The organism is Stutzerimonas sp. R40042 (assembly GCF_026642215.1).
Classification (GTDB): domain Bacteria; phylum Pseudomonadota; class Gammaproteobacteria; order Pseudomonadales; family Pseudomonadaceae; genus Stutzerimonas; species Stutzerimonas frequens.
Genome location: NZ_CP113258.1, coordinates 3,825,816 through 3,881,559, shown reverse-complemented (window position 1 = coordinate 3,881,559; position 55,744 = coordinate 3,825,816). Strand labels below are relative to the sequence as shown.

At 64.8% G+C, this 55,744-nt stretch carries 55 protein-coding genes and 1 pseudogene (2 of these 56 only partly in view); 23 read left to right on the top strand and 33 right to left on the bottom strand.

Annotated features, from left to right (window positions below):
• The 3 genes from OUY36_RS18350 to OUY36_RS18340 form a co-directional block, all read right to left on the bottom strand.
• Window positions 1-532: the 5' end (the start) of an MFS transporter gene (locus OUY36_RS18350; RefSeq protein WP_267935483.1), read on the bottom strand. It extends 650 nt beyond the left edge of the window; only the first 532 of its 1,182 coding nucleotides appear in the window; it begins with the start codon at window positions 530-532; its stop codon lies off the left edge, out of view.
• A 90-nt stretch (window positions 533-622) separates the two neighbouring features.
• Window positions 623-1,612, bottom strand: coding sequence for a GlxA family transcriptional regulator (locus OUY36_RS18345; RefSeq protein WP_267935481.1), 990 nt, complete (start codon window positions 1,610-1,612; stop codon window positions 623-625).
• Window positions 1,613-1,766: 154 nt separating this feature from the next.
• The gene (locus OUY36_RS18340) at window positions 1,767-2,573 is read right to left on the bottom strand and encodes a helix-turn-helix transcriptional regulator (RefSeq protein ID WP_267935479.1); all 807 of its coding nucleotides are present in this window, start codon (window positions 2,571-2,573) and stop codon (window positions 1,767-1,769) included.
• Between the two features lie 93 nt (window positions 2,574-2,666).
• Here OUY36_RS18340 and OUY36_RS18335 point away from each other — a divergent pair, with 93 nt between their 5' ends.
• On the top strand, window positions 2,667-3,125 hold the full coding sequence (locus OUY36_RS18335; RefSeq protein ID WP_267935477.1) for a carboxymuconolactone decarboxylase family protein: 459 nt from the start codon (window positions 2,667-2,669) through the stop codon (window positions 3,123-3,125).
• A 42-nt stretch (window positions 3,126-3,167) separates the two neighbouring features.
• On the opposite strand, the gene OUY36_RS18330 is transcribed toward OUY36_RS18335, so the two are convergent.
• Window positions 3,168-3,626, bottom strand: a complete 459-nt coding sequence (locus OUY36_RS18330) for a hypothetical protein (protein ID WP_267938205.1) — start codon at window positions 3,624-3,626, stop codon at window positions 3,168-3,170.
• Between the two features lie 253 nt (window positions 3,627-3,879).
• On the opposite strand from OUY36_RS18330, the pseudogene OUY36_RS18320 reads away from it, so the two are divergent.
• Window positions 3,880-4,904 (top strand): annotated as a pseudogene (locus OUY36_RS18320) (CNNM domain-containing protein).
• A 90-nt stretch (window positions 4,905-4,994) separates the two neighbouring features.
• On the opposite strand, the gene gloA2 reads toward OUY36_RS18320, so the two are convergent.
• Window positions 4,995-5,393, bottom strand: a complete 399-nt coding sequence (gene gloA2 / locus OUY36_RS18315; RefSeq protein ID WP_063541983.1) for an SMU1112c/YaeR family gloxylase I-like metalloprotein — start codon at window positions 5,391-5,393, stop codon at window positions 4,995-4,997.
• A 91-nt stretch (window positions 5,394-5,484) separates the two neighbouring features.
• Complete coding sequence (locus tag OUY36_RS18310) at window positions 5,485-5,916, bottom strand: DUF3592 domain-containing protein (RefSeq protein ID WP_063541985.1); 432 nt, start codon at window positions 5,914-5,916, stop codon at window positions 5,485-5,487.
• 77 nt (window positions 5,917-5,993) lie between these two features.
• On the opposite strand from OUY36_RS18310, the gene OUY36_RS18305 reads away from it, so the two are divergent.
• Window positions 5,994-6,398, top strand: a complete 405-nt coding sequence (locus OUY36_RS18305) for an SRPBCC family protein (protein WP_156245210.1) — start codon at window positions 5,994-5,996, stop codon at window positions 6,396-6,398.
• Window position 6,399: 1 nt separating this feature from the next.
• On the opposite strand, the gene OUY36_RS18300 is transcribed toward OUY36_RS18305, so the two are convergent.
• The 4 genes from OUY36_RS18300 to OUY36_RS18285 form a co-directional block, all read right to left on the bottom strand.
• A complete protein-coding gene (locus OUY36_RS18300) occupies window positions 6,400-7,323 on the bottom strand; it encodes a DMT family transporter (RefSeq protein ID WP_267935470.1) in 924 nt (307 codons plus the stop codon).
• 156 nt (window positions 7,324-7,479) lie between these two features.
• Entirely contained in the window at window positions 7,480-8,772 is a 1,293-nt protein-coding gene (locus OUY36_RS18295; RefSeq protein WP_267935468.1) for a PQQ-dependent sugar dehydrogenase, read from the bottom strand.
• On the bottom strand, window positions 8,769-9,218 hold the full coding sequence (locus OUY36_RS18290) for a DUF2231 domain-containing protein (RefSeq protein ID WP_102838646.1): 450 nt from the start codon (window positions 9,216-9,218) through the stop codon (window positions 8,769-8,771). The genes OUY36_RS18295 and OUY36_RS18290 overlap by 4 nt, the downstream gene beginning before the upstream one ends.
• A gap of 260 nt (window positions 9,219-9,478) precedes the next feature.
• A complete protein-coding gene (locus OUY36_RS18285) occupies window positions 9,479-9,859 on the bottom strand; it encodes a hypothetical protein (protein WP_267935466.1) in 381 nt (126 codons plus the stop codon).
• Window positions 9,860-10,074: 215 nt separating this feature from the next.
• On the opposite strand from OUY36_RS18285, the gene OUY36_RS18280 reads away from it, so the two are divergent.
• A complete protein-coding gene (locus OUY36_RS18280; RefSeq protein ID WP_267935464.1) occupies window positions 10,075-11,466 on the top strand; it encodes a diguanylate cyclase in 1,392 nt (463 codons plus the stop codon).
• Window positions 11,467-11,483: 17 nt separating this feature from the next.
• On the opposite strand, the gene OUY36_RS18275 is transcribed toward OUY36_RS18280, so the two are convergent.
• The gene (locus tag OUY36_RS18275; RefSeq protein WP_200597653.1) at window positions 11,484-12,311 is read right to left on the bottom strand and encodes an NYN domain-containing protein; all 828 of its coding nucleotides are present in this window, start codon (window positions 12,309-12,311) and stop codon (window positions 11,484-11,486) included.
• Window positions 12,312-12,438: 127 nt separating this feature from the next.
• On the opposite strand from OUY36_RS18275, the gene OUY36_RS18270 reads away from it, so the two are divergent.
• Window positions 12,439-13,167, top strand: coding sequence for a DUF1294 domain-containing protein (locus OUY36_RS18270; RefSeq protein WP_267935461.1), 729 nt, complete (start codon window positions 12,439-12,441; stop codon window positions 13,165-13,167).
• A 47-nt stretch (window positions 13,168-13,214) separates the two neighbouring features.
• Here the strand turns inward: OUY36_RS18270 and OUY36_RS18265 are convergent, their stop codons facing one another.
• Together OUY36_RS18265 and OUY36_RS18260 are read right to left on the bottom strand one after the other, a co-directional pair.
• Window positions 13,215-13,559, bottom strand: coding sequence for a zinc ribbon domain-containing protein YjdM (locus OUY36_RS18265; protein ID WP_044315091.1), 345 nt, complete (start codon window positions 13,557-13,559; stop codon window positions 13,215-13,217).
• Window positions 13,560-13,675: 116 nt separating this feature from the next.
• Window positions 13,676-14,179: an acyl-CoA thioesterase gene (locus tag OUY36_RS18260; protein WP_267935459.1), complete on the bottom strand. Its 504-nt coding sequence runs from the start codon at window positions 14,177-14,179 to the stop codon at window positions 13,676-13,678.
• Between the two features lie 329 nt (window positions 14,180-14,508).
• Here OUY36_RS18260 and OUY36_RS18255 point away from each other — a divergent pair, with 329 nt between their 5' ends.
• The gene (locus OUY36_RS18255) at window positions 14,509-15,195 is read left to right on the top strand and encodes a c-type cytochrome (protein ID WP_267935457.1); all 687 of its coding nucleotides are present in this window, start codon (window positions 14,509-14,511) and stop codon (window positions 15,193-15,195) included.
• On the opposite strand, the gene codA is transcribed toward OUY36_RS18255, so the two are convergent.
• From codA to phhA, 7 genes are all read right to left on the bottom strand, one after another.
• Complete coding sequence (gene codA, locus OUY36_RS18250) at window positions 15,189-16,424, bottom strand: cytosine deaminase (protein ID WP_267935455.1); 1,236 nt, start codon at window positions 16,422-16,424, stop codon at window positions 15,189-15,191. The two genes, OUY36_RS18255 and codA, sit on opposite strands and share 7 nt — an antisense overlap.
• Before the next feature lie 13 nt (window positions 16,425-16,437).
• Window positions 16,438-17,715, bottom strand: a complete 1,278-nt coding sequence (gene codB, locus OUY36_RS18245) for a cytosine permease (protein ID WP_267935453.1) — start codon at window positions 17,713-17,715, stop codon at window positions 16,438-16,440.
• Between the two features lie 290 nt (window positions 17,716-18,005).
• Window positions 18,006-18,455, bottom strand: a complete 450-nt coding sequence (cynS, locus tag OUY36_RS18240; RefSeq protein WP_267935451.1) for a cyanase — start codon at window positions 18,453-18,455, stop codon at window positions 18,006-18,008.
• An 83-nt stretch (window positions 18,456-18,538) separates the two neighbouring features.
• Window positions 18,539-19,300, bottom strand: coding sequence for a phytanoyl-CoA dioxygenase family protein (locus OUY36_RS18235; RefSeq protein ID WP_267935449.1), 762 nt, complete (start codon window positions 19,298-19,300; stop codon window positions 18,539-18,541).
• A 201-nt stretch (window positions 19,301-19,501) separates the two neighbouring features.
• On the bottom strand, window positions 19,502-20,698 hold the full coding sequence (locus tag OUY36_RS18230; RefSeq protein WP_267935447.1) for an amino acid aminotransferase: 1,197 nt from the start codon (window positions 20,696-20,698) through the stop codon (window positions 19,502-19,504).
• Window positions 20,698-21,054: a 4a-hydroxytetrahydrobiopterin dehydratase gene (locus tag OUY36_RS18225; RefSeq protein ID WP_267935445.1), complete on the bottom strand. Its 357-nt coding sequence runs from the start codon at window positions 21,052-21,054 to the stop codon at window positions 20,698-20,700. The genes OUY36_RS18230 and OUY36_RS18225 overlap by 1 nt, the downstream gene beginning before the upstream one ends.
• 139 nt (window positions 21,055-21,193) lie before the next feature.
• Window positions 21,194-21,979, bottom strand: coding sequence for a phenylalanine 4-monooxygenase (gene phhA, locus OUY36_RS18220; RefSeq protein ID WP_267935443.1), 786 nt, complete (start codon window positions 21,977-21,979; stop codon window positions 21,194-21,196).
• A 245-nt stretch (window positions 21,980-22,224) separates the two neighbouring features.
• Between phhA and OUY36_RS18215 the strand changes: the two genes are divergently transcribed.
• Window positions 22,225-23,784, top strand: coding sequence for a sigma-54-dependent transcriptional regulator (locus OUY36_RS18215; protein WP_267935441.1), 1,560 nt, complete (start codon window positions 22,225-22,227; stop codon window positions 23,782-23,784).
• A 26-nt stretch (window positions 23,785-23,810) separates the two neighbouring features.
• Here OUY36_RS18215 and OUY36_RS18210 read toward each other — a convergent pair whose 3' ends face one another.
• Together OUY36_RS18210 and OUY36_RS18205 are read right to left on the bottom strand one after the other, a co-directional pair.
• On the bottom strand, window positions 23,811-25,187 hold the full coding sequence (locus tag OUY36_RS18210) for an L-serine ammonia-lyase (protein WP_267935439.1): 1,377 nt from the start codon (window positions 25,185-25,187) through the stop codon (window positions 23,811-23,813).
• A gap of 126 nt (window positions 25,188-25,313) precedes the next feature.
• Window positions 25,314-26,249: an NAD(P)/FAD-dependent oxidoreductase gene (locus OUY36_RS18205; protein WP_102839649.1), complete on the bottom strand. Its 936-nt coding sequence runs from the start codon at window positions 26,247-26,249 to the stop codon at window positions 25,314-25,316.
• Window positions 26,250-26,725: 476 nt separating this feature from the next.
• Here OUY36_RS18205 and OUY36_RS18200 point away from each other — a divergent pair, with 476 nt between their 5' ends.
• Entirely contained in the window at window positions 26,726-27,724 is a 999-nt protein-coding gene (locus tag OUY36_RS18200; protein ID WP_208216731.1) for a TRAP transporter substrate-binding protein, read from the top strand.
• Here the strand turns inward: OUY36_RS18200 and OUY36_RS18195 are convergent.
• Window positions 27,708-28,127 (bottom strand): DUF488 domain-containing protein, encoded by a 420-nt coding sequence (locus tag OUY36_RS18195; RefSeq protein WP_267935436.1) that lies wholly within the window; start codon window positions 28,125-28,127, stop codon window positions 27,708-27,710. The genes OUY36_RS18200 and OUY36_RS18195 overlap by 17 nt on opposite strands.
• A 215-nt stretch (window positions 28,128-28,342) precedes the next feature.
• Between OUY36_RS18195 and OUY36_RS18190 the strand changes: the two genes are divergently transcribed.
• The 15 genes from OUY36_RS18190 to OUY36_RS18120 all read left to right on the top strand — a co-directional run bounded on the left by OUY36_RS18190 (window position 28,343) and on the right by OUY36_RS18120 (window position 45,499).
• A complete protein-coding gene (locus OUY36_RS18190) occupies window positions 28,343-28,696 on the top strand; it encodes a hypothetical protein (RefSeq protein ID WP_110775939.1) in 354 nt (117 codons plus the stop codon).
• A gap of 70 nt (window positions 28,697-28,766) precedes the next feature.
• Entirely contained in the window at window positions 28,767-29,207 is a 441-nt protein-coding gene (locus OUY36_RS18185) for a CopD family copper resistance protein (protein WP_063542029.1), read from the top strand.
• A gap of 168 nt (window positions 29,208-29,375) precedes the next feature.
• Window positions 29,376-30,626 (top strand): acyl-CoA dehydrogenase family protein, encoded by a 1,251-nt coding sequence (locus tag OUY36_RS18180; RefSeq protein ID WP_267935433.1) that lies wholly within the window; start codon window positions 29,376-29,378, stop codon window positions 30,624-30,626.
• A gap of 262 nt (window positions 30,627-30,888) precedes the next feature.
• Window positions 30,889-33,066 (top strand): transcriptional regulator NosR, encoded by a 2,178-nt coding sequence (nosR, locus tag OUY36_RS18175; RefSeq protein WP_267935431.1) that lies wholly within the window; start codon window positions 30,889-30,891, stop codon window positions 33,064-33,066.
• Window positions 33,067-33,132: 66 nt separating this feature from the next.
• Window positions 33,133-35,046 (top strand): TAT-dependent nitrous-oxide reductase, encoded by a 1,914-nt coding sequence (gene nosZ, locus OUY36_RS18170; RefSeq protein WP_095460775.1) that lies wholly within the window; start codon window positions 33,133-33,135, stop codon window positions 35,044-35,046.
• A gap of 126 nt (window positions 35,047-35,172) precedes the next feature.
• The gene (locus OUY36_RS18165) at window positions 35,173-36,486 is read left to right on the top strand and encodes a nitrous oxide reductase family maturation protein NosD (RefSeq protein WP_267935428.1); all 1,314 of its coding nucleotides are present in this window, start codon (window positions 35,173-35,175) and stop codon (window positions 36,484-36,486) included.
• Window positions 36,483-37,409 carry an ABC transporter ATP-binding protein gene (locus OUY36_RS18160; protein WP_267935426.1) on the top strand — a complete coding sequence of 309 codons (927 nt, stop codon included), beginning with the start codon at window positions 36,483-36,485 and terminating at the stop codon, window positions 37,407-37,409. Before OUY36_RS18165 ends, OUY36_RS18160 begins: the two co-directional genes overlap by 4 nt.
• Window positions 37,406-38,236, top strand: a complete 831-nt coding sequence (locus OUY36_RS18155) for an ABC transporter permease (protein WP_267935424.1) — start codon at window positions 37,406-37,408, stop codon at window positions 38,234-38,236. The genes OUY36_RS18160 and OUY36_RS18155 overlap by 4 nt, the downstream gene beginning before the upstream one ends.
• A 27-nt stretch (window positions 38,237-38,263) precedes the next feature.
• On the top strand, window positions 38,264-38,836 hold the full coding sequence (locus tag OUY36_RS18150) for a nitrous oxide reductase accessory protein NosL (protein ID WP_014597692.1): 573 nt from the start codon (window positions 38,264-38,266) through the stop codon (window positions 38,834-38,836).
• 36 nt (window positions 38,837-38,872) lie between these two features.
• Entirely contained in the window at window positions 38,873-39,055 is a 183-nt protein-coding gene (gene tatA / locus OUY36_RS18145; protein WP_014597691.1) for a twin-arginine translocase TatA/TatE family subunit, read from the top strand.
• 318 nt (window positions 39,056-39,373) lie between these two features.
• A complete protein-coding gene (locus OUY36_RS18140; RefSeq protein WP_267935421.1) occupies window positions 39,374-40,564 on the top strand; it encodes an NnrS family protein in 1,191 nt (396 codons plus the stop codon).
• 117 nt (window positions 40,565-40,681) lie between these two features.
• Window positions 40,682-41,425, top strand: coding sequence for an SDR family NAD(P)-dependent oxidoreductase (locus tag OUY36_RS18135; RefSeq protein ID WP_013983992.1), 744 nt, complete (start codon window positions 40,682-40,684; stop codon window positions 41,423-41,425).
• An 11-nt stretch (window positions 41,426-41,436) separates the two neighbouring features.
• Window positions 41,437-42,546, top strand: coding sequence for a methyl-accepting chemotaxis protein (locus tag OUY36_RS18130; protein ID WP_267935418.1), 1,110 nt, complete (start codon window positions 41,437-41,439; stop codon window positions 42,544-42,546).
• Between the two features lie 268 nt (window positions 42,547-42,814).
• Complete coding sequence (ccoN, locus tag OUY36_RS18125) at window positions 42,815-44,260, top strand: cytochrome-c oxidase, cbb3-type subunit I (RefSeq protein ID WP_267938203.1); 1,446 nt, start codon at window positions 42,815-42,817, stop codon at window positions 44,258-44,260.
• A 99-nt stretch (window positions 44,261-44,359) separates the two neighbouring features.
• On the top strand, window positions 44,360-45,499 hold the full coding sequence (locus OUY36_RS18120) for an HPP family protein (RefSeq protein WP_267935416.1): 1,140 nt from the start codon (window positions 44,360-44,362) through the stop codon (window positions 45,497-45,499).
• Between the two features lie 10 nt (window positions 45,500-45,509).
• Here the strand turns inward: OUY36_RS18120 and OUY36_RS18115 are convergent, their stop codons facing one another.
• The 10 genes from OUY36_RS18115 to nirJ all read right to left on the bottom strand — a co-directional run.
• Window positions 45,510-46,370 (bottom strand): LysR family transcriptional regulator, encoded by an 861-nt coding sequence (locus tag OUY36_RS18115; protein ID WP_267935414.1) that lies wholly within the window; start codon window positions 46,368-46,370, stop codon window positions 45,510-45,512.
• 79 nt (window positions 46,371-46,449) lie between these two features.
• Window positions 46,450-46,968, bottom strand: a complete 519-nt coding sequence (locus tag OUY36_RS18110; RefSeq protein ID WP_267935412.1) for a GspH/FimT family pseudopilin — start codon at window positions 46,966-46,968, stop codon at window positions 46,450-46,452.
• 9 nt (window positions 46,969-46,977) lie between these two features.
• Complete coding sequence (locus tag OUY36_RS18105; RefSeq protein WP_267935410.1) at window positions 46,978-49,992, bottom strand: pilus assembly protein; 3,015 nt, start codon at window positions 49,990-49,992, stop codon at window positions 46,978-46,980.
• 23 nt (window positions 49,993-50,015) lie between these two features.
• Window positions 50,016-50,489 (bottom strand): PilX N-terminal domain-containing pilus assembly protein, encoded by a 474-nt coding sequence (locus OUY36_RS18100; RefSeq protein WP_267935408.1) that lies wholly within the window; start codon window positions 50,487-50,489, stop codon window positions 50,016-50,018.
• A complete protein-coding gene (locus OUY36_RS18095; protein WP_267935407.1) occupies window positions 50,486-51,601 on the bottom strand; it encodes a PilW family protein in 1,116 nt (371 codons plus the stop codon). The genes OUY36_RS18100 and OUY36_RS18095 overlap by 4 nt, the downstream gene beginning before the upstream one ends.
• Window positions 51,598-52,158 carry a type IV pilus modification protein PilV gene (pilV, locus tag OUY36_RS18090; RefSeq protein ID WP_267935405.1) on the bottom strand — a complete coding sequence of 187 codons (561 nt, stop codon included), beginning with the start codon at window positions 52,156-52,158 and terminating at the stop codon, window positions 51,598-51,600. The genes OUY36_RS18095 and pilV overlap by 4 nt, the downstream gene beginning before the upstream one ends.
• Window positions 52,159-52,162: 4 nt before the next feature.
• Window positions 52,163-52,555: a type IV pilin protein gene (locus tag OUY36_RS18085; protein WP_310586376.1), complete on the bottom strand. Its 393-nt coding sequence runs from the start codon at window positions 52,553-52,555 to the stop codon at window positions 52,163-52,165.
• Between the two features lie 243 nt (window positions 52,556-52,798).
• Window positions 52,799-54,310 carry a nitrite reductase gene (locus OUY36_RS18080; RefSeq protein WP_326491925.1) on the bottom strand — a complete coding sequence of 504 codons (1,512 nt, stop codon included), beginning with the start codon at window positions 54,308-54,310 and terminating at the stop codon, window positions 52,799-52,801.
• On the bottom strand, window positions 54,301-55,137 hold the full coding sequence (cobA, locus tag OUY36_RS18075; protein WP_267935403.1) for a uroporphyrinogen-III C-methyltransferase: 837 nt from the start codon (window positions 55,135-55,137) through the stop codon (window positions 54,301-54,303). The genes OUY36_RS18080 and cobA overlap by 10 nt, the downstream gene beginning before the upstream one ends.
• A gap of 70 nt (window positions 55,138-55,207) precedes the next feature.
• Window positions 55,208-55,744, bottom strand: the 3' end of a protein-coding gene (gene nirJ / locus OUY36_RS18070; protein ID WP_267935402.1) for a heme d1 biosynthesis radical SAM protein NirJ. The gene runs 645 nt beyond the window's last position; 537 of the gene's 1,182 nt are visible here — the last part of the coding sequence; the start codon falls outside the window, past its right edge; the stop codon is at window positions 55,208-55,210.

Below are 55,744 nucleotides of genomic sequence, written 5' to 3'. Positions count from 1 at the left end.
GTGCCGCCAGACTGGCGATCAACAGATAGGTGCCGGCGAAGGGTACTCCAGCGAGATCGCGCGCCATATGGCCGAGCGTGGGCGCGATCAGCGCCGCCAGCACGCCACCGCCGATCACGCAGGCCGTGGCGCGCCCCTTGAAGGCATCGCTCACCGCTTCCAGCGCGGCGAAGCGGTAGTACATCGCCGAGGCCTGGTAGGCGCCGATGGGCAGAGCGCCGAGACAGAGCAGGGTGAAGCTGTCGAGCCAGAGCGACAACGCGCTGACCAGTCCGCCCAGCACGCCGGCCGTGGCACCGATGAGAAAGCCGGCGCGGCGACCGCGGCGTTGCATCAGGCCCGCCAGTGGTTGCAGGGCGAGCAGGCCGCCGAGCATCAGCAGGGCCAGCGGCAGCGTGGCGAGACCAGCCACTGGCGCCAGGCGCAGGCCGACGATGGCGGTGAAGATGATCCCGGTCATCGAGCAGGACCAGAACAGCGCCTGGGCGATGAACAGACGCAGGACCTGGGGATTGCTGAGCAAAAGATGCATATGGGCGGCTCCTTTTGGGGTGGCGAGCGGGCACAGCGCTGCCTGGCCAGATGCCGAGCGGGCTGGGAACGGTGATTGAGGTCGGTTGCGTCAGCCGAAACGCTGGTAGAAGTCCCGCGGGCTGACCGACAGGTGCTTCTGGAAGCTGCGCCTGAGGTTTTCCGGATGGCCGAAGCCGGTCAGCCGCGCCACTGTCGCGATCGAGGCCTGGGCGTCGAGCAGCAGATTGCGCGCGGCCTCCAGACGCACTCGCTCGATGTACTGGCCCGGGCCCATGCCGGTTTCCTGGCTGAACAGGCGGCACAGGGTGCGTGGCGTCATATGCGCCTGGGCGGCCAGCGCCTCGATGGACAGGTCGTCGCCCAGATGCCCTGGAATCCATTCCAGCAGCGCGGCGAGGCGCGCCACGTTGCCGCTCGGCGCCGCCAGCATGGGGCTGAACTGGGTCTGCCCGCCGGGCCGGCGCAGGAACATCACCAGCCGCTGGGCGACTGCCAGCGCCAGTGCGCGGCCGAGATCGGCTTCGACCAGGGCCAGCGCCAGGTCGATGCCGGCGGTGACGCCCGCGGAGCTGAACAGGTGCGACGCCTCTGAATCGGTCGGGTCGTAGGTGTGCAACCGGTCGCCCTGCACCTCGATGGTCGGGTACTCGCCCAGCGCCGCGAGGTCCGCCCAATGCGTGGTCGCCTTGCGCCCGTCGAACAGTCCGGCCTCGGCCAGGATCAGCGCGCCGGAACAGACCGAACCGAGGCGCCGCACCCTGGGTTCGGCGTCCCGCAGCCAGGCGAGCAGTCGTTGGTCGCGCCTCTGCGCATCCACGCCGACGCCACCGGGGATCAGCAGGGTATCCAGCGTGACGGGAGCGCATTCGGCCCAGCTGGCATCCGCCACCAGCTTCAGCCCCGCCGAGGTGGCGACCGGACCGGCTGCGGCGCCCAGCAGCACCAGCTCGTAGTGACGGGGCAGACCCTGGCGCTGGCGCTCGACGTTGGCCGAGGCGAACACCTGCATCGGGCCAGTGACGTCCAGGCTCATCACATCCGGGTAGATCAGGCAGGCGACGGTGCGGGTAGCGTCCATGGTGCAGCTCTCAGGGTGGATGGCTGCAGTCTGCTGCCGGCACGCGCGTGTCGCAATGACAAGGTTCCCACGGATCTTGCCAATGCATGCCACGGCTTGGTCATCCGCGACCCGCATCGCTGCTGCAGATGGCCTCTGAGTGGCTACCTGGGCTTCAGGCGTTGCTGCTCTTGATCCGCGACCGATACTGCCCCGGCGTCATGCCGACCACGGTCTTGAAGTCATGAATGAGGTGCGCCTGGTCGCTGTAACCACAGCTCAATGCGGTATCCAGCAGCGGCTGACCGGTGCGCAGTTGGTTGCGCACCAGCGCCACCCGCTGGATGCGACTGAACTGCTTGGGCGTCATTCCTACCTGGTGGCGGAACAGGCGCTCCAGCTGACGCTGGCCGAGCGGCACGCTCTGCAGCAGATCGGCCAGGCGGCCCCGGCCTTCGCTGGCGGCGATTCGGTTGAGCAGCTGCTGTACCGGGTTGCGGCGTGCCTGGGTTTCCTCGAGACGGCGGAGCAGTTCGCGTTCGATCAATGCCTGCTGCGCGCCGCGTTCCAGCTCGGCCAGCTGATCGACCAGGTGCGCGAGTCCGAGCCTGGGCCAGTCCGCGTCGTGGAATCCCGTCAGCTCGTCGAGGCCGATCCCGAACATGGCGGCGCCCATGCCGGGCCGAAAACGCACGCCCATCATCCTGACCCGGCCGACCAGCTGCAGGCGCGTGCTGGCCAGCTGCGGCCCGGCGATCAGGGCCCGCCGGCGGCGCTGGGTGCCATCGAAGTTCAGCGGATCGGCGAAGTTGAAGATCACGCCGCTGCCGCCGTCCGGGTGCAGCAGCTGCTCGTCGTAGGCCTGCGAGCCGTCGCCATCCATCCACCAGAAACGCTGCACGTACGCGGCCAGAGCCGGGATCGGCGGATGGGTGACGAAACCCTGCAGACAGGGCAGGCGGGCGTGGAGGGACTCGGTCATGGCGGGCCGCTTGCAAGATGTCGAAAATCTACAATAGCGCAGCATGGCGGCTGCGTAGCCTTGGTTGCACATTCAAACCGAGGAGTGACCACCATGCGCATGAATTACCAGGCCGCCGCCCCCGATGTGATGACCGCAATGATCGGGCTGGAAACCTACCTGGCGCGGCAGAGTCGCCGCGAGGACGGCGTCGACAAGCCGCTGATGGAATTGATCAAGATCCGCGTCTCGCAGATCAACCAGTGCGCCTACTGCCTCGACATGCACACCAAGGACGCCCGTGCCCTGGGTGAAACCGAGCAGCGTATCTATGCGCTAAGTGCTTGGCGCGAAACGCCGTTCTTCAGTGATCGCGAGCGTGCCGCGCTGGCCTGGGCCGAGGCCAATACCCTGCTGCCGCAGGGCGTGTCGCAGCAGCTGTTCGAGGAGGTGCGCGAGTATTTTTCCGAATCCCAGCTCGCCAACCTGACCCTGGCCATCGCCACCATCAACGCCTGGAACCGCTTCGGCGTGTCTTTCGCGCCGGTGCCGGGCAGCTATCAGCCCAGCTGAGCCAAGCGTAACCGCCTAGCCTGTTGGCCGGGTGGTTCCGCTTCAGGGTTGCAGTTCCTGATTGCCCATGGCGCAGAAGCTCTGCGCCCGCCGTGCCATCGGCAGCGCGCGCAGCTGGGACATGCATTGCGCCTGGCTGGGCGTGCGCACCACACGGAGCTGGGCGTCGTCGTTCACCTGGATCAGGTACGGCTTGTTGTAGCGTGGGCCGTCGTGCCAGCTGCTGAAGCGCTGCTCGCTGTAGGCGCAGTGATAGCGCATATGCCCGGAGAAGCCCTTGATCCGGTCGCGGCGGAAAATGTGATGGTATTGCTGCCAGTCACGCTTGCTTTGGCCGTCGCGCACGGCGTCGAGGCAGCCCTGCAACTCAGTGATGTCCGGTTCGTGGAGAAAGATGCTGTGTGCCAGGCTGGAGCCGTCCAGTTGCATCGTCGCCACCAAGTAGACCTGCCGCTCGGCCGCCTGAGCCGGAAGCGCCAGCGACAATCCCAGCGCCAACATCCCTGTTCTGATCACTCGCAGTACTCCTGAGGTCCGCTTATTCGAGGGCCGCACCCTAGCCGAGGTCAAACTGCGGAACAAGCCGATGGGCGAAAGTCACCCCGGGCGCGACCTGAACTCCGGCGGTAGCAGCAGTCAAATCGATGTAATCGGCAGATCATCGCGCGGGAAATGAAATGTTGCATGCGCCTTCATACTGGTCGGGCGGCTTTGCGGTAAATTGGCCTGCCTTTGGCAACGTAACCACCCTTACATGACCCTCCTGATAGCGTTCGCTGTCTTATCCATCCTCGTTTCATTCATCTGTTCGATCCTCGAAGCTGCACTGCTCTCGCTGACGCCGAGCTTCATCGCGCACCAGAAGACGACCCGTCCGAAGCTGTACGAGCGCCTGAAAGAACTGAAAGACAAGGTCGACCAGCCGCTTGCGGCGATCCTCACGCTGAACACGGTCGCCACACTGTCGGCGCCACCGGAGTCGGCGCCCAGGTCACCGTGGTCTTCGGCAACGGCTACGTTGGTATCGCCTCGGCTGTCATGACGGTGCTGATCCTGGTGCTCTCGGAAATCCTGCCCAAGACCATCGGTGCCCGTTACTGGCGTACGCTCGCGCCGTACCTGCCGCCTCTGCTGAACGGCATGATCTGGATTCTGAAGCCCTTCATCTACCTGTCCGACATGATCATGCGGCTGGTCGGCGGCAAGGAGCCGGAGCACGACATCCGCCAGGAGATCAAGGCGCTGACGGTGCTTGGCCGCGAGAACAAGAGCCTCGACGAGGACGAGCAGCGCGTCATCAGGAACATCCTCGACCTGCACGAGATCAAGGTCCGTGACGTGATGACACCGCGCACGGTATGCGACTACACGTCGCCGGAGACCAGCATCGGTGCATTCAAGGCGCAGGTCGCCGACAGCCAGTTCTCGCGCTACCCGGTGATCGGCGAGAACGAGAGCCCGCTGGGTGTGGTGTTCCGCTATGACGCCCTGGCCGCGAGCGACGACGAAGCGCCGGTGTTGACGATCATGAAATCGATGAAAGTCGCACCGGAAATGACCAGTGTCGAGAATCTCATGACCCAGCTGCTGCATGAGCGCCAGCACATGTGTCTGGTCTATGACGAATTCGGCAGCTGGCGCGGCCTGGTGACGCTGGAAGACATCATGGAAACCATCATCGGCCAGCCGATCATGGATGAAACGGACGACATCCCGAACATGCGCCGCTTCGCCAAGCGCCGCTGGGATCATCGCATCAAGCGCGCCCGCGAGAGCTGAGCAGCAATGCGGAGCGGGCCTGCCGCTCCGCATGAGCCCTCTCGGTGACCACAGGGCCTGGTCGTTCCGAGGCGCACGAAGCGCGTCGCATCAATCGTCGGAAGGGGCGGCCTCGTACAGTTCCAGCGGCAAGCCGTCCGGGTCCGCGAAGAAGGTGAACCGGCGGCCGGTGTATTCGTCTGTCCGAATCGGCTCCACCGCAACGCCCTGACGCTCCAGCCACGTCTTGCACTGCGCGACGTCATCCACCGCAAAGGCCAGATGCCGCAATCCTTGCGCTTCTGGGCGCGAGGGGCGAGGCGGGGCGTCGGGAAACGAGAACAGCTCGATCTGCCCGTCGTCCGGCAAGGCCAGGTCGAGCTTGTAGGACTGTCGCGACTCCCGGTAGTGCTCGGCGATCACCGCCAGCCCCAGCGTCTCGGTATAGAAGCGCTTCGAGACGGCATAGTCGGAGCAGATGATCGCGACGTGATGGATGGAGCGGAGCATCGGCGGACCTGTGAGATGGTTGGATAGCAAGTCGGTTTTGCGGCGGTGCTTGAAGGTAAGGGACAGCGGTCTGTCTGCCTCTTTGAAACGGTCAGGCGACTGCCGAGCGGTGTCTATGCTGTCGCAGGAAACGGCCCGTTGCCATGGCCAGGAGAGCAAGTGCGGCCAAGACGCCTAAGCCGGCGCTGCGAGGATAGATATCGTCGACTCGCTTGATTCGGCCGATGTTTGGCGACGTTTGCGAAACCAGCGCTGTCACCGACTGCCCCTCGCGCCACGCCGGCACGCCGAAGAACTGGCTTTCGAATCGGTAGTGCTCGCCGTTCAAGTAGTACTCGACCACTGCATGGACATCGCTTGAATACTGGCGCCCATCGCCTCGACTGATGCGCTCGCTGCGAATGGCGACGATCTTCCCCTGCGCCTCGACGAAGCCTTCGACGAAGGCCTGTTCACGCACGAAGTTGTAAATGCTCGCCCCGAGCAGGAGCAGAACGAACGCAATAGGAAAGGTCTTGAGCATGCTCGATTCAGGGCTCGTGGTCGGGCTGTGTGTCGGGTACAACTGCCGACGGGAAATTATCATCGGGGGCCTGATCTATGCACCACCACGTCCGCCATATCAGCATCTTCATCGCCCGCGATCCGGGACAGGTATATGCGTTCGCCGCCGACCCGCGCAATCTTCCGCAGTGGGCGGCGGGGCTGGCGCGTTCCGAGGTCACGCAGCAGGGCGATGCATGGGTGGCTGACGCGCCTTTTGGAAAAGTGAGGATTCGCTTCGCGCCGCCGAATGCGTTCGGGGTGATGGACCACGAGGTCGAACTGGAGTCGGGTTCGATAGTTCGCAACCCCATGCGGGTCATGCCATGTAGCGGCGGGTGTGAGTTCGTTTTCACGCTGTTCCGCCAACCGGACATGAGCGATGAGCAATTTGCGATGGACGCTCAGGCGGTGGCGGCGGACCTGCAGCGGCTCAAGAATCTGCTCGAGCAAGCGCGATAAGTTAATTCGGATTTCTCGAATGGACGCCCAGCGCCGTGACCGTCAGCAGAATCAGCGCCATGCCGAGGATCTGCATGGCGGCCAGGCTTTCATCTAGCACCACGACGCCGAAGAGCGTGGCGGTCACCGGCTCGACCATGGCCAGGATGGACGCTGCCGCGGGCGCGGTATGCTTGAGCCCGACGATGTACAAGACGAACGATAGCCCGCCACCGAGTACGCCTAGTGTGACGAACAGCGGCCAGCTCGAGGTGCCCAGCACGGCCAGTGTCTGCTCCGCATCGCTCAGCCCGAGCAATATCGCCACCAGCACCACGAAGGCGATCACCAGAATCGCCTGAGGGCTGCCATGGGGGGCCGCATACTTGAAGGCGAAGATGAAAACGGCGTACGACACGCCGGAAAGCAGTCCTGCACACACTGCCAGCAGTGTGATGTCGCCCGCTCCAACATCGTAGATGCCGGTCAGTAGAATGACGCCAAGGGTCACCAGTGCGATAGCCGCCCACTTGAATGCGCTGGGCCGCTCCAGCCGAAACGCGAACGAGACGAGATAGACGAACACCGGCGCGGAGTACATGAGTGTCGCCGCCACGGCCACGCTGCCCTCGGCAATGCTGAGAAAATAGAACGAGAAATTGCCTGCCACGGCCGCCCCCGCGACTGCCGACCAGAGACACAGTCGCCCGTTCACCAGACCGCTGCCAGCCGGGCGCAAGGCAAGCCAGAGAAGCACAACTAGCAGCCCGATCGCGCCGCGGGAGAGCGAGACCACGATCGGGCTCCAGCCCTCGGCGGTCAGAACACCGCCGATTCCGCCCGACAGCCCCCAGCACAGTGCCGCGAGTACGACGAATAGCCCCCCGAGGCTTTGCGTCTTGCCTGATGGGTGTTTCACGTTGGGTCGCGGCGGCTGCTGCGCCATTTGCCCCGCCCGTTATGCCTGCGACGTCGCTGGCCTTTCTTCATGAAGTCACCGCCGCCCGCCTGTTCCGCGCCTCTAGGGGCTGTCGAGCGAAGAACAGCCCACAGCCCTCCCGGCAGCTGTAGTCAAGCGGTCGGGAGGGTCGGGCGCTGCTGGTCATTGGCTGCGTGTCACGCGCCAGACGACGTTGGCCAGATCATCCGCGACGATGAGCGCACCGCTGGGGTCGACGGTCACACCGACCGGGCGGCCGCGGGTCTTGCCGTCCTCGCGGAAGCCGGTCACGAAGTCGATGGGTTCGCCGGCCGGGCGGCCATCGCGGAACGGCACGAAGACCACCCTGTAGCCGGACGGATCTTCACGGTTCCAGCTGCCGTGCTCGCCAACGAACGCGCCTTCGGCGAATTGCTCACCCATGACTTCCGAGGAGAAATCCAGGCCCAGCGCGGCGACGTGGGCGCCCAGTGCGTAGTCCGGCGTGATCGCCTGCTTGACCTTGTCCGGATCCTGCGGGCGCACGCGGTCGTCGACGTTCTGCCCCCAGTAGCTGTAGGGCCAGCCGTAGAAGCCGCCTTCCTGTACCGAAGTCAGGTAGTCCGGCACCAGATTTTCGCCCAGCTCGTCGCGCTCGTTCACCACCGACCATAACTGGTCCGTGCCGGGCAATATGGCAAGGGCCGTAGGGTTGCGCAGGCCGGTTGCGTATGGCTTGTAGGCGCCGGTCTCGGTGTTGATTTGCCAGACCATGGCGCGGTCGACCTCGGCTTCCATCCCGCGCTCGGTGATGTTGCTGTTCGAGCCGATGCCGACGTAGAGATACTGGCCATCGGGGCTGATGGTCATCGCCTTGGTCCAGTGGTGATTGATCTCCGAGGGCAGGTCGATGATCTTCGTCGGTGGGCCGCTGGCTTCAGTCTGGCCGTCCTGGTAGTCGAAGCGCACCAGTGCGTCCTGGTTGGCGACGTACAGCGTGCCGTCGTGGAACGCCAGTCCGTAGGGCGCGTTGAGGTCCTCGGCGAACACCTTTTGCAGCTCATAGGTACCGTCGCGGTCGGCGTCGCGCAGGAGCGTCAGGCGATTGCCACTTTTCACCGAGGTGACGCCTTTGGCCTTGATATAGCCGGCAATCACGTCCTTGGGCTTGAGCTTGGGCGCATTGCCGCCTCGGCCTTCCGCCACGAGGATGTCACCGTTGGGTAGCACCAGCGTCTGCCGTGGAATCTGCAGGTCAGTGGCAATGGCGCTGACGCTGTAGCCGTCCGGTACCGTCGGCATCGCATCGCCCCAGGGAGCCGGGTCGGCGATCGTCATGCTCGGCAGCAGCCCGCGCTCGGGCTCCGGCAGTTTGGGGTTGGCGCCGTAGCGGTTGGCAGCGTCCTGTTCGTTGCCACCGCAGGCGCTCAGCAACACGGCGATGGTCAGTATGGAGAGGGCATGGGTGTGCTTCATGCTTCACCTCCGTCGCGCAGATTGGAAAGGCCAACCCATGCGGCGGCGCAGGCCAGCAGGGTGACGATCACCGATAGCACCAGGCCGGTCGGCATGACCGCCCAGGCATCCTTGGCGTGCTGCAGTGCGTTGATGAAACCAAGCACCCAGGCCACGGCGAGCAACAACAGATAAATCAAAGGTCGGCCTGTTCTATGCCTGGCCTTGACCAGATTGGCGATGGCGAACAGCACCGACAGCCCGCAGAACACCAGCGCGCCGGCGATCAGCCACGAGGCGAAGTTGGCCCACTGGATCTCATAGCTGCGGAAGTAGGCGATGTCGCTCAGCAGCGCGCCAAGAAACAGGGGGACGGTCCCGGCCAGCAGCGTCGCATGCAGCGGGCCGGGCACATGGCGGGAAACGCTGTGGGTGGTTTCGGTGGTGCGGTGGGTAATAACGGTCACGAGGAACTCCTCATCGCTTCGGATCGGACCCGCCAGCACGATGGTCTGGCTGCCCGGGTCGCTCTGACGGTGCTTAAGAGGGGATCGCATCATTGGCCTGTTAGTTCACCACCAATGGCCGAGCGGGCTCTGGTAGGACGGCGCGAGCAACCGCGCCAAGTGCTGCGGGATGCTTTCGTGGCGCGCTGATCGACGGCGAGCGGTGGCCGGTCAAACACGGTTCGCAAAACTCGCGCAGGGCATCGCTGACCTGGTTGGCGTTACTGTGTCGGGGCGAGTTCGCTCGAGCGGCAAGTGATCTCCGCATAGGGCTCGTCCGGTGAGTATTCGCCTGGAACCCGCTCGGTGCGCTGGGTATTTGGCGCGACGGTGAAAACCGGCGACGCCGAGGTATCCGAGCGCGCGCCATTCGGTACATGGAACTCGCAGGTAATCTGCCCGCCGGTACGGTTCATCACCTTCACTGCCCGCACTCCAAGCAGTTCACCTTCGACGCCTTCGGATTTGGCCGGCACGCCCATCGGACTGATCTCCACATCGAGACCGTTGAGGTGGCTGACCACTTCCGGCGGCGGCGTTTGGGCGAAGACCAGCGGGGCGAGGAGTGCCAGGCCGCCGGCGAGGAATGAATGCTTGCTCATGAGAACCTCCACTATCTGCAGCCCTTTAGAAGGGCGTGCCACGGGTCGGTTCGATCGCTGCGTCAGTCAATGGTTGCAAATGATTAAAGGCGTCAAAAATTGGTTGGCACGATTTATGATGGCTCAAAGCCATGATGTGTATTGCCGCGCCGGTTGTGCCGTGTTGAACTCCAGCCGTGCCAAGGTTGCGTGCGGTCCTTGCGAGGGTGGCTCAAGTGACAAGGTTTCTGTGCATCGCGTTGTTCGCCCTGTCAGGCACGGTATCGGCTTCGGTCGATGTGACGCTCGACCTGAGCGCTGTCGAGCGCGACTGGCTGGCCGACAACCGCTCGGTCAGCATCTGCGTCGATCCGGACTGGCTGCCGTTCGAGATGCTCAACGCCCGTGGTGAGCACGAAGGAATCGCTGCCGACCTGCTGCGTCTCGTGGCGCAACGGGCGGGCCTGCAACTTGATATCGTGGCGACCAGCGACTGGGGCCAATCGGTGGCGTTTTCCCAGGCCGGCCGCTGTCAGCTGCTCAGCTTTCTCAACCAGACGCCTGCGCGTGATGCCTGGCTGATCTTCACCCAGCCGTTGTTCACCGACGCCAATGTGGTGATCGCACGGGAAGACCATGCCTATGTGGCTGACCTGTCCGCCCTTGAAGATGCGACGGTCGCTTTGCCGGTGGGCACGTTCGTCGAGGAAAGCATTCGGCGGGACTTCCCCCAGCTACGCGTCATCGTCACCGACACGGACGCCGAGGCGCTGGCGTTGGTGAACGAGCGCAAAGCCGATCTGACCATACGGTCGCTGACCGTGGCTGCCTACACCATGCGCCGCGAGGGCTGGTTCAACCTGAAAATCGCCGGACAGCTGGCAAGTCTCGATAACCAGTTTCGCATCGGTGTGCTGAAGAGCGAACCTGTGCTGCGCGGCATTCTGGACAAGGCGATTGCGACCATTACGGCGTGGGAGCTGAACCAGATCGCCAACCGGCATGCGCCGATTCGCGTCGAGTCGGGTACCGACTACCGGCTGGTCGTGCAGATCGTGGTGGTTTTCTCGGTGATGCTGCTGACCAGCCTGTACTGGATCGGGCGGCTACGGAGGCTGAACGAGCAGCTGCAGATCAAATCGCAGACCGATGCTCTCACCGGCTTGGCCAATCGTGCCGAACTCGACCGGCGCTTCGCCAGGGCGCTGGAGCAGGCGCGGCGTTACAACCGGCCGCTGTCGATCGTCATGCTGGATATCGATCACTTCAAGAGCATAAACGACGAGTTCGGTCATCAGACTGGGGACCGCGTTCTCAAGGAATTCGCCGACCTGCTGGTATCTGGTCTGCGCGGCAGTGACGCCGTGGGCCGCTGGGGTGGCGAGGAGTTCCTGCTGCTGTGTCCGGAAACCAGCGGTCAGCAGGCGCTGGTGTTCGCCGAGCGTATCTGTGAGCAGTCGCGGGCATCCATGTTCAGCACCGGCCGCGGCCAGACCCTCAGCGCCGGGGTTGCCGAGCTAGGGCCGGTGGACACTGCCGATAGCCTGCTACGGCGTGCGGACGCTGCGCTCTACCGCGCCAAGCACGACGGTCGTGACCGCGTCTGCTGGCTGGCGTCGGACGAGTAGCCGGGCCGCTTCGCCGTTCAGTGCTTGCCGGCCTTGCGCAAGCGGACGTAGAGATCCTTGCCGCCGGTGGCGCTGCTGCCGCGTGACTCCAAGTCGAAGCGTTTGGGCTGGCCGGCGATCAGGTCACTGAGCTTCCGGCAGCCGTACAGGCGCGGATCGAAGGCCGGGCGCAGCTTGCTGATGTTCTGCCCGAGTGTGCCGAGCTGGATCCAGTCGTCTTCCTCGGTGAGGTCGTCGAGAATCTTGGCGATGAAATCGACCGGCACCGCCTGGCATTTGATGGTGTCGCCCTTGTCGCCTGTCTTCGGCGGCTTGCTGCTTTCTTCTACCTGTGCGGCGGCCGCGGCGAGCTTTTCCGGCGACGGCTCGACAGCGACCTTGGCGGCGTCGGCGCGCAGGATTTCGGTGTAGATGAACTTGTCGCAGGCGGAGACGAAGGGCGAGGGCGTCTTCTGTTCGCCGAAGCCGTACACCGTCAGGCCTTCCTCGCGGATGCGCGCGGCCAGGCGGGTGAAGTCGCTGTCGCTGGAGACCAGGCAGAAGCCGTCGAAGCGCCGGGTGTAGAGCAGGTCCATGGCGTCGATGATCAGCGAGCTGTCGGTGGCGTTCTTGCCCGAGGTGTAGGCGAACTGCTGGATCGGCTGGATCGAGTGGTCGAGCAGCACCTTCTTCCAGCTGCCGAGGTTGGGCTTGGTCCAGTCGCCATAGATGCGCTTGACGCTGGCGACGCCGTACTTGGCGATTTCCTCGAACAGGCCTTCGACAATGGCCGCCGGCGCGTTGTCGGCGTCGATCAGGACCGCGAGGTGTTTCTGCTTGTTCGCACTGCTGGGCTTGCTGGCCATGGTTCATCCCTGGGCTGTCGATCGTCCGACCATAACGCTGACCGCCATGCCGTGGCCATAGCGAGGTGCAGCCAACGCTTACCCGGCTCGGTTAGCATGCGCGGCTTTGATCCCATGGATTTGAAGAATGGAACAGCGAGGCACGCTGAAAAGCTGGAACGACCAGAAGGGCTTCGGCTTCATTCGCCCGGAGCAGGGTGGTGAGGATGTCTTCGCGCACATCTCGGCCGTGCATGGCGAGCGTCGGCCGCTGGTCGGCGACCGGGTGCTCTACGTGGCCGGGCGCGATCCTCAGGGCCGCTTGCGCGCCGAGCATCTGCGGCTGGATGCGCCGCTGACGCTGGATCAGCCGACGATTCGCCAGCGGCCGGGCAGTCAGCGGCAGAAGACGGAGCGATCGGACCGCCCGCGCGCGACGGCGCGTGCCGCCGGCCAGCCTGCGCGGCAGTTGGTCGCCGGCAATATCCAGCAGCTTCCGCTCAAGCTGGTGCTGTTCGCGCTGCTCTGCCTGCTGCCGCTGACGGGCAGCCTCCTGCGCCTCGGTGCGGTGTTGCCGTTGGCGATCTATGCCCTCGCCAGCCTGCTGACCTTCTTCCTCTACTGGCGCGACAAGCACAGCGCGCTGAAGGATCGCTGGCGCACGCCGGAAACCACGCTGCACTTCTTCGAGCTGGCCGGCGGCTGGCCGGGTGCGCTCGTGGCGCAGCAGGTGTTTCGCCACAAGACACGCAAATTGAGCTATCAGCTGACCTTCTGGCTGATCGTCGTGCTGCACCAGGCGTTCTGGATCGATCTGCTGTTCATCGGCAGCGGTTTCACCCGCGAGCGGCTGGACTGGTTGTTGCGGCTGCTGTGAAACGCGAAAGCCCGGCGAATGCCGGGCTTTCGGGCGAGCATCGCGGCTCAGACTTTTCTGACGAACTCGGACTTCAGCTTCATCGCGCCGATGCCATCGATCTTGCAGTCGATGTCGTGGTCGCCGTCGACCAGGCGGATGTTCTTCACCTTGGTCCCGACCTTGACCACCAGCGACGAGCCCTTGACCTTGAGGTCCTTGATCACCGTGACGGTGTCGCCGTCCTGCAGGGTATTGCCCACCGAGTCCTTGATCACCTTGTCGCCTTCGCCCGCGGCCGCTGCGCTTTCAGTGGCGGACCACTCATGGCCGCACTCCGGGCAGACCAGCATCTGGCCGTCTTCGTAGGTGTATTCGGAATTGCATTTGGGGCAGGGTGGCAGCGTGCTCACGGCGGGTCCTTCAGTGGAGGTGCGGAAAGCCGTGCATTGTATAAGGTTTTGTTACAAATCGGGGGCTGCGGGACTCCGGCGCCGCCGAAGTCCCGCTGTGCCGTCGAGGGCGACGTCTAATTCACCGCAGCGAGGCGCTCGCTGCCTGCGCGCAGTTCGCTGTAGCGGTGTTCCAGCTCACGACGAATCTCGCGGCGCTGGTAGGCCTGGGCGAAGCGGCGTTGCTGTTCAGGCGTCTTCGGGTTTAGCGGCGGTACCGGTACCGGTTTGCCGTCTTCGCCGAGGGCGACCATGGTGAAGAAGCAGCTGTTGGTGTGGCGTACGGTTTTCTCGCGAATGTCTTCGGTGACGACCTTGATGCCGATCTCCATCGAGGTGGTGCCGGTGTAGTTGACCGAGGCGAGGAAGGTGACCAGCTCGCCGACATGCACCGGCTGGCGGAACACCACCTGGTCCACCGAGAGGGTGACGACGTACTGCCCGGCATAGCGGCTGGCGCAGGCATAGGCGACTTCGTCGAGATACTTGAGCAGCGTGCCGCCATGTACGTTGCCGGAGAAATTGGCTTTGTCCGGCGTCATCAGCACGGTCATGGTCAGCTCTGCATGTCCATCTAGCATGGGGGTTACGGCTCCTCGGTGGTGAAGGGTTGCTACTTTAGTCGAATGCCTCCTTCCTGTCTGGTCTATCTGGCAAAACGCTTCATCGTTTTTTTCTATCGTCAATGCGGCAAAGGCGCGCACTGCTCGCATTTGGCCGATAAACCACTCATTACGGCGTCCATGTCCTATCGGACCATGGCGCTCTGGTGGGCCGTGATGTACGTCACGAAAGTTCGCGGCCTCGGTCGTCACGACCGCTTTCGTTGACCTGTGCCGGGGTCGGCGGGTGGCGGGCTGCCTATAGTCAAGCGCCCGCAAATACCCATCGGCTCAGTACGGATACCCCCATGCGTAAGCTCGTTCTCGCTCTGCTTGCCTGCTTCGTTCCGCTCTCCCATGCCAGCGAGGAGGCCATCGAGCGCTTCAACCAAATCATGGCCGACGAGCAGCGGCGCGAGCAGGCCAGCCTGGCCGGCCAGGAGCGCGCGGTGTTCTGCGCCTACTGCCACGGTGAGACCGGCAACAGCAAGCGCAAGCACATCCCAAATCTGGCCGGGCAGAATCCGCAGTACCTGTTTTATGCCTTCGAGAAGTTCGCCAGCGGCGAACGGACTGACTTCGTCATGTCCAAGCTGGCGCAAAACCTGAGTATGGAGGAGCGGGTGAACATCGCAGTGTTCTTCAGCCAGCAGAAGGTCAATCCGCCCGAGGGCCCGGTGAATGCTGCGTTGCGCGGAAGCGGTGAGAAGATCTTCCAGACCACCTGCACCGGTTGCCACGGGGCTCATGCCGAAGGCATGGAGACCATGCCGCGCCTGGCCGGGCAGCCCGACGAATACATCCGCAAGGCGCTGACGCGTTTCCGCGAGAACGACCCGAGCCGTGCAGGTTCGGTAATGATCGGCGTCGCCGCGCAGCTTTCCGCAGCGGACGTGGAGGCGCTGGCGGCCTATCTGTCGCAGCTGAAGCTGACGCCGGCCGAGGAAATGGCCAGCATCAACCGTCTGCGCAAGACCACCGCCGCCGCTCAGTAACGCTGGATCTGCGCCGGCGTGCGGCGCATCAGCACCTCACCGTTGCGCACCGAGAGCAGGGCATGGCCCTGGGTGCGCAGCATCTCGTAGTCGTCCGCTGCCGACAGCACCAGCAGGCTGGCCGGACGCCCCACTTCCAGTCCGTAGCGCTCGCCCAGGTTCAGGGTGCGTGCGCTGTTGTCGGTGATCAGGTCCAGGCCGCGCTGCAAGTCCTCGTAGCCGAGCATGTGGCAGATGTGCAGGCCGGCTTCGAGGATGCGCAGGATGTTGCCGTTGCCCAGCGGGTACCAGGGGTCGACGATGGAATCCTGGCCGAAGCAGACGTTCATCCCGGCGCGGTCGATCTCGGCCACGCGCGTCAGGCCGCGGCGCTTGGGATAGGTGTCGAAGCGGCCCTGCAGGTGGATGCTCTCGGTCGGGCAGGAAACGAAGTTGATCTTCGACAGCTTCAGCAGGCGGAACAGCTTGGAGCAGTAGGCGTTGTCGTAGGAGCCCATCGCCGTGGTGTGGCTGGCGGTGACCCGCTCGCCCATCTCGCGTACCCGCGCCTCTTCGGCGAGCACTTCGAGAAAGCGCGACTGCGGGTCGTCGGTTTCGTCGCAGTGCACGTCCACCAGACAGCCACTGCGCTCGGCCAGGTCCATGAGGAACTTGATCGAGCTGACGCCCTGGTCGCGGGTGTTCTCGAAGTGCGGAATGCCGCCGACCACATCGGCGCCCATGGCGATCGCCTCGGTCATCAGCTCGCGACCTCCCTTGAACGACTCGATGCCCTCCTGCGGAAAGGCGACGATCTGCAGGTCGATCAGGTGACGGGTTTCCTCGCGCACCTCGAGCATGGATTTGAGCGCCGACAGCGTCGGATCGGTGACGTCGACATGGGTGCGCACATGCTGGATGCCGTGGTCGACCAGCATGTCGATGGTTTTCTTCGCCCGCGCCTTGGTGTCTTCGTGGGTCACCAGCGCCTTGCGCTCGCCCCAGCGTTCGATGCCCTCGAACAGCGTGCCGCTCATGTTCCAGGCCGGCTCGCCGGCGGTTAGCGTGGCGTCCAGATGAATGTGCGGTTCGATGAAGGGTGGCACCACCAGATTGCTGGCGGCGTCGATATCGCCCTCGCTGGCTTCGGCTGGCGCCTGCTGCGCGCTGATGGCGGCGATGCGCGCGCCGTCCAGTTCGATGCGGTACAGGCCGCTGCGGCCGCGCAGGCGGGCGTTGAGGGTGTTCATGGTGGCTCCTTGATCAGCGGGCGTCGGTTTGCGTCAGCACCGTGCGCGACAGAGCCAGGCGCTGGCCCTCGTACAGCACAATATAGGCTGCGGCGGCCACCAGTATGCCGACGATGGGCGCCACCCAGGGCGAGAAATAGGCGCAGGCGGCGCCCAGCACATAGGCCGCCAGGCCCAGGCTGTTGTATTTGGGTAGATGCGCTTCGGCCAGCTTCGGGTACTGCCCGCGATGGCGGTAGAAATAGTCGGCCATGATCACGCCGCCGATGGGCGGGATGATCGAGCCGAGCAGGATCAGAAAGGGGATCAGCAACTCGTACATACCGCCGAGCGCCAACAGCGTGCCGACGAAGGCGCCGCCCAGGGTCACCAGGCGGCGGCGCTCGGTGCGCAGCAGGTTGCAGCCGGCCGCGGCGAAGTTGTAGATGGTGTTGTCCTGGGTGGTCCAGAGGTTGAGAAACAGCATCACCACCGCGGCCATCGACAGGCCCTGCAGCACCAGCACTTCGACGATGTCCGGCTGCTGGTAGACGATGGCCCCGTAGGCGCCGGCGACGATCATCAGGCCGTTGCCGATGAAGAAGCCGATCAGACTGGCCCATACCGCGACCTTGCTGCTGCGGGCGAAGCGCGTCCAGTTGGTGGCCTGGGTCGCGCCGCTGACGAAGGTGCCGAAGATCATGGTGATGGCCATGCCGAGGGTCAGGCTTTCGCCCGGCTGCACCGCGAGCAGGCCGTCCAGCCCGCCAATGTCGCGGGTGGCGGTCCACAGCGATGCGATCAACAGGATCAGCATTGCCGGCACCGCGATGCGCGAGAGCAGGTCGAGGCCCTTGTAACCGACGAAAGCGGTCAGGCAGAAGCCGAAGCCGAACAGCACCATCAACGGCAGCGTCCAGCTTTCCGGCAACGCCAGCAGGCGCACCAGGACGATGGCGATGGTCGCCGTGCCCCAGGCGTACCAGCCGATCTGGGTGAAGCCGAGCAGGAAATCGGACAGCCGACTGCCGACCTCGCCAAAGCAGAAACGCCCCATCAGCACCGAGTTCAGCCCGCTGCGGCAGGCGATCAGCCCGAGCGCGGCGGCGTAGGCGCCGAGCAGCAGGTTGCCGATCACCGCGGCCCAGAGCATGGTCTTGAAGTCGAAGGCCAGGCCGATCTTGCCGCCAGCGAACATGGTGGCGGTGAAGAAGGTGAAGCCGAACAGCAGAATTGAGGTGGACCACAGCCCCTTGCGCGCGCCGGCAGGCACTTCGCTCAGGGGGTAGTCGGTATCGACGGGCTGTTTCATGTTGGATGCTCCGCAAGGTGAATGCGGCAGCGGTGCAGATGCCATGCCATTGCTGACCGATCGGCCAACTCGGCGCGCACGCGATGGCGCCGTCATCAAGGCTGGCTCGTGCTGGTGCAACGAGCTGGCTGCGCGCACCGGAATGACGCCCTGGCGCGAAGCTCGCACAAGCGGAGCGACATTCTCTCCCCAGCTGGCCACTGCGAGCGGTGCGGACCCGAACGCGGCGGCCCCGTAGGGCAACAGCGTGGAAAGCATGGGGCACGGTTAGAGTCGCGCCCGCTGCACCCTCAGTAGCTCTTGTAGGGCAGGAACTTGCCGGACAGCACCACGTTGACGCGGTCGCCCTTGGGGTCGCTCTGGCGCTGGATATCCATGGAGAAGTCGATGGCGCTCATGATGCCGTCACCGAATGCCTCGTGGATCAGCTCCTTGATGGTGGTGCCGTAGACGTTGACCAGTTCGTACCAGCGGTAGATCAGCGGGTCGGTCGGCACCGCGGTGGGCAGCGAGCCCTTGTAGGGGGCGATCTGCAGCCAGGCGATGGCTTCGTCGGAGAGTTCGAAGAGCTGCCCCAGGGTCTCGGCCTGGGCCTTGTCGAAGGCCATCTGGCCGAGGCAACCGGCGGTGGTCCATTCCTTGGACATGCCGATGCTTTCGGCGACATGTGCCCACTTCAGGCCCTTGCGCACCTTGGCGGCGACGATCATCTGGGTGACCTGTTCACGACTGCTGATCATGGCGAATCCTCATCTGGCGAATGCGAGTCAATGGCCGCGCGGGCGCGGCGGGCCTCGGTCGATGCAGGTTCGGTGCCAGGGGTTCAGTCGTATTCGGCCGCCTCGTGCTCACCGAGCAGGCGGCGCTGGCGCGGTGTGGCGGCGGCCAGCACCTCGGGATTGAAACGGAAGTGCAGGTAGGGCGAGAACTTCTGCGCCACCATGCGCCGGCCATAGTGGATCTGCAGCAGGTAGCGGCTGCGCTCGGCGCTGCGGTTGCGGCTGCCCGCGTGCCAGAGGTCGCTGCGAAACAGCAGCATGTCGCCGGCCTTGCACAGCACGGGCTCGGCCGAGCGGCCGTGCCACTGGGTTTCACCCGGCTGCGGTTTGCGCCCGGCGCGGTGGCTGCCGGGGATCACCAGCGTCGGGCAGAGGTCGGCGTCGATGTCATCCAGATACAGGTGCGCGGTGCAGATCTGCATCGGCAGTTCGAAGGCGGGATCGGCCAGCAGGGTTTCCGGCAGCTCCATGGCCAGGTAGTCGGCATGCAGCTCGCCGCCGATAAAGCCCGGGCGGCTGCGCCAGGCGGTCTGGCCGATGATGTGGCAGTCCGTCCCGAGTGCCGCCTCGGCCAGTTCGATCACCCCGGGCAGATCGAGAAAGCGCAGCCAGAACGGCGAGCGATTGAAAACGCACTTGTAGTGGTCGTCGACCAGGCCCTGGTAATCCCAGTGGATGGGTTCGAGGCCATCGATGGCTTCGCGCAGCTCCGTGATCGTTGGCGGATCAATCACCGCAGGCAGCAGCACGAAGCCCTGCTGATGCAGGGCGGCGAGCTGTTGCTGGAGGTCGCTGGATTCAGGCATAGCGGCGCTGGCGGATGACTTTCGCTCAGCATAGGCAGCGCGAACGCCCGTTGAAAGCCGGTTGAAAGCTTGCGGCGATACTGTGCCGGCGCTGCTGCGGCAGCCAGTCGCGTGGTCACGAGCCGCGCCACTGCTCTCTCGCTCCGGCGCACCCGGCGGCGTCGCCAGAAGCGGCGTCACCGGCGCGCACCTTCACATCGTTCAGCCCTGCACCACCCGTGCAATGGCCCTGGCCAGATCGTCCAGGCGCTCGGCATCCAGCCCGGCGACGTTGGCGCGACCGCTTTCCACCAGATACACCGAATCTTCGGCGCGCAGCCGGCGTACCTGCTCGGCGGTCAGGCCGGTATAGGAGAACATCCCCCGCTGATGAGCGATGTGGGAGAAGCGCTCGGCAAGCCCATAGGGCGTCAGCGCCTCGACCAGCCCCTGCCGCAGACTGGCGATGCGTCTGCGCATGCTCTCCACCTCGTCCTGCCAGATCTGCCGCAGCGGCTCATCGGCCAGGATCGTCGCCACCACCGCGGCGCCGTGGGCCGGTGGCGTCGACCAGAGGTTGCGGGCCAGCGACGCGAGCTGGCTGCGCACGTCGAGCAGGCGCTCGGCATCGCTGGTGACGGCGATCAGCGCTCCGGTACGCTCGCGGTAGAGGCCGAAGTTCTTCGAGCAGGAACTGGTGATGAGCATTTCCGGCAGCGTTTCGGCGAAAAGCCGTACTGCCCAGGCGTCCTCTTCCAGTCCGTCGCCGAAGCCCTGGTAGGCGAAGTCGAACAGCGGCAGCAGTTCGCGCGCACGCACCACGTCCAGCACCCGCAGCCAGTCGTCGTGATTCAGGTCGAAGCCGGTGGGGTTGTGGCAGCAGGCGTGCAGCAGCACCACGTCGCCAGGCGGCACCTGTTGCAGCGTGGCGAGCATGCCGTCGACATCGAGGCGGTTGTCGGCGCCGACGTAGGGGTAGTGCTGCACGCGCAGGCCGGCGGCGGCGAACAGGGTTTCGTGAATCGGCCAGGTGGGATCGCTCAGCCAGATGCTGCGCCCTGGCAGGCATTTGGCGATGAACTCGCCGGCCAGGCGCAACGCGCCGGTGCCGCCCGGCGCCTGGGTGCAGCCGGCGCGCTGCTCGCCGAGGGCAATGGCGCGGCTGCCGAGCACCTGACGCAGCAAGAGGGCACCGAACTGCGCGTCGCCGTGGCCGCCGATGTAGCTCTTGGTCTGCTCACTGTCCAGCAGGCGCTGCTCGGCCAGCTTCACCGCGCGCGGGATCGGCGTCAGGCCCTGGGCGTCCTTGTAGACGCCGACGCCGAGGTCGAGCTTGGCCGGGTTGGTGTCGGCGCGATACAGGTCCATCAGGCCGAGGATCGGGTCGCCGGGCACGCGGGGAATCTGGCCGAAGTGCATTACTTGCGGCCCTCCGCGCTGGCGGCGAGCTGGTCGGTGCGGGCGGCCATGATGAAGTCGTTGCGGTGCAGGCCGCGCATCTCGTGGCTCCACCAGGTGACGGTGACCTTGCCCCACTCGGTGAGCAGGGCGGGATGGTGGCCGACTTCCTCGGCGATGGCGCCGACTGCGTTGGTAAAGGCCAGGGCGTGGCGGAAGTTGCGGAACAGGAAGGCACGCTCCAGCTCCATGTGGTCGCCGCGCACTTCGATGTTCCAGTCGGGGATTTCGCGGATCAGCTCGGCCAGTTCTTCATCGGACACCTTGGGTGCATCGGCGCGGCAGGCTTCGCATTGGGCTTGGGCGAGGGCGGTCATGGTGTAGGTCCCTTTCTTGATGATTGAAGTCGTTCGAAGGTTGAAGCTTAGGCAAGTGGTGGGCTGAAGCCCACCCTACAGAACAGATGGCGCCCGTAGGGTGGGCTTTAGCCCACCACGAGCATCACTCAGGGCCGAATCACGCCGCCTTCGGCGGAAACTTCGGCTGGTGCAGGCCCATGCGCATGGCCTCGCGCACCATCGCCATGATGTCCTGCTGGGCGAGGTCGAACAGCTGCTTGAGGTCCGGCAGGACGAAGTACAGCGGCTGCAGGATGTCGATGCGATAGGGCGTGCGCATCGCCTCCAGCGGGTCGAACGGCTGGTGCTCGGGTTCGGCGGACAGGCTGTAGAGCGTTTCCTTCGGCGAGGAAAGGATGCCGCCGCCATAGATGCGCCGGCCGGCGGGCGTATCCACCAGGCCGAATTCGACGGTCATCCAGTACAGACGGGCGAGGAACACCCGCTCCTCCTTGCTGGCCTGGAGGCCGAGCTGGCCGTAGGTGTGGGTGAATTCGGCGAACCAGGGGTTGGTCAGCAGCGGGCAGTGACCGAAGATCTCGTGGAAGATGTCCGGCTCCTGCAGGTAGTCCAGCTCTTCCGGGGTGCGGATAAAGGTCGCGACGGGAAAACGCTTGCTCGCCAGCAGTTCGAAAAAGCGTTGGAAGGGGATCAGCGCCGGCACGCGCTCCACCTGCCATCCCGTGGTGGCGGCCAGCACGCGGTTGATCTCGCCGAGCTGCGGGATGCGCTCGTGGGGCAGGGCGAGCTGCTCGAGGCCGTCGAGGTACTCGTCGCAGGCGCGCCCGTCGAGCAGTTTCAGCTGACGCTCGACCAGCGTCTGCCACACCGCGTGCTCGGCGTCGGGGTAATGAATATGCCCCTGCGCGTCCGGTTCGCGGGCTACGTAGTGGGTGGTCTTCATCGCTTCTCCTGGGCCGCTTGGGCATCTTGTTGTTGCCCTCATTCGAACGCGAAGGCGTGCCGCGGGGGAGAGGCGCTGTGGCGCAATGTCGCATGTGCGCGGTGTTAGGCTGTAAGAAATCCATGACAGGGAGGTCGGCAGCCGGATCGGCGGCGTTGCCAATCGAGCAAACTGTCAAATAATCTTGACGATAATTTGCGCTGCATTGCAGCGCCGGCCCCACAACAAGACAACAGGGCTCCGCCATGCGTATCAAGATTCTCTGCCAGAACCGCGTCGGCATTCTGCGCGACATGCTCAACCTGCTGGTGGACTACGGCATCAACGTGGCCCGCGGCGAAGTGGGCGGCGAGCAGGGCAATGCCGTCTACCTGCACTGCCCCAACCTGATGAACCTGCAGTTGCAGGCGCTACGGCCGAAGATCGAGGCGCTGCCCGGCGTGTTCGAGCTGCGCAAGGTCAGCCTGATGCCCAGCGAGCGGCATTCCCTGGAGCTCAATGCACTACTCGGCGCGCTGGAATTCCCCGTCCTCTCCATCGACATGAGCGGTGCCATCGTTGCCGCCAACCGTGCCGCTGCGCAGCTGCTCGGCGTGCGCGTCGACGAGGTCCCGGGCATGAGCCTGTCGCGCTACGCCGAGGACTTCGACCTGCCGGAACTGGTGCGCGCCAACAAGGCGCGGATCAACGGGCTGCGGGTGAAGATCAAGGGCGATGTGTTCCTCGCCGACATCGCCCCGCTGCAATCCGAACACGACGACAGCGAGGCACTGGCCGGCGCGGTGCTGACCCTGCACCGCGCCGACCGGGTCGGTGAACGCATCTACCAGGTGCGCAAGCAGGAGCTGCGCGGCTTCGACAGCATCTTCCAGAGCTCGAAAGTGATGGCCGCGGTGGTGCGCGAGGCGCGGCGCATGGCACCGCTGGATGCGCCGCTGCTGATCGAGGGCGAGACCGGCACCGGCAAGGAACTCTTGGCGCGCGCCTGTCACCTGTCGAGCCCGCGTGGCCAGTCACCCTTCATGGCGCTCAACTGCGCCGGCCTGCCGGAGTCGATGGCCGAGACCGAGCTGTTCGGTTACGGCCCCGGCGCCTTCGAAGGCGCGCGGCCGGAAGGCAAGCTCGGCCTGCTGGAGCTGACCGCAGGCGGTACGCTGTTTCTCGATGGCGTCGGCGAGATGAGCCCGCGGCTGCAGGCCAAGCTGCTGCGCTTCCTGCAGGACGGCGGCTTCCGTCGGGTCGGCAGCGATGAGGAGGTCTATCTGGATGTGCGGGTGATCTGCGCGACCCAACTCGATCTGTCCGAACTCTGCGCCAAGGGTGAATTTCGCCAGGACCTGTATCACCGGCTCAACGTGTTGTCGCTGCACATTCCGCCGCTGCGCGATTGTCTGGACGGACTGCAGCCGCTGGCGCTGCACTTCATCGATCAGGCCAGTCGGCAGATCGGCTGTGCGCTGCCGGCGCTCTCGCCGCAGGCGCTGGAGCGCCTGGCCGGCTATCACTGGCCGGGCAACGTGCGACAGCTGGAGAACACCCTGTTCCAGGCGGTTTCGCTGTGCGAGGGCGGCGTCATCAAGCCCGAGCACATCCGTCTGCCGGGCTACGGTGCGGCGCAGCCATTGGGTGATTTCTCGCTGGAGGGCGATCTGGCCAGCATCGTCGGGCGCTTCGAGAAGGCCGTGCTGGAGGGGCTGTACAAGCATTTTCCGAGCAGCCGTCAGCTGGGCAAGCGCCTTGGCGTGTCGCATACCACCATCGCCAACAAGCTGCGCGAGCATGGCGTGGGCAAGACGGAAAACTGAGCGCAGGCCGGGAGGAGCGCTCCGGTTCAGCACTCGATGATGTTTACCGCCAATCCGCCGCGAGCGGTTTCCTTGTATTTGCTTTTCATATCGGCGCCGGTCTGGCGCATGGTGCGGATCACCTTGTCCAGCGAGACGAAGTGCCGACCATCACCACGCAAGGCCATGCGCGCCGCGTTGATCGCCTTCACCGCGCCCATGGCGTTGCGCTCGATGCAGGGCACCTGGACCAGCCCGCCGATCGGATCGCAGGTCAGCCCGAGGTTGTGCTCCATGCCGATCTCGGCGGCGTTCTCGACCTGCTGCGGGGTGCCGCCGAGCACTTCGCACAGCGCGCCGGCGCCCATGGAGCAGGCCACGCCCACCTCGCCCTGGCAGCCGACTTCGGCCCCGGAAATCGAGGCGTTCTCCTTGTAGAGGATTCCGATCGCAGCGGCGGTGAGCAGGAAGCGCACCACGCCGTCCTCGTCTGCGCCCGGGACGAAGCGCATGTAGTAATGCAGCAGCGCCGGAATGATGCCTGCCGCGCCATTGGTCGGCGCGGTGACCACGCGGCCGCCGCTGGCATTCTCTTCGTTGACCGCCAGCGCATAGAGGTCGACCCAGTCGAGGACATTGAGCGCGTCGCGCAGGTTGGCCTCGGGATGCTCGCTGAGCTGGCGGTAAAGCCCGGCAGCGCGGCGGCGCACCTTGAGCCCGCCGGGCATCACGCCTTCGGTGCGGCAACCGGCATCGACGCAATCCTGCATGACCTGCCAGATGCGCAGCAGTCCGTCGCGGGTCTCTGCTTCCGGCCGCCAGGCGGCTTCGTTGGCCAGCATCAGCTGGCTGATGCTCATGTCTTGCGCGGCACAGTGATCGAGCAGTTCAGCCGCGCTGTGAAAGGGGTACGCCAGCACGGTGGCATCCTCGACGATGCGGTCGCTGCCGGCGGCCTGCTCGTCGACGACGAAGCCGCCGCCCACCGAGTAGTACTCGCGGCTGCGCAGCTGCAGGCCGGCAGCGTCGAAGGCGCGGAACACCATGCCGTTGGGATGGAACGGCAGCGGCCTGCGGATGAAGGCGAGCTGAGCCTTGCTGTCGAAGGGAATCGGATGCCGGCCGAGCAGCTGCAGTTCGCCACGCTCGCGGATCGTCGCGAGGCGGGCCGGGATGCTGTCGGTATCCACCGATTCGGGCTGCTCGCCCTCCAGTCCGAGCAACACGGCCCTGTCACTGCCGTGGCCCTTGCCGGTAGCGCCGAGCGAGCCGTACAGCTCGACCCTGAGGCTGGCAGTGGCGGCCAGCAGTTCGTCGCGCTGCAGCCCGTCGGCGAAGCGCCATGCGGCGCGCATCGGGCCGACGGTATGCGAGCTGGACGGGCCGATGCCGATCTTGAACAGGTCGAAGACGCTGAGGGACATGGAGTGCTCCGAGGCAGGGCTTGTATCAGCCTAGACCGTTCCGCGGTCAACAAGGTTGATCGCGATCGGTCTGGCTCGCTGCTCATCGGCAGGCGTTGTGCCCGCCAGCGATGACCGGTGCGCCGCTCACCGCGAGCCGCCCCAGGGATTGGCCTCCAGGCTGTTGTGCACGGCAGTCGCGGCCTGGGCAGCCTGGCCGATGGCGACACTGATCTGCTTCAGCCCCGGGGTTACGTCGCCGATCGCGTAGAGGCCGCGCAGCGAGGTCTGCAGGTGCGCGTCTACCTGCAGGGCGCCGCATTCGTCGCAGTCGATACCGAGCTGGATGGCGAGCTCGGAGCGAAAGCGGGCGCCCAGGCTGGGATAGATGATGTCGAAGTGATGTCGCTCGCCGCGGCAGGTCAGCAGCTCGATACCGGTTTCGCAGGGATGCAGCGATTCGACGCGGTCGCCGATCACCTGGATGGCGTAGTGCTCGGCGAGCGCGATGGCCTGGTCACAGGCATCCTGCTCGCCATGCACGACCACGGTGACCCGGTCGGTGAAGGTGCGCAGGAAGACCGCATGGGAAATGGCATTCTCCGCTTCGCCGTAGACCGCGACGTTATCGCCATCCACTTCGTAGCCATCGCATATCGCACAGAGCCTCAGCTTGCCATCGGCGATGGCGTCTTCGGCGCCCGGCATGTCCGGCAAGGTGTCTTCGATACCGGTGGCAAGAATGATGCGCCGTGCCGTGCAGGTGGTCGCGCCGAAGCGAACACTGAAACCCTCGGCACCGGGTTCGATATGTTCGACGCGGCCATGTTCGAGCCGTGCACCATAACCGCTGGCCTGTTCACGCAGTCTGGCCAGCAGGTCGTTGCCGGAGATACCCGGCGGAAAGCCCGGATAGTTGCGCGAGCGTGGGATCCAGGACGCCCGGCTCGAACCGGCATCCACCACCAGGCAGCTGCGGCGAAAACGCGCCAGGTACAGCGCGGCGGTCAGTCCGGCAGGGCCGCCGCCGACGATCAGGCAGTCGTAGCCGACGGCAGTGGGCGCGGGGGGTGTGCTGGTCATGGCAAAGGGCGTCGAGGTCTGGGACATGTCTGTTATGAAGAGCAACCAGGTCGTGAAGTTCGCCGGAATCGATGGCCGGCCACGGCAAGGGCTGAAATGCAGTGAGGGCAGATACGACAAAAGCGACGTCGATCGTGTCAGTGGCTTGCATGGTGCGGTGCGATATGGCTGCGAAACGACGACCTCCCGTAGCGATCTAGCGTGAAACAGTTGGCAAAAGGACCTCGCATGATGGCGTCGTGCTTGTAGCGCTCTGGCGGATGCCGAACACTTCGCATCGCTGCCGCAGGCGACAGAGGGCGTTTGCGATGCAGTCGATTCCAATAAAGGCAGCCGCCGGCGAACAGCGCCGGAATGAGCTGCCCCTCCGCTCGATGGGGCTGGTGCACGCGCACCGCTTTGTGTCCCGAACACATCATGGTACGACCCGGCGGTGCTCACGAGGCGCCGGCCGGGCACTTGCATTTGGGGGTTACATGTTCAGGTCTTGCTTGGCTGCACTGGGTGCGGCGTTGTTCCTAACGGCCGCGCCGGCGATGGCCGCCGAAGAGGGTCCGATTGTCATCAAGTTCGCCCACGTGGTAGCGGACGACACGCCGAAGGGCAAAGGGGCGCTGCTGCTCAAGCAGTTGGTCGAGGAGCGCATGGCGGGCAAGATCAAGGTCGAGGTCTATCCGAACTCGACCCTGGTCGGGGACGCCGAAGAGATGCAAGCGCTGTTCGACAACAAGGTGCAGCTGCTGGCGCCGTCGATGTCCAAGTTCGCGCCGTACACCAAGAAACTGCAGGTGTTCGACCTGCCGTTCCTGTTCGATGACGCCGAGGCACTGCAGCGCTTCCAGAAGCGTGAAGCCGCACGCCAGTTGCTGCACTCGATGGCCGAGCACGGGGTGTACGGGCTTGCCTATTGGAACAACGGCTTGAAGCAGCTATCGGCTACCGTACCTCTGCGCAAGCCGAGCGATGCCGCAGGGCTGAAGTTTCGTATTCAGCCGTCGCCGGTGCTCGAGGCGCAGTTCGCCGCGGTTGGCGCCCAGTCCGTCGTGCTGCCCTTCGCCAAGGTCTATGAGTCGCTCAAGGGCGGTGTCGTGCAGGGCGCGGAGAACCCCTGGTCGAACATCCTCAGCCAGAACATGCACAGCGTTCAGCCCTATATCACCGAGAGCAACCATGGCGTGCTCGACTACATGCTGATCACCAACAACGAGTTCTGGCTGAGTATGCCGTTCGCCGTGCGTTCGGAGCTGGAGGGGATCATTCTCGAGGTGACCCAGGCGGTGAACCGCGAGGCCGCTGCGGTCAATCGCCGTGATCGCGAGCGAATCCTTGCCAGCGGCAGCAGCCAGCTGATCACCCTGACGCCGGACGAGCGTCAGGCCTGGCGCGAGCAGATGCTGCCGGTGTGGAAGTCCTACGAAGCGGATATCGGCGCCGATTTGATCCGCGCCGCCATGACGGTCAATCGTCGTCGTTGATCGTTCCGCCCAGCTCCCCGGCCAGGCAGGCCGGCGAGCTGGGACGCCCCAGCCGCTGCATTTCATCCTCCAGCCATTCGGCCAACACCTGGGCATTGTTCTGCTGTTCGTCTCGTGCGGCGTAGAGCAGCGTCAATGGGCCGCGTTCGGCCATCGCCAGCAGCGGCCACCAGTGCTCGGGGCGGGCTGCCAGCTCCTTCTGGTAACGCCGACGGAACTCCGCATAGTCGAGCGTGCCGCCCTTGAACGCCTGGCGTAGCTCGGTCGAAGGCGCGACGTCCGGCAGCCATGCCGCCAGCGCCAGGCTGTCCTTGCGACAGCCCCTGGGCCAAAGCCGGTCGACCAGCACACGTTGGCCATCGGTCTCGCTTGCTGGCTCATATACGCGTCTGCAGCGAATCATCGAAAGGGCCTCCGCAGCCTGATCCGTCAAGCATAGGTAAAAAATACGGATTGCTCAGGGTATAAAAAACTCTTGTGTAGGTTGTTAGGACCTAAATCTTTCGGGTTAAAAATACCCGAAACGCTTTATCTCTTTGATTTTATAGGCATTAAATGTCGGCACGCTTCGTGTAGAGAAGATGGGGTGGCAAAACCTATATCCGACAGGAGCGTGACATGAAAAAGGTAATGGTAGTGGTGGCGACCGTGGCAGTTCTGGGCAGCAGCCTGGTCAGGGCGGACGAGATTCTCGAAGTGCACCAGGACCGTGCCGTTGGTGGTGGTTTCGGTGGGCTCAGCGGTTTCATGCTCGGGGCGGCGGCGGGCGGCCCGATCGGTGCGCTGGTTGGCGGCGGCGTCGGTTACCTGCTGGGGCAGGGCGCACAGCAGGCGGCGGGGCTGGAGCAAACGCGCTATGTGGTCCGGCGTGAGGACGGCAGCGTCGCCCGCATCCGTACCTCCGATGACCGCTTCCTGCGCGGACAGCATATCGAGCGCGACGGCAGTCGGATCACCGCCTCGGCAGAATGATCGCCGGCGGGTAGTGCGTGGCGCGCTGTTTGCGGGATGATCGGGGCTGACATCGCCAGAGGAGGCACAGATGAGTTATTCCGTTCTGCACGTGGTGCACCTGCTGGCCGCGATCTTCTTCATCGGTACGCTGTTCTTTGAAGTGATGATTCTCGGCCGTATCCGCGAGCAGATCGGCGAGCAGACGATGCCGCTGGTCGAGCGCGCCGTCGGTGCGCGTTCGCGGGTGGTGCTGCACTGGGTCGTGCTGTTCGTCTACGGCGCGGGCATCGGCCTGGGCTGGTATCACCGCGAAGCGCTGGCCGACCCGCTGGCCAGCAGCTTCGCCACCTTGCTGATGCTGAAGATTGTGCTGGCGATCGGCGTGTTCTTCACCTTCGGCCTGGTCGCCATCCTGCTGCGCAAGGGGCGCATGACGCCGGCCCGCTATCGGGCGATCCACTGGGCCATCTTTGTGCAGATGATCGGCATCGTGCTGTTGGCCAAGGGCATGTTCTACGTGCATTGGTGAGGCTGCGCTGCATACCCAGTTTCGTCGGTTGCGGTGATGACCACGGTCAATTCTATTGAGGCTTCGTTGCATGTTTATCGGGCCTGATTCAGTCATCGCAGCCTCGTTGCTTTAGCGGCTGCGGGAACTAAGGTGGCTGCATCGTTTCCCGATCAGCAGAGGTTGCCCATGGATTTCGCCTATAGCCCACGTGTCGAGGCGCTGCGTCAGCAACTGCGCGCCTTCATGGACCAGTACATCGTGCCGCGAATAGGCGCCTGGCACGCGGAGGTGGCGGCCGGACAGTATCCCGTCTCCTTCATGGACGACCTCAAGGCGCTGGCGCGTTCGGAAGGGCTGTGGAACCTGTTCCTGCCGTCGCTCGGCGAAGACGAGCCGGGGATGGGCCTGAGCAATCTCGAATACGCGCCGCTGGCGGAGATCATGGGGCGCGTGCACTGGGCCTCGGAGGTGTTCAACTGCAACGCGCCGGATACCGGCAACATGGAGCTGCTGCACATGTTCGCCACGCCCGAGCAGCGCGACCGCTGGCTCAAGCCGCTATTGGAAGGTGAAATCCGCTCGGCCTTCGCCATGACCGAGCCGGACGTGCCGTCTTCCGACGCTACCAACATCCAGACGCTGATCCGTCGCGACGGCGACGACTACGTGATCAACGGTCGCAAGTGGTTCATCACCAATGCCTCGCATCCCAACTGCAAGCTCCTGATCGTGATGGGCAAGACCGACCCGAACGCCGAGACCCATCAGCAGCAGAGCATGATCCTGGTGCCGTTCGACACACCCGGTGTCGAGCTGGTGCGTAACATCCCGGTGATGAACCACATCGCCCCGGAAGGTCACAGCGAACTCCTGCTGCGCAATGTGCGGGTGCCGGCGAGCAACCTGTTGGGCAGGGAGGGCGACGGCTTCATGATGGCGCAGGCGCGCCTGGGGCCAGGGCGCATTCACCACTGCATGCGCTCGATCGGCATGGCCGAGCTGGCGCTGGAACTGATGGTCGAGCGCTGCCAGGAGCGCAAGGCGTTCGGCAAGTACCTGCAGCAGTATTCCAATGTCGCCGACTGGATCGCCGAGTCGCGTATCGAGATCGAGCAGGCGCGACTGCTGGTGCTCAAGACTGCCTGGATGATCGACGAGGTCGGCGCCAAGGCGGCGCGCAAGGAAATCTCGATGATCAAGGCGCTGGTGCCGCGCATGCACATCAACGTGGTCGACCGCGCGATCCAGGTCTACGGCGCCATGGGCCTGACGCCGGACACGCCGCTGGCCGACATGTGGACCGGTGGCCGCGCCCTGCGCTTTGCCGACGGCCCGGATCAGGTGCATCTGCGCAGCATTGCGAAGATGGAAATCAAGGCCAGTGAAGCCAGCCGCGGTGCCACGGCGGCTTATCTCACCCCGCCTGGTCGTCACTGATCGTGACTGCTGCTGGCCGCGCGACGCCACTGCGCGCGGCCTATCTCCGTTCGCGCGCATGCTCCGTCCTGGTTAGCTAGCTTGCGTCTCTCTCCTACTGGCCTAGGCTAGTCATTACAACGTCTTTGTTCACGGTCATGGTGTTCTTTTGACATGGGACAACGAAACCAGTCGCCGGGGGAGTCCTTGATTGCAATCAAGGGGAGGGATGTAGACGCTCACCTACCATCCGCTTACGCCAACCGTACAAGCAGGTAATTCGATGGCTTCCCGTGAAATCTGGTCGCTGGCCGGTACGTTCAGTACCTGGGTCAAGGGCTTTTTCATTCTGCTGATCCTGAGCGTCTGTGCATTGCCGCTGCAGGCCAGGGAATATGAAGCCGAGCAGCAGCGCCTCGACAAGTTCTTCCCCGGTGCCAGTCTCTCGGCAGCCGAGGGCGACTACCAGGTCCGCACGATCACCAAGGGCGACGAGATCCTTGGCTATGCCTTCCAGTCCATCAACGTGGTGGACATCCCCGCCTATTCCGGCAAACCCATCAACATGCAGGTGTTGCTCGATCCTCAGGGCGTGATCGTCGATGCCTACGTGCTCGAGCACCATGAACCGATCCTGCTGATCGGCATTCCCGAAGAAGAGCTGCACGCCTTCAATGCCAAGTACCAGGGTATCCACGTTGACCAGCGCGTGGTTGTCGGCCGTTCGCGGGACGAGAATGCGGTCACCATCGATGCGGTCACTGGTGCCACCGTCACGGTGATGGTGGTCAACGAGATCGTCATGCGCGCGGCGCATGACGTCGCGGTGTCGCTGGGGCTGGTGGAGAGCAAGGCGGGCGTCGCGCAGAAACCGGCCACCGTCCGCGCGGATTATTACGAGCCGGCAACCTGGAGCGACCTGACCGGCAACGGCGCGATCCGTCGGCTGCACCTGACCAAGGGCGAGATCGACGAGGCGTTCAAGGGCACCGAGGGCGAAGGCATCGACGAGGCGGCGGCAGATGAGGTGCAGGACACCTTCATCGACCTCTACGCCACGCATCTGAACCCGCCGACCATCGGCCGCGCGCTGCTCGGCGATGCGCACTACCGCACGCTGATGGACGAGCTCAAGCCAGGCGAGCACGCCATCGCGGTGATGGGCAGCGGCGAATACTCGTTCAAGGGCTCGGGCTATGTCCGCGGCGGCATCTTCGATCGGGTCCAGCTGCGCCAGTTCGGCAACGTCATCAGCTTCCGCGACATGGACTTCCAGCGGCTGGACGACGTCTATGCCGAAGGCATGCCCGACTTCAGCGAAATGGCGATCTTCATCGTCCGCGAGCATGCGGCGTTCGATCCCGGTTCACCCTGGACGCTGGAGCTGCTGGTGCGCCGCCAGACCGGCCCGATCAGCGGCATGTTCACCAGCTTCGAGCTGCCTTACCAGATGCCCGAGCAGTACATCGAGCGTCCGCAGCCGACCGCCGAGGAGCTGGCCGCCATCGAAGAAGCCAACCGGCCGATGTGGGTCAACATCTGGTACCAGAAGTCGTTCCAGATCGGCGTGATCGTCGTGGCGCTGGGCCTGCTGACGGTCATCCTGTTCCTGCAGGACAAGTTCACTCAGCGGCCGCGGTTCCTGCACTGGCTGCGTCGCGGCTACCTGGTGTTCACCGTGGTGTTCATCGGTTGGTACGCGCTGGGGCAGCTGTCGGTGGTCAACGTGCTGACCTTCGTCCACGCGCTGTTCCAGGATTTCCGCTGGGAGCTGTTCCTCTCCGATCCGGTGATCTTCATCATCTGGACCTTCACCGCCGCCAGCATCCTGCTCTGGGGGCGTGGCGTGTTCTGCGGCTGGCTGTGCCCCTTCGGCGCGCTGCAGGAGCTGATCAACGAAGCCGCACGCAAGCTGAAGATTCCGCAGTACGAGCTGCCCTTCGCCGTGCACGAGCGGCTCTGGGCGATCAAGTACATCGTCCTGCTGGTGCTGTTCGGCATCTCCCTCGAGTCGATGATGATGGCCGAGAAGGCCGCCGAGGTTGAACCCTTCAAGACCGCCATCACCCTCAAGTTCGACCGCCAGTGGTGGTTCGTCGCCTACGCGGTGTTCCTGCTGGTCATCAACATCTTCACCCGCAAGGTGTACTGCCGCTACGTCTGCCCGCTGGGGGCGGCGCTGTCGATCAGCAGCAAGGTGCGCCTGTTCGACTGGCTCAAGCGGCGCCCCGAATGCGGCAGCCCCTGCCAGCTGTGCGCCAAGGAATGCGAGATCCAGGCCATCCACCCGGATGGGCACATCAACCACAACGAGTGCCATTACTGCCTGGACTGCCAGATGACCTACCACAACGAAAACAAGTGCCCGCCGCTGATTCTGAAGAACAAGCGCGCCAAGCGCGGCAAGAAGGCACCGGCCGACCCGTCGCTGATTCCCGTAGTGCAAGTGGTGGAACCCTGAGCCGTCGCCGCAGGCGAGGCGCTCGATCGATGTGTTTGAAGCAGTGTCCCAAAGGAGCAAAACCCCATGAGTGACAAGAGCAAGAACAATCCCGAGGTGCTGGAGAAGGGCGGCATGAGCCGTCGTGGCTTCCTCGGCGCCAGCGCAGTGACTGGCGCGGCCGTTGCGGCCACGGCCTTCGGTGGCGCGGTGATGAGCCGCGAGTCCTGGGCCGCAGCGGTCAAGGACGCACGACAGAACATCCACGTCGCGCCGGGCGACCTGGACGACTACTACGGCTTCTGGAGCGGCGGCCACCAGGGCGAAGTGCGCGTGATGGGCATCCCGTCGATGCGCGAACTGATGCGCATCCCGGTGTTCAACGTCGACTCCGCCACCGGCTGGGGCCTGACCAACGAAAGCCGCGCGATCATGGGCGACAGCGCCAAGTTCCTCAATGGCGACTGCCACCACCCGCACATCTCCATGACCGACGGCAAGTACGACGGCAAGTACCTGTTCATCAACGACAAGGCCAACACCCGCGTCGCCCGTATCCGCCTCGATATCATGAAGTGCGACAAGATGATCACCGTGCCGAACTGCCAGGCCATTCACGGCCTGCGTCTGCAGAAGGTGCCGCACACCAAGTACGTGTTCGCCAACGCCGAATTCGTCATCCCGCACCCGAACGACGGCAAGGTCTTCGATCTGCAGGATGAAAACAGCTACACCATGTACAACGTCATCGACGCCGAAAAGATGGAGATGGCCTTCCAGATCATCGTCGACGGCAACCTCGACAACACCGACGCCGATTACACCGGCCGCTTCACCGCTGCCACCTGCTACAACTCGGAAAAGGCCTACGACCTCGGCGGCATGATGCGCAACGAGCGCGACTGGGTCGTGGTGTTCGATATCGAGGCGGCGGAGAAGGCGGTCAAGGCCGGCAAGTTCATCACCCTCGGCGACTCCAAGGTGCCGGTGCTCGACGGCCGCAAGAAGGCCGAGAAGGACAGCCAGTTCACCCGCTACATCCCGGTGCCGAAGAACCCGCACGGCCTGAACACCTCCTCCGACGGCAAGTACTTCATCGCCAACGGCAAGCTGTCACCGACCGTGTCGATGATCGAGATTGCCAAGCTGCCGGACCTGTTCGCCGACAAGCTGGCCGATCCGCGTGACACCATCGCCGCCGAAGTGGAACTGGGCCTCGGCCCGCTGCACACCACCTTCGACGGTCGCGGCAACGCCTACACCACCGTGTTTATCGACAGCCAGGTGGTCAAGTGGAACATGGCCGACGCGGTTCGCGCCTACAAGGGCGAGAAGGTCAACTACATCAAGCAGAAGCTCGACGTGCACTACCAGCCGGGCCACATCCACGCCTCGCTCTGCGAAACCAGCGAAGCCGATGGCAAGTGGCTGGTGGCGCTGTGCAAGTTCGGCAAGGATCGCTTCCTGCCAACCGGCCCGCTGCACCCGGAAAACGACCAGCTGATCGACATCTCCGGTGAGGAAATGAAGCTGGTGCATGACGGCCCGACCTATGCCGAGCCGCACGACTGCATCATGGCCCGTCGCGACCAGATCAAGCCGAAGAAGCTCTGGGACCGCAACGATCCGTTCTTCGCGCCGACCGTGGAAAGGGCGAAGAAGGATGGCATCAACCTGGAGACCGACAACAAGGTCATCCGCGACGGCAACAAGGTGCGCGTGTACATGACCTCCATGGCGCCGGCGTTCGGGGTGCAGGAGTTCACCGTCAAGCAGGGCGACGAAGTCACCGTGACCATCACCAACATCGACCAGATCGAAGACGTGTCCCACGGTTTCGTCATGGTCAATCACGGTGCGAGCATGGAGATCAGCCCGCAACAGACCTCTTCCATCACCTTCATCGCTGACAAGCCGGGGCTGCACTGGTACTACTGCAGCTGGTTCTGCCACGCGCTGCACATGGAAATGGTCGGCCGCATGATGGTCGAGCCCGCCTAAGCGGCTCCAGCCATCGCCCGTTTGCGGTCGGGCGATGGCGTCGCAATCCGCGAAGGGTTTCGGCATGCTGCCGCGACCCTTCCGGCAACCGCCGTTCGCCTGCAAGCTGAAGAAGGTCAAAACGCAGTGTTCAAAGCTCAGGCTGGTTTTTTCTCGCGATATCCCACAGCAGTCATGCTGCTGCTTCTATTCAGTGGTGCGGCTCAGGCGGCACCGCAATCGATCACCACCCTGCCGCTGCAGCCCGACGGTGAGAACCGCTGGCGCCTGCCTGCCGGGGAATATCAGGGGCAGTTCACCATCGAGCAGCCCATGCAGCTGCGTTGCGAGCCGGGTGCGACCATCCAGTCGCAAGGGCAGGGCAGCAGCCTGCTCATCAGCGCGCCCGACGTGCTCGTCGACGGCTGCACGCTGCGCGACTGGGGCTCCGACCTCACGGCCATGGATTCGGCGGTGTTCGTCCTGCCGGCCGCGCCGCGGGCGCTGATTCGGAACAACCGTATGCAGGGGCCGGGCTTCGGCGTGTTCGTCGATGGTGCCGCCGACGTGCAGGTGATCGGCAACGAGATCGTCGGTGAGGTGGACATTCGCTCGCAGGACCGCGGCAACGGCATTCACCTGTTCGCGGTGAACGGTGCACGCATCATCGGCAATCGGGTACGTGACGTCCGCGATGGCATCTACATCGACACCTCCAACGGCAACCACCTGGAGGCCAACGTCCTCGAGGATCTGCGCTATGGCGTGCATTACATGTTCGCCAACGACAACAGCGTGATCGACAACGTCACCCGCCGTACCCGCACCGGCTACGCGCTGATGCAGAGCCGCAAGCTGATCGTCACGGGCAACCGCTCCGAGCAGGATCAGAACTACGGCATCCTGATGAACTACATCACCTATTCGACCATCACCGACAACTTCGTCAGCGAGGTGCAGCGTGGCGATACCGGTGGCGACAGCATGATCAGCGGCGGCGAGGGCAAGGCGCTGTTCATCTACAACTCGCTGTTCAACACCATCGAGAACAACCATTTCGAGAAGAGCTCGCTGGGCATCCACCTGACCGCCGGCTCCGAAGACAACCGCATTTCCGGCAACGCCTTCGTCGGCAACCAGCAGCAGGTCAAGTACGTGGCGACCCGCACCCAGGAATGGTCGGTGGACGGCCGTGGCAACTACTGGAGCGACTACCTGGGCTGGGACCGCAATGACGACGGCCTGGGCGACGTCGCCTACGAACCCAACGACAACGTCGACCGCCTGCTCTGGCTCTACCCGCAGGTGCGCCTGCTGATGAACAGCCCGAGCATCGAAGTGCTGCGCTGGGTGCAGCGTGCCTTCCCGGTGGTCAAGTCGCCGGGCGTGCAGGACAGCCATCCGCTGATGAAGCTGCCGACTGAAGAACTCCTAACCGAAAAGCAGGAACCAACGTCATGAACGCCGTCGAGATCCAGGGCGTAAGCCAGCGTTACGGCAGCATGACCGTGCTGCACGATCTGAACCTGAACCTCGGTGAAGGTGAGGTGCTGGGGCTGTTCGGCCATAACGGCGCGGGCAAGACCACCAGCATGAAGCTGATTCTCGGCCTGCTTTCGCCGAGCGTGGGCCAGGTGAAAGTCCTGGGCCGCGCGCCGAACGATCCACAGGTGCGCCGCCAGCTCGGCTACCTGCCGGAGAACGTGACCTTCTACCCGCAGTTGAGCGGCCGCGAAACCCTGCGCCATTTCGCCCGCCTGAAGGGCGCGGCGCAGAGCCAGGTGGACGAGCTGCTCGAGCAGGTCGGCCTGGCCCATGCCGCCGACCGCCGGGTGAAGACCTATTCCAAGGGCATGCGCCAGCGCCTCGGCCTGGCCCAGGCGCTGCTCGGCGAACCGCGCCTGCTGCTGCTCGACGAGCCGACCGTGGGCCTCGATCCGATCGCCACCCAGGATCTCTACCAGCTGATCGACCGCCTGCGTCAGCGCGGCACCAGCATCATCCTCTGCTCCCACGTACTGCCGGGGGTCGAGGCGCATATCAACCGCGCGGCGATCCTCGCCAAGGGTCGCTTGCAGGCGGTCGGCAGCCTGTCGCAACTGCGTGCGGAGGCCGGGCTGCCGGTGCGCATCCGCGCCAGCGGCATCAGCGAGCGCGACAGTTGGCTGCAGCGCTGGACCGATGCCGGGCACAGCGCCCGCGGCCTCAGCGAGACGAGTCTGGAAGTGGTTGCCATCAATGGCCACAAGCTGGTGCTGCTGCGCCAGCTGCTCGGCGAGAGCGAGCCGGAGGACATTGAGATCCACCAGCCGTCGCTGGAAGACCTCTACCGCTATTACATGGAGCGCGCCGGTGACGTACGCGCCCAGGAGGGTCGCCCATGAACCAGGTCTGGAACATCGCCCGCAAGGAACTCAGCGACGGCCTGCGCAACCGCTGGCTGCTCGCCATCAGCCTGCTCTTCGCCGTGCTCGCGGTGGGCATCGCCTGGCTCGGCGCTGCGGCGTCCGGCCAGCTCGGCTTCACCTCGATTCCGGCGACCATCGCCAGCCTGGCCAGTCTGGCCACCTTTCTGATGCCGCTGATCGCGCTGCTGCTGGCCTATGACGCCATCGTCGGCGAGGACGAGGGCGGCACGCTGATGCTGCTGCTGACCTATCCGCTGGGGCGCGGGCAGATCCTGCTCGGCAAGTTCGTCGGCCACGGGCTGATCCTCGCCCTGGCGGTGCTGATCGGCTTCGGCTGCGCGGCGCTGGCCATCGGGGTGCTGGTCGAGGATGTCGAACTCGGCATGCTGTTCTGGGCGTTCGGCCGCTTCATGATCTCCTCGACGCTGCTCGGCTGGGTATTCCTCGCCTTCGCCTACGTGCTCAGCGGCAAGGTCAACGAGAAGTCCAGTGCCGCCGGGCTGGCGCTCGGCGTGTGGTTTCTTTTCGTGCTGGTGTTCGACCTGGTGCTGCTCGCGCTGCTGGTGCTCAGCGAGGGCAAGTTCAATCCCGAACTGCTGCCCTGGCTGCTGTTGCTCAACCCCACCGACATCTACCGGCTGATCAACCTGTCCGGCTTCGAGGGCAGCGGCAGCGCCATGGGCGTGCTCTCGCTCGGTGCCGACCTGCCGGTGCCGGGCGCGGTGCTCTGGCTCTGTTTGCTGGCCTGGGTTGGCGTTTCGCTGTTGCTGGCCTACGGCATCTTCCGCCGTCGGCTGGCCTGAATTCATGAATCAAAAAGGAAATCCTCTATGAACGCACTGCATCGCATCGGCGCCGGAACCTTCCTCGCTCTGCTGCTTGCTGTCGGCCTGGCCGGCTGCGGCGAGAAGGAAGAGGTCGAGCAGGCGCTGGACCCGGTGGCCTTCCACGACAGCGACGAATGCCATGTCTGCGGCATGATCATCAGCGACTTCCCCGGGCCCAAGGGGCAGGCGGTGGAGAAGGGTGGGGTAAAGAAGTTCTGCTCCACTGCCGAGATGCTCGGCTGGTGGTTGCAGCCGGAAAACCGCCTGCTCGACGCCAAGCTGTACGTGCACGACATGGGCCGTAGCGTTTGGGAAAAACCGGATGACAGTCACTTGATCGACGCAACCAGCGCCTACTATGTGGTCGGCACGTCGCTCAAGGGGGCCATGGGGGCATCGTTGGCGACCTTCGCCGACGAGCAGGCGGCCAAGCGTCTGGCCGAGGAACACGGTGGCCGCGTGCTGCGTTTCGATCAGATCGATCAGGCGCTGCTGCAGGAAGCGGCGAGCATGCAGCATGGCGGCATGCACGAGCACATGCCGGCCGATCGACACAATGCACACGCGGGTCACTGAGCCGCGATCAATTCCGCTACATCCGAGGTAAGCACAATGATGGGTATCAGCGTCTGGCAACTTCTGATCATTCTTCTGATCGTCGTCATGCTGTTCGGCACCAAGCGCCTGCGCGGTCTGGGCTCCGACCTGGGCAGCGCGATCAGCGGTTTTCGCAAGTCGGTGAGCGACGGTGAAACGACCGCGAGCAGTGAGACGGTGAAGCAGGAACTCAAGTAAGCGTCTGCCTTCCTGCGGCGCCGGTCCACCCGGTCGCCGATCCGAGACCTGCCGGCGCGCCTGTCCGCGCTTGCAGGTCAGCTTCGCATCTCCGCGCGGCCGCATGGCCGCCTTGCACCGCAATGGTGCATCTTCGAGCCGGTCTTCGGCGCCGCATGTCACTTTTCCGCCGCCTCGGAAAAAAGCTGATCGCAATCAAGTCTGCCGAGCGCTCCTACCCTGTAGAAAGTAACCCTGGCTCCCGCTTTCTGGAGCGCTCATCTGCCCGTTGCGCCCACGACTGTGCGCTACGGGACATGGCAATACTGGAGGCCTTCCGTGCAAGTTATCGACCGGCGAAAAGCCCTGAGTATCCCGCCTATCTGGCGGCTCGCGTTTCGCCCCTTCTTTCTCGCCGGCAGCGTCTATGCGCTGCTGGCAATTCCGCTCTGGGTCGCCGCCTGGACCGGGCTCTGGCCGGGCTTTCAGCCCACCGGCGGCTGGCTCGCCTGGCACCGTCACGAAATGCTGTTCGGCTTCGCCATGGCGATCGTCGCCGGCTTCCTGCTGACCGCGGTACAGACCTGGACCGGGCAGACCGCGCCCTCCGGCAACCGTCTGATGGGGCTGGCGCTGCTCTGGCTGGCGGCACGCCTGGGCTGGTTGTTCGGCCTGCCAGCCGAGTGGCTGGCGCCGCTGGACCTGCTGTTCCTGCTGGCCCTGGCCTGGATGATGGCGCAGATGCTCTGGGCGGTGCGGCAGAAGCGCAACTACCCGATCGTAGTGGTGCTGGGCCTGATGTTCGGTGCCGACCTGCTGGTGCTGAGCGGCCTCCTGCAAGGCAGCGATGCCCTGCAGCGCCAGGGCGTGCTGGCCGGCCTCTGGCTGGTGGCGGCATTGATGGCGCTGATCGGCGGGCGGGTGATTCCGTTCTTCACCCAGCGCGGGCTGGGCAAGGTCGAGGCGCTCAAGCCCTGGGTATGGCTGGATGTCGCCCTGCTGGTGGGCACCGGTGTGATCGCCCTGTTGCATGCAGTTGGCATCGCCATGCAGCCACACCCTGTGCTGGGCCTGTTGTTCGCGGCTATCGGCGCCGGGCATCTGCTGCGTCTGGCGCGCTGGTATGACAAGGGCATCTGGAAGGTCGGCCTGCTCTGGTCGTTGCACCTGGCGATGCTCTGGCTGGTGGTCGCGGCGTTCGGCCTGGCGCTCTGGCATTTCGGTCTGCTGGCGCAGTCCAGCCCGTCGCTGCATGCGCTGAGCGTCGGCTCGATGAGTGGCTTGATCCTGGCCATGATCGCTCGGGTGACCCTCGGCCACACCGGTCGGCCGCTGCAGTTACCGGCGGGCATCGTCGGGGCCTTCGTGCTGTTCAACCTCGGTACGGCTGCGCGGGTATTCCTCTCGGTCATCTGGCCGGTCGCCGGGCTGTGGCTGGCAGCGGCCTGCTGGGCACTGGCCTTCGCACTCTACGTCTGGCGCTACGCGCCGATGCTGGTCGCGCCCCGTGTGGATGGACACCCGGGCTGACAACGCAAGTCGCAATCGGCAGGTGCCGCCGCACCTGCCACACCTAACCAGCTTGAAAACCGCTGCCTCTGGCGAGGCGGCCTGTGACTCGACGCGTGTCGAGCTCGGAGATGATGAATGAAAAGCGAGTTTCAGGATCGTCTTGCGGTCGTGACCGGTGCCAGCTCCGGAATCGGTCTGGCACTGTGTGCTGCCCTGTTGCAGCGGGGAGCCCAAGTGCTGGCGATGTCGCGCAGCCTGGGCGGTCTCGAGGCGCTGTTGGCCACGCATCCGGAGCAGCTGCAATGGCTGCGTGGCGATGTCACTTCGGCCGAAGACCTGGCCGAGCTGGGCCGGCGCGCGGCCCAGCTCGGCCCCGTGCATTACCTGGTGCCCAATGCGGGCATCGCCGAACTGGCCGATGGCCTCGACATGGCGGCCTTCGACCGGCAGTGGGCAGTCAATGGCGCCGGTGCGCTGAACACCCTCGCGGTCATGCGTAACGAGCTGGCCAAGCCGGCTTCGGTGGTGTTCGTCGGCACCTTTCTGATCCGTTCGACCTTCCCCGGCCTGGCCGCCTACATCGCCAGCAAGGCGGCGTTGGCGGCGCAGGCGCGTACGCTGGCGGTGGAGTTCGCGCCGCTGGATGTACGCATCAACATGGTCTCGCCGGGGCCGACCGCTACCGCGATCTGGGGCACGCTGGGACTGACCGACGACCAGCTTGAAGGCGTTGCCGATGGCGTTACCAAGCGCCTGCTGCCGGGGCATTTCCTCGAGTCCGCGGCGGTCGCCAACGTCATCCTGTTCCAGCTCTCGCAAGGCGCGCGCGGCGTGTTCGGTCAGGACTGGGTGGTGGATAACGGCTACACCATCAGCTGAGGGATACCCGCATGTGGTTCAAGTGGAAGCGCAGCGCGGTACGCCTGGAGCAGGAATTGCGCGCGTTGCAGGCCAGTCACGCCGAGCAGTCGGCGCGCGTCGCAGAGCTGGAACAGCAGCTGCAGGTAGCAGAAGCCGCCAGCCAGCAACGCCAGCGACAGCTCGACTATTACCGCGGCGTGTCGGAAAAGCTGATTCGCTTCAGCACCTCGGTGGCCCATCTCGGCGAGTCGTTCGAGTTCCTCACCGGGCAGCTGGGCGACAACAAGGCCCGTGCCGGCGAGGTCGCCGCCGCGGCGCTGAGCAACCAGAAGCATTTCGGCGAACTGCAGGGCAAGGCAGCCGAGATGGAGGAGGGCCTCGGCCTGGCTTCGCGCAAGGTCGATACCCTTGCCGAGCGCTCGCAGGAGATCAACAGCATCGTCGATCTCATCAGCGGCATCGCCAGCCAGACCAATCTGCTGGCGCTGAATGCCGCGATCGAGGCGGCGCGGGCCGGCGAAGCCGGGCGTGGTTTCGCGGTTGTCGCCGGGGAGATTCGCAGCCTGGCGGAAAAGACCGCGCTGGCGACCGATGACATCGTGCGCAAGATTGGCGAAGTACAGGCCGAAATCCGCAACGTGCATGACTACATCCAGCTGCAGGGCAGCCACGCCAAGGGCTTCAGCCGAACCACCGAGGTCGCGGTCGAGGCGATGCGTACGCTCCGCCAGCTGGCCGGGGCGATGCGTGCGAGCAGCGCCGCGTCTTCCTTCCGGGCCGGCATCGAGCTGGCCAATCTCGACGAGCTGTCGCTGAAGTTCGTGGTCTACAACCATCTGCTGAGCGACCAGACACAGCCGATTCCGCAGCTGCCGAGCGAGCGCGACTGTCGTTTCGGTCGCTGGTACTACGGCGAGGGCAACCGCGATATCCAGGCGCTGGACTGCTTCCGGCAGATCGAGCGACCGCATACGGCAGTGCATGCCCAAGGGCAGGCGGCGCTGGATGCATTCGCCGAGAACGCCCTGGAAACCGCGCTGCGCCACCTCGGCCAGATGGAGGACGCCAACCTGGAGGTGATGCGCATCGTCACTGCGGTGGTCGATCAGTACGAGCAAGGGACGAGCCGCGCGGCTTGATACTGCAGGCTGCGGTTTCTGCCTCATGGGAGATTAGTGCAAGAATATTGCGCTTATCGATCAATACTATTCGTTAGATAACATTTAACTCGCCGCAGACAATGCGCACGCATTCCGTCTGCGCGGCATTCCGTCGCGCTCGATATGAACCGATCCCAGGAGGAACGGCGAGCGGATGCGGCGTGCCGGTCCGTCGACCATTGCCAGCGCTGCGCTGGCAGATCTCGATGTTCGTTTCCTGGGCGCCCGCGTCGGCCGCCTGGCGAGCATGAGCGAACTGCACAACAGTCCCGAACCGATTGCCTACAACTACCACGTGGTGCGCCAGTTCACCCTGATGACGCTGGTCTGGGGTGTGCTCGGCATGGGCCTCGGCGTCTTCATCGCCGCGCAGCTGGTCTGGCCGCAGCTGAACTTCGATCTGCCCTGGACCAGCTTCGGCCGCCTACGGCCAATCCACACCAATCTGGTGATCTTCGCCTTCGGCGGCGGCGCGCTGTTCGCCTCGTCCTTCTACATCGTCCAGCGCACCAGCCATGCCCGGCTGATTTCCGACCGGCTGGCCGCTGTGGTCTTCTGGGGCTGGCAAGCGGCCTGCGTGGCGATGCCGATCAGCTACGCGCTGGGCTACACCACGTCCAAGGAATACGCCGAGATGGAGTGGCCGATCGCGCTCTGGGTGACGCTGATCTGGGTGCTCTACGCCTATCTGTTCTTCGGCACCATCGCCCGTCGGCGGATCCGGCACATCTATGTCGGCAACTGGTTCTTCGGCGCCTTCATCATCGTCACCGGCATGGTGCACATCATCAACCATGCCCTGATCCCGGTGAGCCTGCTCAAGTCCTATTCGATGTACTCGGGGGCCACCGATGCGATGGTGCAATGGTGGTACGGGCACAGCGTGGTGGGCTTCATTCTCTCGGTCGGCTTTCTCGGCATGATGTACTACTTCGTACCCAAGCAGGCCGGGCGGCCGATCTACTCGTACCGCCTTTCCATCGTGCATTTCTGGGCGATCATCTCGATCTACATCTGGGCCGGTCCGCACCACCTGCACTACACCGCGCTGCCGGACTGGGCGCAGAGCCTGGGCATGGTGATGTCGATTATCCTCCTGGCGCCGAGCTGGGGCGGCATGATCAACGGCATGATGACCCTGTCCGGCGCCTGGCATAAGCTGCGCACCGACCCGATCCTGCGCTTTCTGGTGGTCTCGCTGGCGTTCTACGGCATGTCGACCTTCGAAGGGCCGATGATGGCGATCAAGACGGTCAACGCCCTGTCGCACTACACCGACTGGACCATCGGCCACGTACACGCCGGGGCGCTGGGCTGGGTGGCGATGATCTCCATCGGCTCGCTGTACCACCTGATTCCGCGGCTGTGGGGGCGCGAGCAGATGCACAGCATCGGCCTGATCAACGCGCACTTCTGGCTCGCCACCATCGGCACCGTGCTCTACATCGCCTCAATGTGGGTCAACGGCATCACCCAGGGCCTGATGTGGCGCGCAGTCAACGAAGACGGCACGCTGACCTATTCCTTCATCGAGGCGCTGCAGGCCAGCCATCCCGGCTACATCGTGCGCATGGCCGGCGGCGCCATCTTCGCCAGCGGCATGCTGCTGATGGCATTGAACACCTGGCTGACCGTGCGCCACGCGCGGCGCGCCCCGGCCCGAGACGCAGAGCTGAGCGCTGTGACCGCTTGATTTCCACTCGCTACCCTTGTAGCTCCTGAGGGTCCAGGGACGGACCTTTTTAACCCGGCTACGCTCCCATAGCCGGTGCTTCGTCTGACAAGAGCCTCCATGCAAGACAATCTGATCGACTGGTTCAAATCCTTCGTTCCCGCACCCCTGAATGCGGCTCCCCGACACTGGCTGCGCGCCGCCATCGGCGTCGCCCTGGTCATGCCACTGGTGTTTCTCAGCGACCGCTGGCTAGTCGGCACCGGGCTGGCGCTGCAAGTGATCGCGCCGGTTGGCGCCTCCGCCGTGCTGGTGTTTGTCGCCTCGTCGAGCCCTTTCGCGCAGCCCTGGTCAGTCATCGGTGGCAACCTGTTCGCCGCGCTGATCGGTGTCTCCCTGGGCCTCACCGGGCTGCCCAGCGTGCTCGCCGCGACGCTGGCCGGCGCGGCGACGCTGCTGTGTCTCTTTGCGCTGCGCTGCCTGCACCCGCCGAGCATCGCGCTGGCGCTGGTGGCCGCAGTGGGCGGCCCCGACCTGCACCAGCTGCACTTCGGCCTGCTCTGGCCAGTGATGTTCAACTCGCTGCTGCTGGTGACCTTCGCGCTGCTGTTCAACAACCTCACGGGTAATCCCTACCCCAAGGCGCGCCTGCCGCGCGAAAACGAGCACCACACCCGGGATCCTCGCCCAGGCGAGCGAATGAGCTTTGTCCAGGATGACGTCGACCGGGCGCTGGCCGAATTCGGCGAGTACGTCGACATCACCCGCGACGACCTCGCCCGGCTGATCAAGCAGACCGAGAAGCACGCCCTGCGCCGCAGCATGGGCGAGATCACCGCGGCGCACGTGATGTCGCGCGATCTCTACTGGCACACCCCGGATACCTTCATCGAACAGGCCTGGCAGACGCTGCAGCAGCATCGCCTGCGCTCGTTGCCGGTGGTCGAGGGCGATGATCACCGGCTGGTCGGCATCGTCACCCAGGTGGATCTGCTCAAGCACTTCCACCCACGCCCGGGGCGGCTCAGCTTCGGCCAGCTGAACTTCCTGCGCGGCACCAAGCTGCGCGCGATCATGAGTTCGCCAGTGGTTTCGGTGACGGCCGATACGCACATGGTCGAGCTGGTCTACCTGCTCTCCGACCTCGGCCTGCATTGCCTGCCGGTGGTCGACGCGCAGCAGCGGCTGATCGGCATGATCACCCAGACCGACCTGATCGCCGCGCTGTACCGCAACTGGCTCAAGCAGCTGCCGGACTGAGCCGCGCCGGTCAGATTTCGTAGTACCAGCGCGACCAGTCGTAGTCGTCGAGAGCGAGCTCGCGCAGCAGCTCGATGGCTTTGCCCAGCGCCGGCGAGTCACTGGCGCGGGCACGCACCAGATAGACCGGGTAGGAAAACTCCGGTGCGTGCTCCACTCGTTTGAGAATGCCTTCTTCCAGGTAGCGCTGGACCACGCGGGTGCGGAAGTAGCCGCGCCCGCCGCATTGCACCAGATACTGCAGCGCCAGCGGGCCGAGGCTGAACGAAAGCGTGGCGCGGGTGCATTCGGGCAGCGCCTGGTTGTGCTGCTTGCGAAATGCCGGGCCCCAGTCGACATACAGGTACGGATCAGGATTGGCCGTCTGCACCACCTGGATGAGCTTCTCCTCCAGCAGCTGCTCGACCTGCAGGCCCGGCCAGTACTCCGGCTGGTGCACCAGTGCAGCGTCGAGCACACCCAGATCCAGCTTCTTCTGCAGCTCCTCGCCGCTGGCGATCTCCAGCCGTACCGCATGGCCCGGCAGCCCCTGGCGCAGGCGTTGCACCCAGGCCAGCATCAGCGGGTTGCACAGGCTCACATCGGAGCCCAGTGTCAGCAGCTTGCCGCTGCCCTGCGACAGCGGCAGGTCGCGGCGCGCGGCTTCCCAGGTCTGCACCAGCTGGTTGGCGTAGGCGACGAAGCGCTCGCCGTCATGAGTCAGCCGAGCGCCGGCACGGTTGCGCACGAACAGGCGGCAACCGAGCTGGCTTTCGAGGTTATGCACCCGTGCGGTGACGGCCGTCTGGGTGATGTGCAGACGTTCGGCGGTGGCGATGAAGCTGCCGCTGCGAATGATCTCGAGAAAGGTGCGGGCGAGATCGATGTCCATGGTCGAGCCTTGCAAGCCGGGTGGGCTGGCGATTGTAGCAACCGTGCCGGCCTTCAGTGGCGCGCGGTGCCTGCCGGGCTCAGGAGCAGCTGCCGGTGTGCGTGCGCGCTACGGTGACGCGGCCCGTGACCGAAAGCGTCAGCGCGCGCTCCTGACCACCGAGCGGCGAGGCACGGCAGATGGTCAGCGAGAGCGGCGTGGCGCCGAAGCCGCTGGGAAGGAAGGTCAGTTCGCGAACCGTCGAGGCGAGCAGATAGCCATCCTTCGCCGCCGGGTAGCTGCGGATCACCGTACTGCCGGCGCGCATTACCCAGCCCTGTTCCCAGCCAGCGGCGTCGTCGCAGTTGCTGCCATCACTGGAGCTGCATAGCGTGATCGGCGTGTTGCGCTTCATCGCCTCGCTCCGGGCCAGCCGGGCACTGGCCGCGAAATCGGTGGTGTAGGTGCGCAGCCTGCTGTTGAGCACCATGTTGTCGTAGCCCGGCACGGCGATCGCAGCCAGCACGGCCAGCACGCCGAGTGCCACCATCAGTTCGATCAGGGTGAACGCGGCCTGGCGAACACCCGAGGTGGCCTGTGGCCGAACGCGATACGGCATTTGGCGCTCCTACTGCTCGATATTCCAGAACACCCGCGAGGTCGGCTGCATGACCGATGCGGGATTGATCGGCGGGCTACCCTGCAGCGGCGAGGACGGGTCGGCACCGATGACGAACGGCACGGTGGTGACACCGTCGTCCAGGGTCACCATGCCGGCAACCGGCGAAGGAGGTAGGCCATCGCCGACCACGTCGTGATAGACGCCCTGGCCGGTCAGGTAGTTGACGGTATAGACGCGGGTCTCGCCGAGCCCGGAGCAGACGTTGGCCGACGGCACCCTCGGCCGATGGGTGCTGAAGGTCACATCGCCGAATACCGTGATCGCCGAGGTGACCACCTGTTCGGTGCTGTCGAGCTGCAGGTACCACCCCTTCTTCTGGCCGAGGCTGGTGGTGGTTGGTGCGCTCTGGGTGGTGATGCCCAGCAGCGAGTTCAGGCAGAGCAGGTTCGCGCCACAGTTGAGGCCTTCGCTGGCAAGCCAGCCGGTGTCGTTCGGGCGATCACGCAGCATGAAGAAGTAGTTGGTGGTGGCCGCGGCGTCGTCGTAGTCGAGCAGCGGTTTCTCCCGATCACCGGAGCCGAGCAGCAGGACGAAATCGGCGCCATCGGCGACCACGTCCGGGGCGAACATGAACTTGCGATTGGCGGTGCAGGTCCCCGCCGTGCTGCAGCCGAGGGCTGCGATGCGGGTGATGCTCCAGTTTTCCGGCGCTGCTGCTCCCATGGTGATGCGGTAGACGTTACCGCCCAGATCGGCGAGATAGCCATATAGCGCCAGACCGGCGCTGTTACGCACCAGCGTCACGTCGGAAACGACGCTGCGCTGGGTGTCGAAGGTCTTGAGCAGGGCGCCGCTGTCGGCGTCCAGCACATAGACCTTGTTGCCCTTGGTCGTACTGCTGCAGGTATGTGGATCGGCGTCCTCGCAGGTGTCGTAGCCGCCGCCCATGATCAGCATGGGCGCAGTGCCAGCCCCGTAGCCGCTCGCCTTGAGCAGCTTCGGCGGAGCCCAGGTTTGACCGATGCCGGCGAAGCCCTCGCTGCAGTTGCTGTCGCTGACTGTGCCACTGCTGGTGAAGTTGCTCGGGCAGCCACGTTTCCACTTCAGTGCCGGCGCGGTCGGGTCAGTTACGTTGAAGGCGTACAGGGCGCGTCCGCCACGGCGCATGGTGGCGTAGATCCAGGCGCTGGAGCCGTCCTGGTGGGCCACCACTGGGCCGTCCATGCCGTAGTCCTTGGGCTTGGGCGTGGTGGTTCCGCTGAAGCCTGGGAAGCTGATCGGAACGCTGTTGCCGTAGAGCCGTTTGATCTTGCCGTAGAACTCCGGGGGCATGAACGACCAGAGCTCGCTGCCGGCCGCATGGGTGCCGTACGCGCTGGTGCGGTTGCCGACCACTGCACGCAGCACGCCATCGTTGCCGCCGTAGAAGGCGACGATATCTGGACTGCCGGCGCTGCCGTAGTTGATCGCCACGGGGCGCGAATGCACCACGTCGCCATGCACCGAGGGGCGCATCTCGTTGAGGTTGCCGTCGCCGTCCTCGTCCTGCAGATCCTTGCCACGCGCCCAGTCGATCAGCGCGGTGCGCTCGGCATCATCGGCGGCGCCCAGTTGCGTTGCGGTGATCGCCGAGTTGGCAGTGGAGAAGTTGGTGAGCGAGGTGCAGGCGCCGGCTGCGCAGGTGAGCATGTTGCGCGTGCTGGACGCCCGCAGTAGATAGCCCTGACCTCCCTTTTCGACGATGTTGCCATCAGGGGTGTTGGAGGCGGACGAATCCGCCCCGGTCAGGCAGCTGCCGCGGGCACTGAAGCTCCAGTAGTTGTCCGCGGCGGTCGGCGTCCAGAAGCTGCGCGCGCATTCGGTGATGAAGCCGGTATTAGCGTTGATGGCGCTGACACCGTCGGCATCGAGCAGACGCAGTTCGGCGCCGATGTAGCCCAGCTTGTACTGCTTGAGATTGCCGTGCCAACGCGGAAATCCATCCGCGTCCGGACGGAACATGCCGATGAACACCTGGTTCAGATAGGTGCCCTGGGCATTCACGCTGACCGGCAGGCTCACCGAGGCGAACACACTGTTGGTCGCCTGTACCTCGGAGAAGATTGCATTCAATGCATCGACGATCTGGGTGCCGCTGCTGGTAACGTCGAAGTATTTGCCATCGCTAGCGCGCGCCATGCTCTGCAGCAGCGCAGTCCAGCCGAGCCCCTGGCGGCTGGTGCCACGGTTGATGTCGATGGTGTAGGTGGTGATCTGCTGGGCGCTTTTCTTCATGAAGCGCGCCCACTCGTCGGCAACGTTGTCCTGCGAGTCGCTGGGGGTGATCGGGATGGCCGTGGTGGAGCCGCCGAGACCGGCCAGCGCGGTGGTCGCCTGAACGATATCGGAGCTGTTGTCCTGCGCCGGGCCGTTGCTGATGTAGATCACGTAGTTCTTGCCGCAGCCGGAGACGATGGGCGAGCGGTAGCTGGTAGCGCCTTTGCTCGCCAGGGCGTTGTTCGGCAAGGCGTAGATGGCATCGGAGGCGGTCGACACGCCGCGGTTGCCGGCAAAGTCGGTCTTGGCCTTGTCGTTACCCGCGTGCGGGGTGGCGCCGGCGAAATACAGGTACGCCTCTTCCATCGCCTTGCTGACCTTGCCGCCGTTGGACTTGTCGCCGAGCTTGTCGAAGCTGGTAACCAGATTCGCCATGGCCGTCTTGTTGGCGGCATCCATCGGCCGCAGGGCCGCGCGCACGTATGCACCGTCCGGTCCCGAGTTTCCACCGCCGGTCTCGGTGAACATCATGATGCCCAAACGGAACTTGTCCTCTGGCAGGGCGCTAACCACCGAGCGTAGGGCGGCTATCTCGTTGGCGAATGCGTCGTTCCAGTTGGCGGTATTGTCGAGGATGATCAGCACGTTCGGCGCGCCGGTCGAATCGCTCGGCACGCCGACGAACAGGTCGATATCTTCGGCGTTCGCCGCTTGCGCCAGGCTGGCGCTCAGCACCAGCAACATCCGGCTCAGATAGGTTTTCATGCGCTTACCTCGTGAGGCCGACTTCAGGGGCACAGCTGATTCTTGCGGGCGTCGGAAAGCAGCAACCGGATACCGGAACGTACCCTGACCGCTGCGCCAGTGCTGGGGTCTTGAACGCTGGCGAGCAGTTCCCATTCGGTGTTCCAGGTCGAGCTGGACATGCCCTCGAGGGTCAGGCTGCTGGGCGCGACGGCCGTAGCGAGGCTGACCCTGATGCACTGCGGCTGCGCCACGCCGACCTCGTAGTCGTCACTGCCGTCCCGGTTGATGTCGATACCGATTGATTGGGCCGTTGGCGTGGTGTTCGCCATGGACTGGATAACCTGTTCAAGGGCGTTGTCCGCCGCGGCCAATGCCTCGTTGCGCCATTGCTGGTTGCCGACCACGTCCAGGTTGACCCGGCTCAGGGTGAAGGATGACGTCACCAGTACGGTCAGCAGAAGCAGCATGATCAGCGCGGTGATCAGGGCGAAGCCCTGTTGGTGGCGGTGCTTCATGGCGTCTCCCGGCGGGCGGATACGTTGGTCAGGCGCACGGTGGTGGAGTAGACGTGACGCTGGAAGGCATCGTTGTATGGGCCGAAGGTCTCGCCACCGACGACGTAGGTCTTGTCTGACTGGTAGCCCGGGGTGGGCTCCAGATTGCGCACCAGCAGATGAACCTCGATCACCACGGTATTGGTCAGGTCCGCCAGGTTGCAGGGGGTACTGGAGGTACAGGTGGTGTCCGGCGCGCCATCGCCGCGGTTGGTCGGCGAGTTGCGGTTCAGCGCACTGGCCCACTGCACGGGCTGGCTGTAGTCGACTGCCGCGCCGGTATCGCTGAGGTTGTCGACACCTAAGACGAAGCGCATGGCTTCGATTCCCTCGACCATGGCGACGGCGTCCCGCTGGACGAGCGCGCCACCGGCCAGATCGAAGCTGGACTGCATCAACGTAGGGATGCCGTCGCCGGCGCTCACCGCATAGTCGCGTACGTAGTACGCCGTGTTGAGGAAGCGGCGCTTATCGGCCGGGGTCGTGCAGTTGCGCCTGTGCAGAGTGAAGCCGCTGGTATCGAAAACGTAGCGCGGCTCACCTTCGCAGTACGAGGTCTGCCAGTAGAGCTTGCCGTTGCTATCGGCCTCGCAGTTCGCCGCGCCGGTCACACAATTGGCCACATGCCGCACCAGCAGCACGTCGCTGCCCGCGCGGGGCGAAGGCATCATGCCGGTGCAGTCGCTCGGCACGGCGGCATAGAGCTGAACCGGCACGCCGAGCAGGCGGGTCTTGTATGGCTCGTCCCAGTCCGAATAAGGCGCGCAGGGTATCGGGAGCACCGTGGGATAGTCGGCTGGTGCCGAGGTGGCGGTCAGGTCGTCGAAATCCGGCAGGTAGCCATCGAGGAAGCCGGCATGCATGAGGTCGTCGCGCAGCAGACGAATCGCCAGGCGACCGTGCTCCATCTGGCTGTTGGTCTTGGCCAGCTCGCTGTTGCTGCGGCTCATGTTGAGATACAGGGTCAGGGTGGCGGCGCTGAGAATCAGGGCGAGGGTCATCGCCACCATCAGTTCGATCAGGCCGAAGCCAGCGCTGACGGTACGGCCGTGGCTAGCATTGGCTCGTCTCATAGCGGCGCCACCCGCACCAACGTGGTGACGACCCGGCGGCAGCGGTCGCTACTGCACTGACTGCCGCTGGTGCCGTCGAAAGCATCCTTGCCACAGGCGACACTGGAAGGCGGCGCTGTCAGCGGCAGCAGGCCCTGCCAGGCGACCGTCAGCAGATACTGATTGTTGCCCAGGGCTTCGACACAGCCACGCCCGCCGATGAGTCCGCCGGCCAGACCGCTACTGGTGCTTTCGCTAGCGCCTTGCAGCGCAGCGCACCAGGCCGCGGTATCGCGCTGTTGCTGGGTTGCGCTGGAGGTAGGGCAGGTCATGCCTGCACCTAGTGGGCTGGACGTACCGGTCACGTAATTGGCCGCTGCGGTGCGATTGGCAGTCATACGCGCGGCGAGGTCATCAAGCAGCAGCAATGCTTGCGAGCGCTGGTAGGTTTCCATCTCCGATTGCTGCAAGCGCGCCTGCAGAGCCATCACGCCGAGCAGGCCGACGGCAAGGATCACCAGGGTTACCAGCACTTCGATCAGGCTCACGCCGGCCTGGCGGCGGTCTGCGTCAGGCACGCGTTCACCACTTGTCGCTGGGCGTCTTGACGCCCTCGTGGTTGAGGGTCAAATCGCCGTCGACGGCCTGGCTGCCGAGAGCCGTGAAGGTGATGAGAAACGATGGCACCGTTCCGCTGCCCACGGTCACGGCGAAGCTGTAGTGCGGGCTCACTTCAGTGGAAAGAGCGAAGCCGCTGGCAGACAGGGCCGCGGTATCGGCGTAGCTGCGGTTGGCCAGGAGGAACTGCTGCTGGCGATTGGCGATCTCCAACATCTGCGCCTGGGCGGCGGTACGGTTGCTGCGGATGACGTACTGGCGATAGTTCGGCAGCGCAATGGCGGCGAGGATGCCGATGATGACCACGACGATCATGACTTCGATCAGGGTGAAACCACGCGCCTTATACCGAGCCACATTACTTCTCCACGTGAGGCCGATCACATCGGGAGCGCGAACTCCCCGTCATTACGAGTCGACGAACTATGTCGAATCAGCAATGGCACACAAATATTATTGTGACATCATGGTCAAGGATAGACCGGGCGGTCACAAAAGCCGATATTTTGTGTCGCAGTTCAAAATTTGGCTGGGTCGGAGGCGACTTTTTTCGGCCGTGAACGCTGCCGTCAAGCAACGTTCACGCGTGCTGGAAGGGTGCTAGTGCGAGGTGCCTTCGGCGAACTCGATCTTGTTGCCGACGTTGTACTTGCCGGAGGGCTTGTTCATCGGGATGCGTTTGACCTCCTCCAGGGTGTTGGCATCGTAGACGAGCAGGGCGCCGTCGGTGTCCCAGACGCTGAGCAGGGCGTAGCGGCCGTCATTGGTGAATTCGACGTGGGCGGCGTTCTTGCCCGGCATCGGGCGCAGGGTGTGAGCGACTTCCAGGGTCTGTTTGTCGATCAGGTGCACGGCGTCGTTGTTCGGGCCGAAGAATACGTCGGTCCAGGCGTAGGGCGAGTTGGCCTGGCTGCGCATGAAGAAGCCCGGGCCTTCGGTGGGAATCTCCTTGATCAGCTTCCAGGTTTGCAGATCGAGCACCGAGATCAGCCCCTTGCTGACGTTGGGCGTGGCGAACACCCACTTGCCGTCGCGTTTCCAGTAGATGCCCGAGCCCAGGTGCGGCATGCCCGGCAGCGGGATGTCGGTGACCGCCTTGCCGGTGTCCAGGTCGATCACCTGGCCGCCGTGGGCCTTGCGCGAGGTGGCCAGCAGGTGGCGGTAGTCGGGGGTGAAGGAGAAGTCGTCGAGGAAGTCGGCGGCCTCGATGCGCCGCGGTTCGAAGGTCGGCTCGCCGGCGTAGGAGAGCTCCCAGGCCTCTTTCACGTCTTTCAGCGCGACCACGAAGCTGTCGCGCGGTGGTGCGGTGTACACGGCGCTGACCCGTGACGGCGTGCCATCCTGGCCGACCGCGGGGATGTGCTTGACCAGCGACAGGTCGCGCGCATCGAGCAGCACCAGATTGCCCGGCAGGTAGTTGCCCACCAGTACCCAGCGGCCGTCGTTGCTCACCGCCAGGTTGCGCGTGTTCAGCCCGGCGCGGACCTCGGTGATCATGCTCAGGTTGTGCAGGTCGTAGACGCTGACCCAGCCGTCGCGGGAGGCGAAGTAGACGAAGCGGCCATCCGGCGAGAACTTCGGCCCGCCATGCAGGGCGAAGTGCGACTGGAAGTTCGCCAATTCCTCGAAACGATCACCGTCCAGCACGCGGACGTGGTGATTGCCGGCTTCCACCACGACGAACAGGTTGAGCGGGTCGGCGCCGTGCTGCGGGGTGGTTGGCAGGGTGGCGAGGTCCTTGAGGATGCGGTGGCTGGCGCGGATGTCGGCGTCGTTCCAGGTCGGTGGCACGGCCGAGGGCTGATAGAGGTAATCGACCAGGCCGGCGATCTGCGCTTCGTTCAGCACATGGGAATAGGCGGTCATCTGGCTTGCCGGGCGGCCGTCACGGATCACCGCGTGGGCTTCGGCCGGCTTGATGCGGCTGAGGCTCTCCGGCAACAGCGCCGGCCCGGCGCCGCCGAGCCGGTTGACGCCGTGACAGCTCTGGCAATGCGTTTGGTAGAGCGCCTGGGCTTCCGTCGGCGAGGGGGCCGCGACGGCCATGTCGAGGGCGACGAAGGTGGCGGCCGGCAACGCCGCCGCCAGCAGCAGGGCAGGAATCAGTTGCATGAGGCCTCCGCAATCTTGATCGGATCACCTTGCAGATGTGCCGGGTGCTGAACCTGACGATCTGCGAACAGGCCCACCACCCGACCGATCACGGTCAGGGTCGGCGGGGTGAGATGCTGCTGGTCGGCCATGCTCGGCAGCTGGCGCAGCGTGCAGCGCACCACCTGCTGGTTCTCGCGGGTGCCGTTGCCGATCAGCGCGGCGGGGGTATCCACCGGCAGGCCGGCGGCGATCAGGTTGCGCGAGATCTCGCCGAGGCTGGCCAGGCCCATGTAGAACACCAGGGTCTGGCCGCCCTGTGCCAGTGCTTCCCACGGCAGGTGCAGTTCGCCGTTGCTCTGCAGGTGACCGGTGATGAACTGGCAGGAATGCGCCAGGTCGCGATGGGTCAGCGGGATGCCGGCGTAGGCGCTGCAGCCGGCCGCGGCGGTGATGCCTGGCACCACCTGGCAGTCGATGCCTCGCTGCAGAAGGAATTCGAGCTCCTCGGCGCCGCGACCGAAGATGAACGGGTCGCCGCCCTTGAGCCGCACCACGCGCTTGTTCTGCAGGGCCAGGTCGGCCAGCAGCTGGTTGATCTCCGGTTGCGGCAGGCTGTGGTAGCCGCTGGTCTTGCCGACGTAATGGCGACTGCAGGCGGCAGGCAGCAGGGCCATCAGGCCGTCGCTGACCAGGCGGTCGTAGACTAACGCGTCGGCCTGCTGTAGCAGGCTCCAGGCGCGCAAGGTGAGCAGCCCGGGATCGCCCGGACCGGCACCGACCAGAGCGACCTCGCCCGGGGCGAACGCCGCGCTCAGCGAGGCGGGAAGTGTGAGTGGCTGGTCCATGCGGTGCTCCTGAATTCTCATCGGGCTTACGGAGTGCGTTGCTGCGGCGCTTGGTCGGCCGCTCGATCGGTCAGATGGCGATGCTGGGAATGCGCTCGACGGCGGGCAGGCCGATCTCCTCGTCGGAGAGGTAACAACCCGGGTCCTCGGCCCAGAGATCGCCCTGCGCCCAGGCGCGGGTGCGGGTGTTGCCGTTGCAGATCGACAGCCAGCGGCAGTCGGCACAGCGGCCGCCAACCGCTCGCGGATGCTGGCGCAGCTCCTGCAGCAGCGGCGCCGGCTCGTGCAGCCAGATGTCGCTGAAGCGCTGCCGGCGCACGTTGCCGACGGTGTGCTGCCACCAGTAGGTGTCCGGGTGTACGTCGCCGATGTTGTCGATGTTGGCGATGCCACTGCCCGAGGCGTTTCCGCCCCAGGCGCGCAGCATGCCCTCCAGGCGCTCGCGATGTTCCGGCAGGCGCTCCTCGACCCACTGCAGCAGCAGGACCGCGTCGGCGTCGTTGTTACCGCTGACAAAGTCGGTCTCGCGGCCGTGCTGGACGTCGTCCCAGGCCTGCTCGAAGAGCTGGCGCATGGCGTCGCGGGTCATCTGGTGATGGGCGTCGGC

Coding starts and splice junctions, on each gene's coding strand:
- OUY36_RS18345 (WP_267935481.1), bottom strand. CDS start 1,612: ATGGACGCTACCCGCACCGTCGCCTGCCTGATCTACCCGGATGTGATG.
- OUY36_RS18340 (WP_267935479.1), bottom strand. CDS start 2,573: ATGACCGAGTCCCTCCACGCCCGCCTGCCCTGTCTGCAGGGTTTCGTC.
- OUY36_RS18335 (WP_267935477.1), top strand. CDS start 2,667: ATGCGCATGAATTACCAGGCCGCCGCCCCCGATGTGATGACCGCAATG.
- OUY36_RS18330 (WP_267938205.1), bottom strand. CDS start 3,626: ATGTTGGCGCTGGGATTGTCGCTGGCGCTTCCGGCTCAGGCGGCCGAG.
- gloA2 (WP_063541983.1), bottom strand. CDS start 5,393: ATGCTCCGCTCCATCCATCACGTCGCGATCATCTGCTCCGACTATGCC.
- OUY36_RS18310 (WP_063541985.1), bottom strand. CDS start 5,916: ATGCTCAAGACCTTTCCTATTGCGTTCGTTCTGCTCCTGCTCGGGGCG.
- OUY36_RS18305 (WP_156245210.1), top strand. CDS start 5,994: ATGCACCACCACGTCCGCCATATCAGCATCTTCATCGCCCGCGATCCG.
- OUY36_RS18300 (WP_267935470.1), bottom strand. CDS start 7,323: ATGGCGCAGCAGCCGCCGCGACCCAACGTGAAACACCCATCAGGCAAG.
- OUY36_RS18295 (WP_267935468.1), bottom strand. CDS start 8,772: ATGAAGCACACCCATGCCCTCTCCATACTGACCATCGCCGTGTTGCTG.
- OUY36_RS18285 (WP_267935466.1), bottom strand. CDS start 9,859: ATGAGCAAGCATTCATTCCTCGCCGGCGGCCTGGCACTCCTCGCCCCG.
- OUY36_RS18275 (WP_200597653.1), bottom strand. CDS start 12,311: ATGGCCAGCAAGCCCAGCAGTGCGAACAAGCAGAAACACCTCGCGGTC.
- OUY36_RS18270 (WP_267935461.1), top strand. CDS start 12,439: ATGGAACAGCGAGGCACGCTGAAAAGCTGGAACGACCAGAAGGGCTTC.
- OUY36_RS18260 (WP_267935459.1), bottom strand. CDS start 14,179: ATGCTAGATGGACATGCAGAGCTGACCATGACCGTGCTGATGACGCCG.
- OUY36_RS18255 (WP_267935457.1), top strand. CDS start 14,509: ATGCGTAAGCTCGTTCTCGCTCTGCTTGCCTGCTTCGTTCCGCTCTCC.
- codA (WP_267935455.1), bottom strand. CDS start 16,424: ATGAACACCCTCAACGCCCGCCTGCGCGGCCGCAGCGGCCTGTACCGC.
- codB (WP_267935453.1), bottom strand. CDS start 17,715: ATGAAACAGCCCGTCGATACCGACTACCCCCTGAGCGAAGTGCCTGCC.
- cynS (WP_267935451.1), bottom strand. CDS start 18,455: ATGATCAGCAGTCGTGAACAGGTCACCCAGATGATCGTCGCCGCCAAG.
- OUY36_RS18235 (WP_267935449.1), bottom strand. CDS start 19,300: ATGCCTGAATCCAGCGACCTCCAGCAACAGCTCGCCGCCCTGCATCAG.
- OUY36_RS18230 (WP_267935447.1), bottom strand. CDS start 20,698: ATGCACTTCGGCCAGATTCCCCGCGTGCCCGGCGACCCGATCCTCGGC.
- OUY36_RS18225 (WP_267935445.1), bottom strand. CDS start 21,054: ATGACCGCCCTCGCCCAAGCCCAATGCGAAGCCTGCCGCGCCGATGCA.
- phhA (WP_267935443.1), bottom strand. CDS start 21,979: ATGAAGACCACCCACTACGTAGCCCGCGAACCGGACGCGCAGGGGCAT.
- OUY36_RS18215 (WP_267935441.1), top strand. CDS start 22,225: ATGCGTATCAAGATTCTCTGCCAGAACCGCGTCGGCATTCTGCGCGAC.
- OUY36_RS18210 (WP_267935439.1), bottom strand. CDS start 25,187: ATGTCCCTCAGCGTCTTCGACCTGTTCAAGATCGGCATCGGCCCGTCC.
- OUY36_RS18205 (WP_102839649.1), bottom strand. CDS start 26,249: ATGACCAGCACACCCCCCGCGCCCACTGCCGTCGGCTACGACTGCCTG.
- OUY36_RS18200 (WP_208216731.1), top strand. CDS start 26,726: ATGTTCAGGTCTTGCTTGGCTGCACTGGGTGCGGCGTTGTTCCTAACG.
- OUY36_RS18195 (WP_267935436.1), bottom strand. CDS start 28,127: ATGATTCGCTGCAGACGCGTATATGAGCCAGCAAGCGAGACCGATGGC.
- OUY36_RS18190 (WP_110775939.1), top strand. CDS start 28,343: ATGAAAAAGGTAATGGTAGTGGTGGCGACCGTGGCAGTTCTGGGCAGC.
- OUY36_RS18185 (WP_063542029.1), top strand. CDS start 28,767: ATGAGTTATTCCGTTCTGCACGTGGTGCACCTGCTGGCCGCGATCTTC.
- OUY36_RS18180 (WP_267935433.1), top strand. CDS start 29,376: ATGGATTTCGCCTATAGCCCACGTGTCGAGGCGCTGCGTCAGCAACTG.
- nosR (WP_267935431.1), top strand. CDS start 30,889: ATGGCTTCCCGTGAAATCTGGTCGCTGGCCGGTACGTTCAGTACCTGG.
- nosZ (WP_095460775.1), top strand. CDS start 33,133: ATGAGTGACAAGAGCAAGAACAATCCCGAGGTGCTGGAGAAGGGCGGC.
- OUY36_RS18160 (WP_267935426.1), top strand. CDS start 36,483: ATGAACGCCGTCGAGATCCAGGGCGTAAGCCAGCGTTACGGCAGCATG.
- OUY36_RS18155 (WP_267935424.1), top strand. CDS start 37,406: ATGAACCAGGTCTGGAACATCGCCCGCAAGGAACTCAGCGACGGCCTG.
- OUY36_RS18150 (WP_014597692.1), top strand. CDS start 38,264: ATGAACGCACTGCATCGCATCGGCGCCGGAACCTTCCTCGCTCTGCTG.
- tatA (WP_014597691.1), top strand. CDS start 38,873: ATGATGGGTATCAGCGTCTGGCAACTTCTGATCATTCTTCTGATCGTC.
- OUY36_RS18135 (WP_013983992.1), top strand. CDS start 40,682: ATGAAAAGCGAGTTTCAGGATCGTCTTGCGGTCGTGACCGGTGCCAGC.
- OUY36_RS18130 (WP_267935418.1), top strand. CDS start 41,437: ATGTGGTTCAAGTGGAAGCGCAGCGCGGTACGCCTGGAGCAGGAATTG.
- ccoN (WP_267938203.1), top strand. CDS start 42,815: ATGAGCGAACTGCACAACAGTCCCGAACCGATTGCCTACAACTACCAC.
- OUY36_RS18120 (WP_267935416.1), top strand. CDS start 44,360: ATGCAAGACAATCTGATCGACTGGTTCAAATCCTTCGTTCCCGCACCC.
- OUY36_RS18115 (WP_267935414.1), bottom strand. CDS start 46,370: ATGGACATCGATCTCGCCCGCACCTTTCTCGAGATCATTCGCAGCGGC.
- OUY36_RS18110 (WP_267935412.1), bottom strand. CDS start 46,968: ATGCCGTATCGCGTTCGGCCACAGGCCACCTCGGGTGTTCGCCAGGCC.
- OUY36_RS18105 (WP_267935410.1), bottom strand. CDS start 49,992: ATGAAAACCTATCTGAGCCGGATGTTGCTGGTGCTGAGCGCCAGCCTG.
- OUY36_RS18100 (WP_267935408.1), bottom strand. CDS start 50,489: ATGAAGCACCGCCACCAACAGGGCTTCGCCCTGATCACCGCGCTGATC.
- OUY36_RS18095 (WP_267935407.1), bottom strand. CDS start 51,601: ATGAGACGAGCCAATGCTAGCCACGGCCGTACCGTCAGCGCTGGCTTC.
- OUY36_RS18080 (WP_326491925.1), bottom strand. CDS start 54,310: ATGCAACTGATTCCTGCCCTGCTGCTGGCGGCGGCGTTGCCGGCCGCC.
- cobA (WP_267935403.1), bottom strand. CDS start 55,137: ATGGACCAGCCACTCACACTTCCCGCCTCGCTGAGCGCGGCGTTCGCC.